Source organism: Streptomyces sp. NPDC053541 (genome assembly GCF_044544705.1).
Classification (GTDB): domain Bacteria; phylum Actinomycetota; class Actinomycetes; order Streptomycetales; family Streptomycetaceae; genus Streptomyces.
The window spans coordinates 341,234-396,411 of record NZ_JBITXM010000006.1; the positions used below are offsets into that span (position 1 = coordinate 341,234).

Sequence of the window (55,178 nt, forward strand, 5' to 3'; positions counted from 1 at the left end):
GGGGCCCGGACGATTCGCGCGGTTCACCCGGACGGCCCTGGTCCCGGCGGTCTGTGGAGTCGCTCACAACAAGGATCATTGACGCTCTTTGTCCGCTCTCACAGCGGGCTTCCGGGGCCGGTGCCCCTTAACGTCGGAGACATGTCGACCCCTGCGCACCCCTCCGCCGACGCGATAACCACCGCGAACCCGGTCATCAGCCGCCTCGTCGAGGCCAACGCGCGCTATGCCGCCGACTTCACCGACCCCGGCATGGACGCGCGCCCCGTGCAGCGCGTCGCCGTGGTCGCCTGCATGGACGCCCGCCTCGACCTGCACGCCGCGCTCGGGCTCGAACTCGGCGACTGCCACACCATCCGCAACGCGGGCGGCGTGGTCACGGACGACGTGATCCGCTCCCTCACGATCAGCCAGCGGGCGCTCGGCACCCGCAGCGTGATGCTGGTGCACCACACCAACTGCGGCCTCGAGTCGCTCACCGAGGACTTCCGGCACGAGCTGGAGGACGAGGTCGGACAGCGTCCCGCCTGGGCCGTGGAGGCCTTCCGGGACGTCGAACAGGACGTCCGGCAGTCGATGCAGCGGGTCCGCACCTCCCCGTTCCTGCCGCACACCGACGACGTGCGGGGCTTCGTCTTCGACGTGACGACCGGTCTGCTGCGCGAGATCGACCCGGCCTGACCGGTCCTTCACGCCGGCGCAAGCCCACAAACCCCGGCAATTCGCCCCGCGTTGTCCACAGGCCTGCCGCGGGCAAGTGACACGACCCGGTCGCGCCAACAAGAATGCACGGGTGACACCCCCCGGCCCTCGTGCCGGGGGCAGGTGTCGGTGCTGCGGAAAGGGCCGAGGAGGGCCGGGTGACGACCTATGACGACCGAGCGAGCCTCACAGATCTGACCACGACCGCGGAGCGGGTCCGCGGATCGGTGGAGGGTGTGATCGAGGGCAAGCCCGAGGTCGTACGGCTTGCGCTGACCGTGCTCCTCGCCGAGGGACATCTCCTCATCGAGGACGTCCCCGGCGTGGGCAAGACCATGCTGGCCAAGACGCTGGCGCGGTCCATCGACTGCTCGGTCCGCCGGATCCAGTTCACGCCCGACCTGCTGCCCTCGGACATCACGGGCGTGTCGATCTTCGACCAGCAGCGGCGCGAGTTCGAGTTCAAGCCGGGCGCGATCTTCGCCCAGATCGTGATCGGCGACGAGATCAACCGGGCCTCCCCCAAGACCCAGTCCGCGCTCCTGGAGTCCATGGAGGAGCGCCAGGTCACGGTGGACGGCCAGACCTACGAGCTGCCCAGCCCCTTCATGGTGGTCGCCACGCAGAACCCGGTGGAGATGGAGGGCACCTATCCGCTGCCCGAGGCCCAGCGGGACCGCTTCATGGCCCGCGTCTCCATCGGCTATCCGAACGCCGAGGCCGAGCTGAAGATGCTCGGCGTGCACGGCTCGGTCTCCCCGCTGGACGACCTCCAGCCGGTGGCGCACGCCCATGACGTGCTCAAGCTGATCGAGGCCGTCCGCGCGGTGCACGTCGCGGAGCCCGTGAAGCGGTACGCGGTGGACCTGGTCGCCGCCACCCGCACCCACCCGGAGCTGCGGCTCGGCGCCTCCCCGCGCGCCACGCTGCACCTGCTGCGGGCCGCGAAGGCCTCCGCCGCGCTCAGCGGCCGGGAGTACGTGCTGCCCGACGACCTCCAGGCGCTCGCCGCCCCGGTGCTCGCCCACCGCCTGCTGCCCACCGCGCAGGCCCAGCTGAGCCGCCGCACCGCGGAGCAGGTCGTCCACGACATCATCCAGCGCACCCCGGTGCCGGCCGCGGCGCCGCCGGTGCCGCCCGCGCAGCCCTCCGGTCCGTACTACGGCCACGGCCAGCAGCCCGGCGTCCGGCGGCCGTGATGAGCGCCGCCGCTCCGCAGGGGCAGTCCCCGGGGCAGTGGCAGGGCGGTGACCGGGGCAGCCTGCGGGCCGCCCTGGCCGGGCTCACCACCCGCGGCCGGTCCTTCCTCGCCGCCGGGATCGCCGCCGCCGTCTGCGCCTACGTGCTGGGCCAGGCCGACCTGCTGCGCGTCGGGCTGCTGCTCGCCGTGCTGCCGCTGGTCTGCGTCCTGGTGCTGCACCGCACCCGCCACCGGGTCGCGGCGAGCCGCCGGCTCGCCCCGCAGCGGGTCGAGACCGGCGCCGAGGCCCGGGTCCACCTCCGGATGGACAACGTCTCCCGGCTGCCCACCGGCCTGCTGATGCTCCAGGACCACGTGCCGTACATGCTGGGCCCCCGGCCCCGCTTCGTGCTCGACCGGGTCGAGGCGGGCGGTCGCCGCGAGGTGTCCTACCGGGTCCGCTCCGACCTGCGCGGACGCTTCCCGCTCGGCCCGCTGCAGCTGCGGCTCACCGACCCCTTCGGGATGTGCGAGCTGACCCGCTCCTTCAGCGCCCAGGACCTGCTCACCGTGATCCCCCGCACCGAGGCGCTGCCGCCGGTCCGGCTCGGCGGCGAGTCCGCCGGGTACGGGGAGGGGCAGCAGCGGGCCCTCGCGCTCGCCGGGGACGACGACATCATCCCGCGCGCCTACCGGCACGGCGACGACCTGCGCCGGGTCCACTGGCGCTCCACCGCGCGGTACGGGGAGCTGATGGTCCGCCGCGAGGAGCAGCCGCAGCGGGCCCGCTGCACCGTGCTGCTCGACACCCGGGACCTGGCGTACGAGGGCGGCGGCCCCGACTCGGCCTTCGAGTGGGCGGTCTCCGGCGCCGCCTCGGTGCTCACCCACATGCTGGAGCGGGGCTACGCGGTCCGGCTGCTCACCGACACCGGCAGCACCGTGCCCGGCGAGGGCGCCGAGGGCTTCGCCGGCGCCGGCCAGGACTCGGCCGAGGCCGCCGGGCTGATGCTGGACACCCTCGCGGTCGTGGACCACTCGGAGGGCGCCGGGCTCTCCCGCGCCCACGACGTGCTGCGCGGCGGGCACGAGGGCCTGCTCGTGGCGTTCTTCGGCGACCTCGACGAGGAGCAGGCGGCGCTCGCGGCCCGGATGCGGCACCGCGGCGGGGCGGCGGTCGCCTTCCTGCTCGACTCCGGCACCTGGCTGACCGGCGGCGCCGTCCCCGGCGCCGTCGAGGACCGGCTGCGCCGGCTGCGGGAGGCCGGCTGGCAGGCCTTCGCCGTGCGCCCGGGCGCCCGGCTCGGCGATCTGTGGCAGCACGCGGGCGGCGCGGCGGCGCAGGCCCCCGGCGCCGACACCTACGGAGGATGGTCATGAGCGGGCGCACACGGCTGACGCTCGCGGCGTACGCGGCGACGCTGGCGGCCTCGCTGGCCCTGCTGCCGCTGGTCAAGCCGGCCACCTGGATCTTCACGGCCGCCCTGGTGCTGGGCCTGCAGAGCGCGGCCGGCTGGGTCACCCGGCGGGTGCCGCTGGCCCGGCCGCTCACCATCGCCGCCCAGGCGGTGCTGACCCTGCTGGTGCTGACGGTGATCTTCGTCCGCGAGCAGGCGGTCCTCGGCGTGCTGCCGGGTCCGCAGGCCCTGGCCGCCTTCGGGGGCCTCTTCGAGGCCGGGGTGAGCGACGTGGGCACCTACGCCCCGCCCGCGCCGAACACCCCGGGCATCCGGCTGCTCCTGGTCACCGGTGTCGCGGTGATCGGGCTCCTGGTGGACACCCTCGCGGTGACCTTCCGGAACGCGGCCCCGGCGGGGCTGCCGCTGCTCGCGCTGTACTCGGTGGCCGCCGGCCTGTCCGGCGGCGGCGCCGGTCTGGTGGCCTTCTGCGTGGCGGCGACCGGCTATCTGGTGCTGCTGCTCGCCGAGGGCCGGGACCGGCTGTCGGCCTGGGGCCGGGTGTTCGGCGGGGCGCAGCGCTCCGGCCGGCCGGGCTCCCCGATCGGCGAGGGCGGCTCCGCGTCCGCGCCGGCCCGCACCGGGATGCGGATCGGCGCGGTCACGCTGGGCGTGGCGCTCCTGGTGCCGTTCGCTCTGCCCGGTCTGGGCGGCGGCTTCCTGGGCGGCGGCGCGGGCGAGGGCGAGGGCCGGGGCGGCAAGGGCGGCACGATCTCGGCGGTGAACCCGCTGGTCTCGCTGCAGAACGACCTGCGCCAGCCGGAGGACCGGGAGGTCCTGCGCTATCGCACGAACGCGGTCGACAAGAGCGGGCTGTACCTGCGGCTGGTGGCGCTGGACCAGTTCGACGGCACCTCGTGGAAGTCCTCGGTCCGCCCGGTGCAGGACGTGCCGGATCAGCTGCCGTGGCCGGACGGTCTCGCGCAGGACGTCCGGGTCACCGAGGTGACCACCAATTTCGTGGCCTCCGCCGAGTACGACCAGAAGTGGCTGCCGATGCCCTATCCGGCGTCCCGGGTCTCCCTCAGCGGCAGCTGGCGCTACGAGCCGGCCGGCCGGATGCTCGTCGGCGACGGGCAGTCCACCCGCGGCGCCCGCTACTCGGTGACCAGCCTGGACGTGCGGCCGACCGGCGAGCAGCTGGCGGCGGCGCCGGCGGCACCGGAGAAGCTGGTCCGGGAGTACACCCGGGTGCCGGCCTCGCTGCCGGCCGACGTGCGGACGACGGCCCAGGAGGTCACCCGCGGCGCGCGCAACGACTACGAGCGGGCGGTGCGGCTGCAGGACTGGTTCGCCGAGGACGGCGGCTTCCGCTACGACGTGAACGTGAACTCGGGCACCGGTGCCGGGGCGGTCTCCCGCTTCCTGAGGGACAAGGAGGGGTTCTGCATCCACTTCTCCTTCTCGATGGCGGCGATGGCCCGCTCGCTGGGCATCCCGGCCCGGGTCGCGGTCGGCTTCATGCCGGGCACCCCGCAGCCGGACGGCTCCGTGTCGGTCGGCATCCGGGACGCCCACGCCTGGCCCGAGCTGTACTTCCAGGGGGCCGGCTGGATGCGCTTCGAGCCGACGCCCTCGCGGGGCACGGTGCCGGACTACACCCGGGAGCAGTCGACGGGCGGGGCGTCCACCCCGACGGCGCGGCCCTCGGCCGGTGCCTCGGCGCAGCCCTCGGCGGTGCCGAGCGCCTCGGAGAGCTGCAGCCCGCAGCAGCGCAGGCTCGGCGAGTGCGGCCAGGACAAGGCCGTGGCGGGTGCCGTGGACGGTGACGGCGGCGGCTTCGACTGGCGGAAGGCCGGGCTCGTGGCCCTGGTGGTGCTCGTGGTCCTCGGGCTGCCGCTGCTGCCGTGGCTGTGGCGCGGCCGGGTGCGGGCCCGCAGGCTGGGCCCGGCGCCCGACCCGGTCGCCCGGGTGCTGGCGGTGTGGCAGGAGATCAACGACACGGCCTGGGACTACGGAATCCTGCCGGACGAGTCCCGGACCCCGCGGCGCACGGCGGCGCGGCTGGTCCGGGAGGGCGAGCTGACCACGGACGCGGCGGACGCGGTGCACCGGGTGGCCCGGGCGGTGGAGGAGGCGCTGTACGCGCCGCGTCCCCGGCCGGCCACCGGGCTGACCGAGCAGGCCGAGCTGGTCCGCCGCGGTCTGCACGCCTCGGCCTCCGGCCCGGCCCGTCTGCGCGCCCGTCTGGCCCCGCGTTCCGCCGCCCGGGTGACCCTGGCGGCCCGGCAGCGCACGGAGGCCCTGCGCACGAGCTGGTCCGACCGCACCCGCGCGGCGACCCGCTCGCTGCGCCGGAAGCCCTCGTCGAAGCCCTCGTAGAAAAGAGGGGGCGGCGGCCCGTACCGCTCCGGGGACGCCCGTGGGCCCGCACCCGGAAGGGTGCGGGCCCACGGAAGGCTCGGGGCGAGGAGACGACCTAGTGGTGGCCGCCGCCCTGCTGTTCGTCGCGGCGGCGCTGCCACCGCTCTTCGATGCGGGTCATCATCGAGCGGCGCTGCCGGGCCTGCCGGCCGCCGCCGGCGGACCGCCCGTGTTCTCCGGGCTTGGGCGCCTTGCGCCATCCGGTGACCGCCAGGACCGCACAGCCCAGCATGATGAGGAAGCCCACCACGCTGATGATCCAGTACTCCTGGACGATCATTCCGGCCATGAGGAGCGCGATACCCACCAGGAAGCCGGCGACCGCCTGGTAGACCCGTCGCCGGGTGTACGTACGCAGCCCGCTTCCCTCGAGCGCTGTCGCGAACTTGGGATCTTCGGCGTACAGCGCTCGCTCCATCTGCTCGAGCATTCGCTGCTCGTGCTCCGAGAGCGGCACGGAGTCCTCCTCGTCGTCGGTCGCGGGGGCGACCGGTTTGCGGCCCTTTCAGGATAGGCAGGGAATCGCCCCCGTGAAACCCGCCCTCAATGCCAAATCGCCAACCGGGCCGCCATGCGGTTCGGATGCTGAGGCGTTGATTCCCCAGGCCCTTCCCCGTCATGCCGGATGGTGTCCCTCGATCATACGGGGACACGTCCCCGTACGGGCGGCCTGTGGCGTACTCCATCCGCGACTGCGCCGCTGCTCAGCGCATACGGCGGTGGCCCCGGGGCGCGCCCCCCGGGCCCCCCCCGGCGGGGGGGCGGGGCGGGGCGCCGCCCCCCCCCCCCCCCCCCGCGCCCCCCCCCGGGGGGGGGGGCCCGGGGGCCGCGCCCCGGGGCCACCGCCGTGCGGGTGGACGGGCCGGTCAGCCGCGCTTCTCGCCCAGAACGTGCAGCTGGGTCGCGACCGAGTGGAAGGCGGACAGCTCCGCGGCGGCGGCCTCAAGCCGGAGCAGCGCCTCGGCCGCGCCCGGCTCGGTGTCGACCAGGACGCCGGGGACCAGGTCGGCGAAGATCCGCACGCCGTGCACCGCGCCGACGTCGAGCCCGGCCTGGCCGGCCAGGGCCGTGAGCTGCTCGGCGGTGAACCGCCGCGGCACCGGGTCGCCCTCGCCCCAGCGTCCGTCCGGGTCGCCGAGCGCGTGCCGGGCCTCGGTGAAGTGGCCGGCGAGCGCCCGGGCCAGGACGGCTCCGCCGAGTCCGGCGGCGAGCAGGCTGAGGCTGCCGCCGGGGCGGAGCGCGGCGACGGCGTTGCGGACGCCCTCGGCGGGGTCGTCCACGTACTCCAGGACGCCGTGGCAGAGCACCGCGTCGAAGCCCTCGCGCTCCACCACGTCGAACAGGCCACGGATGTCCCCCTGCACGCCCTGCACCCGGTCGGCGACGCCGGCCTCGGCGGCGCGCCGCTCCAGGGCGAAGAGCGCGTTGGGGCTGGGGTCGACGACGGTCACCCGGTGGCCGAGCCGGGCCACCGGGACCGCGAAGTTGCCGGAGCCGCCGCCCGTGTCGAGGACATCGAGGCTGTCCTTCCCGGTGGCCTTGACCCGGCGGTCCAGGGCGTCTTTGAGGACGTCCCAGACGACGGCGGTGCGCAGGGAGGCGCGCGACGGGCGCGAAGTCGCCTCTCGACCGGAGGCGGGGGAAGGGTCCGACACGGCTGTTGACTCCTCGGTGACGGGTGCGAACGTCCCCACCCTATGGCCTGGGACGGGCCGCGCGGATCATCCGGCGGCCTCCTCGGCGCCGGGCTGGCGCGGCAGCACCGGCTGGAGCACGAGCATGCGCTCCACCAGGCGCAGGAACACGCCCGCGTCCCTGATCAGGTCGTCGGCGTCGCGGTGGGTCGCCGCGCCGGTGATGCCGGCCTCGGCGCGGGCGCGCCGCTCGGCGCCCGCGGCGAACAGCGCGCTCCACTCGCCGAGCTCGGGGGCTATCTCGGGCAGCACGTCCCAGGTGCTGCGGATGCGCGCCCGCTTGCGGGGGTCGCGCTCGGGCCGGCCGCGGGCGGCGAGCACGGCGGCGGCGGTGCGCAGGGCGGCGAGGTGGGCGGTGGCGTAGCGCTCGTGGGGCATGTCCAGCGCGGCGGCCTCGTCGAGTCCGGCCCGCGCCTTGGCGAGCAGGTCGAGGGCGGCGGGCGGTGCCGAGGTGCGGCGCAGGACCGGGTGGATGTCGGACGCGGGTCCGAGCTGGGCGGGGGCGGAGCGGCGCGCGCTGGGGCGCCGGGATGCGGCTGCGGCGGAGTGGCCGGCCATGACGAGCCTCCTGTCGTCGGGTGACGGCGCTGTGGCCGTATGTGTTCATCGTGCACCGCACCACTGACAATCCCGCTGACCTGGCCTTTTGCCAGTTCGCCGACTCGGCGGTAACTTTTTGCACTGACTGGTCAGTTCAAAAGAGGGGGGATGGTGGAAGCGAACCACGGCGCCGCCGTCGTCGCGGACGGATTCGGGCTGAAGGGACCGCGCGGCTGGGCGTTCCGGGGGATCGGCTTCGAGGCCGCGCCCGGCAGCCTGGTGGCGATCGAGGGCCCGTCCGGTTCCGGCCGCACCTGTCTGCTGCTCGCGCTCACCGGCCGGATGAAGACCCACGAGGGCCATGCCGAGGTGGCCGGGCTCCGGCTGCCCCGCAAGATGGCGGCCGTGCGCCGGATCAGCGCGCTGGGCCCGGTCCCCGGGGTCAGCGAGCTCGACCCGGCCTTCACGGTCGCCGAGCACCTGCGCGAGCGGGCCCTCCTCCAGCGCCGCTTCGACGGCAGCCTGAAGGGCCTGCTCCGCCCGCCCTCCGAGCGGGCCGCCGCCACCCGGGACCGGATCGACGCGGCCCTGGCCGCCGCCGGGCTCGACACCGCGAGCCTGCCCAAGGCCGAGCGGACCTCGGTGCGCGACCTGGAGCGCCTGGAGGCGCTGCGGCTCTCCGTGGCCCTGGCGCTGATCGGCCGCCCCCGGCTGCTGGCCCTGGACGACGCCGACCTCAAGCTCTCCGACGCCGACCGCGCCGAGGCCTGGGAGCTGCTGCGCTCCGTCGCCGCCGCCGGCACCACCGTCCTCGCGGTGTGCAGCGAGGCCCCCGAGGACGCCCTGAAGGTCTCCACCACCTCGACCCCGGCGCCGGCCCCGGCCGCGCGGCCCGCCGAGCCGGAGCCCGACCCGAAGCCGAAGCCGGAGCCCAACCCGAAGCCGGAGCCCGAGCCCGCGGAGCCCGCCGAGGCCGACGCCGAGAACCCGGCCGCCGACACTCCCACGCCAACGCCCACGCCCACGACCACGACCGAGAAGAACAAGGGGGAAGCCGATGCGCTCGCCTGAGCTCGCCGCGCTCGAGCTGAAGCGGTTCGGCAGGGGGAAGCTCCCGCGCGCCGCGATGGTCGCGATCCTGCTGCTGCCGCTGCTGTACGGCGCGCTGTACCTGTGGTCGTTCTGGGACCCGTACAGCAGGCTCGACAAGATCCCCGTCGCCCTGGTCAACGAGGACAAGGGCGCCACGGCCGGTGGTCAGCGGATCACCGCGGGCGCCGACATCACCGAGAAGCTGCGCGAGAGCGCCGTCTTCGAGTGGCACGAGGTCAGCGACGCCGAGGCGGCGAAGGGCGTCGAGGACGGGACGTACTACCTGTCCCTCACCATGCCGTCCGACTTCAGCGCGCGGATCGCCTCCAGCTCCGGTGACTCCCCCGAGACCGGCGCCCTGCGGGTCCGTACGAACGACGCCAACAACTACATCGTCGGCCAGATCTCCCGGACGGTCTTCTCCGAGGTGCGCACCGCCGCCTCCACCAAGTCCTCCCGGAGCTTCCTCGACAAGATCTTCATCTCCTTCTCCGACCTGCACGACGCCACCGCCGAGGCGGCCAAGGGCGCCGGCGAGCTCAAGGAGGGCGCCGACAAGGCCAAGGCGGGCTCCAAGAAGCTGGCCGACGGCCTGAAGGACGCCAAGAAGGGCAGCGGCGACCTGGCCTCCGGCATCACCAAGCTGGACAAGGGCGCCAAGGACCTGGAGTCCGGCTCGCGCAAGGTGGCCAACGGCACCCAGCAGCTCGCCGACAAGGTGAACGGCACCGCCGACAAGGTCCGCCCCTACCTCGCGAACAACGGCAGGTCGATCCGCGACAGCGCCCGGCTGGTCTCCGACTCGGCCACCGCCGTCCAGCACAACCTGAAGGAGCTGACGCGCGCCGCGCCGGTCGCCCGCGCCGCCGCCCACAAGGCCGACGACGACCTCTCCGCGTACTACGCCACGCACTGCACGAACAACCCGCTGCCCGACACCAAGGGCTGCGAACTGCTCAAGAAGGCCTCGGTCAGCGCCGACGACGTCGCCAGGATCGCCGACGACCTGCACGAGCTGACCAAGGACAGCAAGGGCGACCTCAAGGCCCTCGACGCCCGGCTCACCAAGCTGAAGAAGGACGCCGACGAGCTGGCCCGGCGCGCCCCGCACCTCGACGAGGACGTCGAGGGCGCCATCAAGAAGATCAACGAGCTCAACCGGGGCGCCCACCAGGTCGCCGCCGGCGCCGACCGGCTGCACACCGGCCTGACCCAGGCGCGCACCGGTTCCACCAGCCTCGACACCGGCGTCGGCCGGCTCAAGAAGGGCGCGGGCGAGCTGAACGGCGGCCTGTTCAAGCTGGCCGACGGCTCGGGTGAGCTGGCCACCGGGCTCAGCGACGGCGTGAAGCAGATCCCCGACTACGACAAGCAGGACCGGGACCGCCGCACCGAGGTGATGTCCGACCCGGTCAAGCTGGCCGCCCAGTCGATGCACAAGGCGCCCAACTACGGCACCGGCTTCGCCCCGTACTTCATCCCGCTCTCCCTCTGGGTCGGCGCCATGGTCGCGTACATGATCATCCAGCCGCTCAACCGGCGGGCGCTCGCCGCCGGCGCCTCCGCCTGGCGGATCGCGCTCGCGGGCTGGCTCCCGGTCGCCGCGATCGGCGTGCTCCAGGTGGCCGCGCTGATGTCGGTGCTGCACTGGGGCCTGGGCCTGCAGATGGCCAGGGCCGCCGGCACCGTCGGCTTCCTCGCCCTGGTGACCTGCTGCTTCGCCGCCATCATCCAGTGGCTCAACGCCCGCTTCGGCGCGGCCGGCCGGATCCTGGTGCTCGCGGTCCTGATGCTCCAGCTGACCTCGGCGGGCGGCACCTACCCCGTCCAGACCAGCCCGGGCTTCTTCAACGCGATCCACCCGTACCTGCCGATGACCTACGTCGTCGAGGCACTGCGCCGGCTCATCACGGGCGGCGGCATCGGACCGGTCTGGCAGGCCGTCGCCGTCCTCGCCGCCTTCACCGCGGGGGCGCTCGCCCTGACCGCGCTCTCCGCCCGCCGGAAGCAGGTGTGGACCCTGGACCGGCTCCACCCCGAACTGTCGCTCTGAACCTGTGAGAATCAAGGCCATGGACAGCAGCAGCACCAGACGGCAGACGACCCGCGCCAAGCTCTACGAAGCCGCCGTCACCCTCATCGCCGAGCAGGGCTTCTCGGCGACCACGGTGGACGAGATCGCCGAGCGGGCGGGCGTCGCCAAGGGCACGGTCTACTACAACTTCAAGAGCAAGACCGAGCTCTTCGAGGAGCTGCTGCGGCACGGCGTCTCGCTGCTCGCCGGATCGCTGCGGGCGGCGGCCGAGGAGACCGCGGAGCGCGGCGGCAGCCGGATCGAGGCGCTGGACGCGATGATCCGGGCCGGTCTGGTCTTCATCGACCGCTACCCGGCCTTCACCCAGCTGTACGTGGCCGAGCTGTGGCGCACCGGCCGGGCCTGGAACTCCACCCTCCTGGTGGTGCGCCAGGAGGCGGTCGCGGTGGTCGAGAACGTGCTGCGCGAGGGCGTGGCGGCGGGTGAGTTCGACGGCGGGATCGACGTGCCGCTGACCGCCTCCGCGCTGGTGGGCATGGTCCTGGTGGCCGCGCTCGACTGGCAGGCCTTCCAGAGCGAGCGGTCCCTGGACGACGTGCACGCCGCGCTCTCCCGGCTGCTGCACGGGCGCGTCAGCGGCGGCTGCTGACCGCGACAAGGACGTCGAAAGGACCGGACAAGGGGCCGGGACACGGACCGGGAAAGGGACCAGGGAAAGGAAAGGCGCCGGTCCGGCGAGGCTCGATCCCCCCGAGCCTCGCCGGACCGGCGCTTCTTCCGTTCCCCCGTGTCCCCCGTGCTTCCCCCGTGCCGGCAGGCGCGCGGCCCCGTTCCGCCGCCCCGTGCCGGCGGTCCCGGAGCCGCGCCCCTCCCGTGCGCTCCACTCTCCCCTCCGCGCAGGTCACGGCCCATCCGCGCACCTACTCATCTCGACGCCTAGGTACGGATACTCAGAGCTGGCTACGATCGCGGGCGTGTCCGTACTCCCCCTGGTCTTCACGAGCGGCTGGGCGAGCGGGATCAACGCGTACGCGGTGGTCCTGCTGCTCGGCGTCTTCGGCGTCACCGGCCTCACCGACGAGGTGCCCGAGGCGCTGCAGCGCCCCGACGTCCTCATCGCCGCCGGCGTCCTCTTCCTGTGCGAGGCGGTGGCGGACAAGATCCCGTACGTCGACTCGGTATGGGACTCCGTCCACACGGTGATCCGGCCGATCAGCGGGGCGGTGGTGGCGGCGCTCCTCGCCGGCCAGTCCGGTTCGCTGCCGGAGCTGGCGGCGGGGGCGGTCGGCGGCACGACGGCGCTGCTGAGCCACTTCGTCAAGGCCGGCACCCGGATGGCGATCAACACCTCGCCCGAGCCCGCCTCCAACATCGTGGTGTCCACGGCGGAGGACCTCGGTGTCGCCGCGATCGTCACCTTCGCGATCTTCCACCCGGTCGCCGCCGCGGTGATCGCGGCGACGCTGCTGGTGCTGGGCCTGGTGATACTGGCCTTCCTCGCCCACCGGATCCGGCGGTTCTGGCGGCGCAGGGCGCAGCGCCGGGAGGAGAAGCGGCTGGCGGCCGCCCAGGCGCACCCGCCTTCCCGCTGAGCCGTCGGCGGGGACCTATAGGGTCCCTGACATGGCAAGGATTGTGGTGATCGGCGCGGGTCTGGGCGCCATGGCGGCGGCCGCGCGACTGGCGGTCGCCGGGCACGCGGTGACGGTGTACGAGAAGACGTCGACGTACGGCGGCGCGGTCGGGCGCTTCGAGCGCGACGGCTTCGCGTTCGACACCGGCCCTGGGCTGCTGCACCTGCCCGCCGTCTACCGGGACCTGTTCGTGAAGACGGGCAAGGAGCCGCTCGAGGAGTGCGTCGCGCTGACGCAGGTCGATCCGGCGGCCCGCCACGTCTTCGCGGACGGCACCCGCGTCGACCTGCCGAACGCCTCGCGGGCGGGCACGGTCGCCGCCCTGGACGCCGCGCTCGGCGCCGGCGCGGGCGAGCGCTGGGGCGACTTCCTGGTGCGGGCCCGCGAGGCCTGGGACCGGACCCGGCGCCCGCTCCTGGAGGAGCCGCAGCCGGCCGACCCGGCCCCGCTCGCCCGCGAGCCGTACCCGGCCCTGAAGGCGGGCCTGCTGCGCCGCCCGACGACGACGCTCGCGCAGGTCGGGGCGCGTGAGCTGCGCGACCCGCGGCTCGTCGCGCTGCTCGACTCGTACGCGTGGAGCTACGGATTCGACCCGGCGACGGCCCCGGCGTCGGCGGCCGTCCTGCCGTACATGGAGCAGACCTTCGGCAGCTGGTACGTGGCCGGGGGCCTGCGGGCGCTGGCGGACGCGGTGTACGAGCGGTGCCGGAAGCGGCGGGTGGAGTTCGTGTTCGACGCGCCCGTCGTGGAGGTCGTGGAGAAGGACGGTCGGGCGGCCGGCGTCCGGCTCGCCGGGGGCGAGACGGTCGAGGCCGATCACGTGGTGTCCGGGGCGCCGGTGCCGGCGCTCCGCCGCGACCAGGTCGTGGCCGGCGGGCGCGGCGGTGACCGGCTGGGCGACCAGGCCCCCGGCACGGGCCGGGTGACGGTCTGTCTGGCGCTGCGCGGGGCCCGGGAGGCGGACGCGGTCCACCGGACCGTCGTGCACGCCTCCGCCGACCTGCCGACGGTGACCGTGCTCCGGCCGGACGACCCGGCGCTGCGCCCGGACGGTGCGTACGAGTCGGTGACGGTCACGGCGACCGTGCGGACGGGCCCCGGCCCGTACGGGGAGTCCTTCGCCGGCCGGATGGTCGAGGCGGCCGGGCGGGCGGTGCCGGGGCTCGCGGACCGGCTGCTCTGGCGGCACGTGCGCACCCCGGACGACACGCTGCACGACACCGGCGTCGCCGAGGTGCCCGGTCCCGCGCTGGCCGGGGCGGGCGGGCGGTACCTCCCGGCGGCCAACGTCTCCCCGCTCACCGGCCTCCACTTCGCCGGCGGCTGGGCCCACCCCGGCGGCGGGCTCGCCCACGCCGGGATGTCCGGGGCCCTGGTGGCCGGGCTGATCGTGGAGGGCGCGGACTTCCGCGGCTCGCAGTGAGCGGCCGGCCCCGGCGGCGGGGTCAGCGGTACTGCTGGTGGTCCCCGCCGTTGCCGTAGTAACCCTGCTGGTCCTGGTAGTGCGGGTCCTGCTCGGTGTCCCGCTGCTGCGGGACCCAGACGCCGCCGGGCGGGGTGTCGTAGGTGTACGAGGGGGCGTACGGGTCGGCGTACGGCTGCTGGTAGCCGCCGTCGTACGGGCCGGTGGCCGCGTACTGCTGGCCGCCGATGTACGGGTCGGAGTAGGCCGCGTAACTCTGCTGGTCGCCGGTGCCGTAGTCGTAGACGGGCTGCTGCTGGTCGTAGCCGGCGGCGTAGGGGGCCGCGTACGGGTCGGCGTACGGCTGCTGCTGGTCGTAGGAGGTGCCGTAGACGCCGTACTGCCCGGTGTCCTCGGGCATCGGCTCGGGCTCGTACACGGCGGCCGGATCGGCGGCGTGCCCGGCCGGATCGCCGTAGCCGCCCTGCTCCCGGTCCTCCGGGTCCCGGTCGTGGCCCTCGTCGTAGCTGAGGTCGGTGACCTCCAGGGTCGGGCCGGTCTTGCGCTCGGCGGCCTTGGCGGACCTGCGGCGGCGGCTCGCACCGGGGTTGCCGCCGAGGGCCCAGCCGGTGGAGAAGCCGCGCCGGAAGGAGAGCGTCACATAGGTCTGGCCGACGGCGAAGACGCCCGCGCCGATGACGATCACCACGGTCGACGGGATCAGGACGCCGATGACGACGCCGAGGAACCCGGCGAAGGCGAGCAGCCGCCAGCGCAGTCGCGCCTTGTACTGGAGCAGCACCTCACCGAGGAGCCACAGCGCGACCACGCCGAACGCGATGTAGAGGACCGTCCACCCCATGCCCGCCCCTCTCCTACGGCCTCCGCCGCGGGTCGGGGCGGCTGTGGCCGGTCACGACTGCTGGTGCAGTCCGAGATTCTCGTAGATCTCGAGCGTCGCCCTGGAGTTGTTCAGCGTGATGAAGTGCAGCCCGGGGACACCCTCGGACAGCAGCCGCGCGCAGAACTCCGTCGCGAACTCGATGCCCATGGAGCGTACAGCGGCCGGATCGTCCTTGACGGCGAGGATCCGTTCTTTCACGTCCGCGGGGAAGACGGCGTTGCTCAGGGTGGGCAGCCGGTCCAGGGTCTTCACGCTGACCACGGGCATGACCTCGGGGATGATCGGGGTCTCGCAGCCGGCCTTCTGCACGCTGTCGCGCAGCCGCAGATAGGCCTCTGGGTCGAAGAACATCTGGGTGATCGCGTAGTCGGCGCCGGCCCGGCACTTGTCCACGAAGTGCCGGACGTCGGTGTCCCAGTCCTCGGAGCGCGGGTGCATCTCGGGGAAGGCGGCGACGCCCACGCAGAAGTCGCCGGACTCCTTGATCAGCCGCACGAGGTCGGCGGCGTAGCGCACGCCCTCGGGGTGGGCTACCCACTCGCCGAGCGGGTCGCCCGGCGGGTCGCCGCGCACGGCGAGCATGTTGCGGATGCCGGCGTCGGCGTACTGGCCGAGGATGTTGCGCAGTTCGGCGACCGAGTGGTCGACGGCGGTGAGGTGGGCGACCGGGGTGAGGGTCGTGTCGGAGGCGATCTTCTGGGTGGCCTTGACGGTGCCGCCGCGGGTGGAGCCGCCGGCGCCGTAGGTCACGGACACGAAGCTGGGTGCGACCGCCTCGATCCGGCGCATGGCGTTCCAGAGGCTCTGCTCGCTCTTCTCGGTCCGGGGCGCGAAGAACTCGAACGAGTACGAGGTCTCCCCGGAGGCGAGGATGTCGCGCACGGTGCGTGCGCGGTCCGAGCGGACGGAAGCGGTTCCAAGGGCCATACGGGCAGGTTAGACGGAGTCCAGAAGAGCGGTGAAGCAGCGTCCGCCCTGTGGACACGTTTCCGGACACGCCGGGTCGTCCGGAACGGCCCGGTCAGGCCAGGCGCTCGCGGACTCGCTTGGCGAGGGCGGCCGCGGCGGCGGCCGGGTCGGCGGCCTCGGTGATCGCGCGGACCACGACGATCCGGCGGGCGCCGGCGTCCAGGACCTCGTCGAGGTTGGTCTCGTCGATGCCGCCGATGGCGAACCAGGGGCGGTCCTGGGCGAGGCCGGCGGCGTGCCGGACCAGGCCGAGGCCGGGGGCGTGCCGCCCGGGCTTGGTGGGGGTGGGCCAGCAGGGGCCGGTGCAGAAGTAGTCCACGCCGGGCTCGGCGGCGGCCGCGTCGACCTCGGCCTCGGCGTGGCAGGAGCGCCCGATGAGGACGTCCGCGCCGAGGATCGCGCGGGCGGCGGGCACCGGCAGGTCGCCCTGGCCGAGGTGCAGCACGTCGGAGCCGATGGCGTGGGCGACGTCGGCCCGGTCGTTGACGGCGAGGAGCTTGCCGTGCCGGCGGCAGGCCTCGGCGAACACGGCGAGGTGCTCCAGCTCCTCGGCCGCCTCCATGCCCTTGTCGCGCAGCTGCACGATGTCGACGCCGGAGGAGAGCACCGCGTCGAGGAACTCGGGCAGGTCGCCCTGGCGCCCACGGGCGTCGGTGCACAGGTAGAGGCGGGCGTCGGCGAGCCGCTCGCGAGGCGTGGACATTGGGTTCCCCCCGTCGGGTGGTGCCGGTGCCGGGCCGGCCGGTGGGGCCGGCCGGCCCGGCACCGCTGGTGGTGTCTTCGGTGCGTGCGTGCCTGGGGACCCTAACGGGTCAGACCGCGAGCGCCTGCGCGCGGCGCTTCACCTCCGTGCCGCGGTTCTCGTTGAGCGCCTGCGCCGGGGTGCCGGGCAGGGAGGGATCCGGGGTGAAGAGCCACTCCAGCATCTCCTCGTCCGTGAAGCCGTCGTCCCGCAGCAGCGTCAGCGTGCCGACCAGGCCCTTGACGACCTTGTCGCCCTGGATGAAGGCGGCCGGCACCTGGAGGATCTTCTCGCCGGGGCGCACCTCGCGGCGCACGGCGATGAGCTGGCCCTCCTTCACCAGCTGCCGCACGCGCGTCACCTCGACGTCGAGCATCTCCGCGATGTCCGGGAGGTAGAGCCAGTCGGGGACGAGAGCATCGGTCTTTGCGTCAATCTCGGTCACGGGACAAGCCTGCCATCCCGGACTGACAGCCGGTAGTCGAGCCCTATCGGACCGCCGCCTTCAGGGGTACGGCGGGGTCGGCGGCCCGCGCCGGGTCGACCGGGACGCGCTGCTCGATCAGCCGGCGGCCCTGGGCCAGGTCGCGGGGGCGGCCGACGGCGAGCAGGGCGACCGGGGTCCCCTCGCGCAGCCAGAGCACGGACCAGGCCGCGTCCGCGGGGTCGCCGCGCCACAGCAGGGTGTCGGCGGCGCCGTGGTGCCCGGCGTACTGGACGAAGCGCCCGAACTGCTCGGACCAGAAGTACGGGACGGGGTCGTACGGTTCGGGCGCGGCGCCGAGGATGTCGGCGGCCACGGTGCGGGGGCCCTGGAGGGCGTTGTCCCAGTGGTGCACGAGGAGCCGCTCGCCGTAGCGGGCGGAGGGGAAGGAGGCGCAGTCGCCGACCGCGTACACGTCGGGCAGGGAGGTGCGCAGCCGGTCGTCGGCGGTGAGCGCGCCACCGGGGTCGAGGGCTGCGCCGGAGCCGGTCAGCCAGTCGGTGGCGGGGCGGGCGCCGATGCCGACGACGACGGCGTCGGCGGGCAGGACGCGCCCGTCGGAGAGCCGCACCTCGCCGGGGGCCAGATGGGCCACGCGGGCGCCGGTGAGCAGGTCGGCGCCGCTCTCGGCGTACCAGGCGCGCATGGGGGCGGTGACCTCGGCGGGCAGGGCGCCGGCGAGGGGGCGGTCGGCGGCCTCGACGACGGTGACGGCGCAGCCGGCCTCGCGGGCGGCGGTGGCGAACTCGGCGCCGATCCAGCCGGCGCCGACGACCACGACGTCGTGGCGGCGCTCCAGGACGGGGCCGAGGCGGACGGCGTCGTCGAGGGTGCGCAGCAGGTGGACGCCGGGGACGCCTTCGGAGCCGGGCAGGGTGAGCGGGTGGGCGCCGGTGGCGACGACGAGGACGTCGTAGGGCACGGGGCCGTGCTCGGTGTCGACCTCGTGGTCGGCGGCGCGCAGGGCGGTGACCTCGACGCCGAGCCGGAGGTCGATGTCGAGGGCGGTGAAGTCGACGTCGAAGGCGGAGTCCTCGGCCTTGCCGAGCAGCACGGCCTTGGACAGCGGGGGCCGGTCGTAGGGCTGGTGGGGTTCGGCGCCGATGAGGGTGACGGGGCCGGTGAAGCCCTGTTCGCGCAGGGCGACGGCGGTCTGGACGCCCGCCATTCCCGCGCCGGCGATCACGACGCGCCGTTCGGTCGAGGACGGTGTCTGCTTCTGCTCGCTCACCCGACCACCTTACGCACCTGACGGACCGTCAGGAAGGGAGGGCCCCTGCGGGGGTCCGCGCCCTGCCGTTAGTCTGGCGGGCACGAAGCACTCGCGGGAGCCCGGACGCACCGGGCTGAGAGGGAGGCTGGCCGGCCTCCGACCGTACGAACCTGATCCGGGTCATGCCGGCGAAGGGAGGGGCTGGACGCCCATGTCGCGTACATCCGGTTCATCCGGCACATCCAGCACGTCCGCGGTCGACGAGACGCACGACGTCCTCGTCGTCGGGGGCGGCGTCATCGGCCTGGTCACGGCCTGGCGGGCGGCCCAGCGCGGCCTGCGGGTCGCCGTGGCCGACCCCGAACCGGGCGGCGGCGCCGCCCGGGTGGCGGCCGGGATGCTCGCCGCCGTCACGGAGCTCCACTACGGCGAGGAGACCCTGCTCGGCCTCAACCTCGCCTCCGCCCGCCGCTATCCGGCCTTCGTCGCCGAGCTCGCCGAGGCCACCGGGCACGAGGTCGGCTACCGCGCCTGCGGCACCCTCGCGGTCGCCCTGGACGCCGACGACCGGGCCCACCTGCGCGAGCTGCACGCCCTGCAGACCCGCTGCGGGCTCGCCTCCGAGTGGCTCAGCGGGCGCGACTGCCGCCGCCTGGAGCCCCTGCTGGCCCCCGGCGTGCGCGGCGGGCTGCGGGTGGACGGCGACCACCAGGTCGACCCGCGCCGGCTCGCCGACGCGCTGGTCACGGCCTGCGAGCGGGCCGGGGTGGCGCTGCGCCGGACCCGCGCCGAGCGCCTCACGGTGCACCGGGACCGGGCGGCCGGCGCGGTCCTCGCGGACGGCACCCGGATCGCCGCCGACCAGGTGGTGCTGGCCGCCGGCAGCCTGAGCGGCCGGCTCGACGGCGTGCCGTCCGAGGTGCTGCCGCCGGTGCGTCCGGTCAAGGGCCAGGTGCTGCGGCTGCGGGTGCCGCCCGCGTACGCGCCCTTCCTGTCCCGGACCGTCCGGGCCGTGGTCCGCGGCAGCCACGTCTACCTCGTCCCGCGCGAGAACGGCGAGCTGGTCGTCGGCGCCACCAGCGAGGAGCTCGGCTGGGACACCACGGTGACCGCCGGCGGGGTCTACGAGCTGCTGCGCGACGCGCACGAGCTGGTCCCCGGCATCACCGAGCTGCCGCTCACCGAGACCCGCGCCGGGCTGCGCCCCGGCTCCCCCGACAACGCGCCGCTGCTCGGCCCGAGCGCCCTGCCCGGCCTCCAGCTGGCCACCGGCCACTACCGCAACGGGGTGCTGCTCACCCCCGTCACCGGCGACGTCATGGCCGAGGCCCTGACCACCGGCGCGCTGCCGGACGAGGCCCGCGCCTTCACCGCCCGCCGCTTCTCCCCCGTACACCTGGAGCACGCATGAACGTGTCCGTGAACGGAGAGCCGCGAGAGCTCTCCCCCGGCCTGGCCCTCGACGCCCTGGTCGCCACCCTCACCACCGCCCCCTCCGGAGTGGCCGCCGCCGTCAACGAGACGGTCGTCCCGCGCAGCCAGTGGGCCGCGACGGCGCTCGCCGACGGCGACCGGGTCGAGGTGCTGACCGCGGTGCAGGGAGGCTGAGCACGATGTCCGACGACGTCTTCGCCCTCGGCGGCACCGACTTCTCCTCCCGCCTGATCATGGGCACCGGCGGGGCGCCCAGCCTCGACGTGCTCGAACGCGCGCTGGTCGCCAGCGGCACGGAGCTCACCACCGTCGCCATGCGCCGCCTGGACCCCGGGGTGCGCGGCTCGGTGCTCTCGGTCCTGCAGAAGCTCGGCATCCGGGTGCTGCCCAACACGGCCGGCTGCTTCACCGCCGGCGAGGCGGTGCTGACCGCGCGGCTCGCCCGCGAGGCGCTCGGCACCGCCTGGGTCAAGCTGGAGGTCATCGCCGACGAGCGGACCCTGCTGCCGGACCCCGTGGAGCTGCTCGACGCGGCGGAGACCCTGGTCGACGAGGGCTTCACGGTCCTGCCGTACACCAACGACGACCCGGTCCTCGCCCGCAAGCTGGAGGACGTGGGCTGCGCCGCGATCATGCCGCTCGGCTCGCCGATCGGCTCCGGCCTCGGCATCCGCAACCCGCACAACTTCCAGCTGATCACCGAGCGGGCCGGGGTGCCGGTGATCCTCGACGCGGGCGCCGGCACCGCCTCCGACGCGGCGCTCGCGATGGAGCTGGGCTGCTCGGCGGTCATGCTCGCCTCGGCGGTCACCCGCGCCCAGGAACCGGTCCTCATGGCCGCCGCCATGAAGCACGCCGTCGAGGCGGGCCGGCTGGCACACCGGGCGGGCCGCATCCCGCGCCGCCACTTCGCGGAGGCCTCCTCGCCGCAGGACGGCCTGGCCCGGCTCGACCCGGAGCGCCCCGCGTTCTGACCGCGCCGCGCCGACGGGGGTGCGTCACAGGTGCGCTGCAGTCGGGGCCGTACGGGAGGGGCCGCGGGCGGCGGCTCGTAGACTCGTCGCCGTGGACACGACCCTTCAGGACCCCCTCGTCGGGCGGCTGCTCGACGGCCGCTACCGCGTCGACGCGCGCATCGCCGTCGGCGGGATGGCCACGGTCTACCGGGCCGTCGACACCCGGCTCGACCGGGAGCTCGCGCTCAAGGTGATGCACCCCGACCTCGCCACCGACGCGGCCTTCGTGGAGCGCTTCATGCGCGAGGCCAAGTCGGTGGCGCGGCTCTCCCACCCCAATGTCGTCGGCGTCTTCGACCAGGGCGCGGACGGCGCGTACGTCTATCTCGCGATGGAGTACGTGGCCGGCTGCACCCTGCGCGACGTGCTGCGCGAGCGCGGGGCGCTGCGCCCGCGGGCGGCCCTGGACGTCCTGGAACCGGTGCTCGCCGCGCTCGGCGCCGCGCACCGCGCCGGGTTCGTGCACCGCGACATGAAGCCGGAGAACGTCCTGATAGGGGACGACGGCCGGGTGAAGGTCGCCGACTTCGGCCTGGTCCGTGCCGTGGGCTCGGCCACCGACACCACCGGCGCCGTCCTCGGCACCGTGTCCTACCTGGCCCCGGAGCAGATCGAGCACGGCACCGCCGACACCCGGGCCGACGTGTACGCGTGCGGGGTCGTCCTCTACGAGATGCTGACCGGCGCCAAGCCGCACTCCGGGGACACCCCGGCCCAGGTGCTCTACCAGCACCTCAACACCGACGTGCCCGCGCCCTCCGCCGCCGTGCCCGGCCTCGCGGTCGAGCTGGACGAGCTGGTGGCGAGCGCCACCGCCCGCAACCCCGAGGTCCGCCCGCACGACGCGGTCGCGCTGCTCGCACAGGCCCGCGAGGCGCGCGCCGCGCTCAGCGAGGAGCAGCTGGACGCCGAGCCGCCGCTCGCCCGGCCGGCCGCCGAGGGCGCCGGCCCGGAGGACCGCACCAGCGTGATCCCGCGGGTCCGGCCGCTGCCGGTCGAGCACATGCCGGTGGCGTCCGCTGCGGACCGGATGCCGGTCGAGCACACCAGCCTGCTGCCGGCCCCCGAGCCGACGCCGACGGCCCCGCCCGGCCGGCCCGGCGCGGGCGGGGCGGCCCGCCGCCGGCCACCGCGCGGCCCGCTGCTGATCGTCGCCGCCGTGCTGCTGGCCCTCGGCCTCGGCGCCGGCGTCTGGTACATCAACTCGGGCCAGTTCACCCGGGTCCCGGCCGTCCTCGGCCAGACCGAGGCGCAGGCCACGAAGCGCCTCGCGGACGCGGGCCTCGAGGTGGCCTCGACCAAGCGCGCGTTCAGCGACGTGTACGAGCGGGGCACGGTCATGGCCGTCGACCCGGGCCCGGGCGAGCGGATCCGCGGCAACGGCGCGGTGACCCTCACCCTGTCCCGCGGCCCGCGGGTCGTGAAGGTGCCCAACCTGAAGGGCACCCCGCTCGCCGAGGCGAAGAAGGTGCTGGCCGAGGAGGGCCTCGCGCCCGGCGTCGTGACGTACTCCTTCAGCGACTCGGTGGCCCAGGGCGCCGTGATCGGGACCGACCCGGAGCCGGGCACCGAGCGCAGCCCCGACTCGGCGATCGCGCTGGAGGTCAGCAAGGGCCGTCCGATCGACGTCCCGGACGTCCGGGGCGAAGCGGTCCCGGACGCCACGGCCGAGCTCCAGAAGGCCGGTCTGAAGGTGGTCGTCGCCACCGAGCGGGTCAACTCCCCGGAGCCCGCCGGCACGGTCGCCGCCCAGTCGCTGGCCGAGGGCAGCCGGGCCGCGCAGGGCGACACGATCACCCTGACCGTCTCCAAGGGCCCTCGGATGGTCGAGGTCCCCGACGTGGTCGGCGCCACGGCGGACGAGGCCCGGGCCGAGCTGGAGGCCGCGGGCTTCGAGGTGAAGGTCGAGAAGGAGTTCCCCTTCCTCGGCGACACCGTCGCCCGCCAGTCGGTCAGGGGCGGCGACACGGCCGCCGAGGGCTCCACCGTCACCATCACGCTCAAGGGGCTGTAGACCGCATGACCGAGCCCGCACAGGACCCGACCCGCGGCCGCGCCCGCAACCCCGTCGGCGGCCACGTCCCGGTGGCCGGCGGCCTGGCCAGGACCGGCCTCGCCTACGCGCGGGAGCTGGGCGCCGAGACCGTACAGGTCTTCGTGGCGAACCCGCGCGGCTGGGCCACCCCGGCCGGCAACCCGGCCGAGGACGAGCTGTTCCGCGCCGGGTGCGCCGAGCAGGGCCTCTCGGCCTGGGTGCACGCCCCGTACCTGATCAACTTCGGCTCGCACACCGGGGCCACCGTGGAGAAGTCGGTGGACTCGCTGCGGCACTCGCTGCGCCGGGCCCGGGCGATCGGCGCCCGCGGCGTGGTCGTGCACACCGGCTCGGCGACCGGGGGCCGGCCGCGGACGGAGGCGCTCGCTCAGGTGCGGAAGCGGATGCTGCCGCTGCTCGACGAGCTGACCCACCCGGACGACCCGGACCTGCTCCTGGAGTCCACGGCCGGGCAGGGCTCCTCGCTGTGCTCGCGGACCTGGGACTTCGGCCCGTACTTCGACGCGCTCGACCACCACCCCAAGCTGGGCGTCTGCCTGGACACCTGCCACGTCTTCGCCGCCGGGCACGACCTGGCGGGCCCGCACGGGGCCGGGCAGACCCTCGACCTGCTGGTCGGGACGGTCGGCGAAGGACGGCTGAAACTGATCCACGCCAACGACTCCAAGGACGTCGTCGGCGCGCACAAGGACCGGCACGCGAACATCGGGGCCGGCCACATCGGCCAGGAGGGCTTCCGCGCCCTGCTGCGGCACCCGGCCACGGCCGGGGTGCCGCTGGTCATCGAGACTCCGGGCGGCCCGCAGGGGCACAAGGCGGATGTGGAGCTTCTGAAGAAGCTGCGCTGAGGAAAACCCTTTTGAGGAATACCCTAGGGGGGTATAGCGTTTCCTGAGTACGGAGGAACCGCTACCCGAGCTTGGGGGCACTCATGGAGCACGACGCGCACGCCCACCACGAGCACCACGACACCCACCAGCAGCACGGGCACCACCAGGACCACACGGCACACGAGCACCACGAGGCGCACCAGCATCACGGTCACGACGGCCACCATGGTCACCACGGCCACGGCAAGGTGTCCTGGTCGATGGCGGCCCAGGCGACCCTGCACTGCCTCACCGGCTGCGCCATCGGCGAGGTCCTCGGCATGATCATCGGCACCGCGCTCGGCTGGGGCAACGTGCCGACCATGGTCCTCGCGATCGCCCTGGCCTTCTTCTTCGGCTACGCGCTCACCCTGCGCGGCATCCTGAAGGCCGGCGTCGACTTCACGACCGCGTTCAAGGTCGCGCTCGCCGCCGACACCCTGTCCATCACGGTCATGGAGATCATCGACAACAGCGTCATCGCGCTCTGGCCGGGCGCCATGGACGCGCACCTGTCGGACGCACTCTTCTGGATCGTCCTGGCGATCTCGCTCGCGGTCGCCTTCGTCCTGACGACCCCGGTCAACAAGTGGATGATCGGCCGCGGCAAGGGCCACGCGGTCGTGCACCAGTACCACTGACCGCCGGGGGCGGCTCAGAGCTCGGGGCCGTCGCCCGGCTCCTCCTGGTACGAGTAGCGCTGCTCCGTCCACGGGTCACCGATGTTGTGGTAGCCGCGCTCCTCCCAGAAGCCGCGCCGGTCGGCGGCCATGTACTCCACGCCCCGGACCCACTTGGGGCCCTTCCACGCGTAGAGGTGGGGCACCACGAGCCGCAGCGGGAAGCCGTGCTCGGCGGTGAGCAGCTCGCCGTCCTTGTGGGTGGCGAAGATCGTGCGGTCCGAGGCGAAGTCGGCGAGCCGCATGTTGGCGCTGTAGCCGTACTCGGCCCAGACCATCACGTGCGTGACGTTCGGCGCGGGCGGGGCCAGCTCCAGGAGCGTACGGGCGAGGACCCCGCCCCACTCGGCGCCCAGCATGCTGAACTTGGTCACGCAGTGCAGATCGGCCACGACGGTGGCGAAGGGCAGCGCCGAGAACTCCTCGTGGTTCCAGCAGCGCTTGTCGCCGTCGGCGGTCGCCCCGAAGACCCGGAACTCCCAGCGCTCCGGCTTGAAGCGCGGCACGGGTCCGTAGTGGGTCACCGGCCAGCCGCGCTGGAGCCGCTGGCCCGGCGGAAGCTCCGACGCCGCCGCCCCTCCTGATTCCCGGCGTGCTCCGCCCTCCGGCTGACCCATGTCCTCCATGGTGACAGACGGCGAGGGGTGGTCATGACCAGCCATGCACCGACATCCCCCGGACATCCCGGCATTCGAGGACAACTGTCGGTAAGCCTGTGCTTACTGGACGCCATCCGGGCGTACTGGAAGGATGCGGCCATTCCCGCCCAGTGGCGGCACCGACTTGCGTGGAAGGATCCTGAAGCGATGCAGGGCGACCCCGAGGTCCTCGAGTTCCTCAACGAGCAGCTGACCGGCGAGCTGACCGCGATCAACCAGTACTGGCTGCACTACCGCATCCAGGACAACAAGGGCTGGACCAAGCTCGCCAAGTACACCCGCGAAGAGTCCATCGACGAGATGAAGCACGCGGACAAGCTGACCGAGCGCATCCTGATGCTCGACGGCCTGCCCAACTACCAGCGCCTGTTCCACGTGCGGGTGGGCCAGACGGTCAAGGAGATGTTCGAGGCCGACCGCCAGGTGGAGGTCGAGGCGATCGACCGCCTCAAGCGCGGGATCGAGGTCATGCGCGCCAAGGGCGACATCACCTCGGCCAACCTCTTCGAGGAGATCCTCGCGGACGAGGAGCACCACATCGACTACCTGGACACGCAGCTGGAGCTGATCGAGCAGCTGGGCGAGGCGCTGTACTGCTCGACGCTCATCGAGCAGCCGAGCTGAGCCGCGGCCGGGCGGGCCGCGGGCGGGGGCGCGACTACGCGGCCTCGGGAAGTCCCTCGGGAAGGTCCTCGGCGACGGCGAGCTCGGCCGCCAGGGCCGGCATGCCCTGGTCGAGCAGCTCGCGGCGGGGGCAGTTGCCGCGCCCGAGAATGGCCTGAATTCGACGGACGCACGAGCCGCAGTCCGTGCCGGCCTTGCAGGCCGAGGCGATCTGGCGAGGGGTGCAGGCGCCGTTCTCCGCGTGCTCCTTGACCTGCTTCTCCGTGACTGCGAAGCATGAGCAGACGTACACGCGGTTCACCTCCCGCCGAGATCAATAAGGCTAACCTAACCTTACCCGGCGGGTGGGGGGCGCAAAAGCCCCCGGTACGACGATGGGGCGCGGATCACAAGGATCCGCGCCCCACTGTCGTAGGAAGCTCCTTACTGATCGCGGTACATCTCCGCGACCAGGAAGGCCAGGTCGAGCGACTGGCTCCGGTTGAGCCGCGGGTCGCAGGCCGTCTCGTAGCGCTGGTGCAGGTCGTCGACGAAGATCTCGTCGCCGCCGCCCACGCACTCCGTGACGTCGTCACCGGTGAGCTCGACGTGGATGCCGCCCGGGTGGGTGCCCAGCGCCTTGTGGACCTCGAAGAAGCCCTTGACCTCGTCGAGCACGTCGTCGAAGCGGCGGGTCTTGTGGCCGGAGGCCGCCTCGAAGGTGTTGCCGTGCATCGGGTCGGTCACCCAGGCGACCGTCGCGCCCGAGGCGGTGACCTTCTCGACCAGCTCGGGCAGCCGGTCGCGGACCTTGTCGGCGCCCATGCGCACGATGAAGGTCAGCCGGCCCGGCTCGCGGTCCGGGTCCAGGCGCTCGATGTAGGTGAGCGCCTCCTCCGGGGTGGTCGTCGGGCCCAGCTTGATGCCGATCGGGTTGGCGATCCGCGAGGCGAACTCGACGTGCGCGTGGTCCAGCTGGCGGGTGCGCTCACCGATCCACACCATGTGGCCGGAGGTGTCGTACAGCTTGCCGGTGCGCGAGTCGGTACGGGTCAGCGCGCCCTCGTAGTCGAGCAGCAGCGCCTCGTGCGAGGAGTAGAACTCCACCGCGCGGAACTCGGCCGGGTCGGTGCCACAGGCCTTCATGAAGTTCAGCGCGTTGTCGATCTCGCGCGCCAGCTGCTCGTAGCGCTGGCCCGACGGGGAGGACTTCACGAAGTCCTGGTTCCAGGCGTGCACCTGGCGCAGGTCGGCGTAGCCACCCGTGGTGAAGGCGCGGACCAGGTTCAGCGTCGAGGCGGAGGCGTGGTACATCCGCTTCAGGCGCTCGGGATCGGGGACGCGGGCGGCCTCGGTGAAGTCGAAGCCGTTCACGGAGTCGCCCCGGTAGGTCGGGAGCGTCACCCCGTCGCGGGTCTCGGTGGGCTTGGAGCGCGGCTTGGAGTACTGGCCCGCGATGCGGCCGACCTTCACCACGGGCACGGAGGCCGCGTAGGTCAGGACGGCGCTCATCTGGAGCAGCGTCTTCAGCTTGGCGCGGATGTGGTCCGCGGACACGGCGTCGAAGGCCTCGGCACAGTCGCCGCCCTGGAGCAGGAACGCCTCGCCACGGGCGACGGCTCCCATCCGGGCGCGCAGCTGGTCGCACTCGCCGGCGAAGACGAGCGGAGGATACGACTCGAGGTCCGCGATCACATCGCGCAGAGCCTCGGCATCGGGGTACTCGGGCTGCTGCGCCGCGGGCAGGTCTCGCCAGGTCGCCTGGGCGACGGCGTGGGAATCAGCGTTCACGGTCACAACCACCACATTACGGTGTCGGACGGCCCGCCCAGGGCAGCGCCCAGGTACTGAGACGGAGATCAAGGCCCCGGCCGGTGCGCTGCCCCGCGCGCGGGGGTGTTACCCTCACGCGCTCTTGAACGTTTGACGAAGAAGCAGAGACGATCCGATTCCACAGGGGTGGGCGTGAGGCAAGGTCACCGCAGGGACCGCAAGAAGAGACGTCTGCTGTACGGCGCGGCCGCGGCCGTCGTCGCCACCGCGACCATCGGGACCATCGCCGTGGCATCGCCCGGCGTCCTGGGCTCCTCGGACGACAAGAACGGCGCGAGCGCGTCGCTGCAGGAGCAGTTCGCGGCGGCGGCGGACGAGTTCGACGTGCCGCGGAGCGTGCTGATGGCGGTGTCGTACCGCCAGACGCGCTGGGAGTCGCACGACGGCGAGCCGAGCACGACCGGCGCGTACAACGTCATGGGGCTGACGGACGTCGACCCGGAGGACATCGAGCCGGAGGCGGACGAGCACCGCCTCGAGCACATGAACCGCAGCGGTGACCCGAACGTCGAGAAGCACTTCGACGCGGCCAAGGCGCTGCGCACCACGCCGAAGGAGACCGTCGACACCGACGACCCCCGGCTGCACACCCTGGACCGTGCCGCCGAGCTCGTCGACGGCTCGGCGGAGTCCCTGAAGGACGACACCGCCCAGAGCATCCGGGCCGGCGCGGCGCTGCTCGCCGACTACCAGAAGCAGGCGACCGGCGACCTCCCGGACGACCCGGGCCAGTGGTACCCGGCCGTCGCGCGCTACAGCCAGGCGCCGGACAAGAAGGGCGCCGACCTCTTCGCGAAGCGCGTCTTCGAGTCGATCAAGACGGGTGAGCGCGAGGTCACCGCGGACGGCGAGCAGGTCGTCCTGCCCGCCGACCCCTCGGTCGAGCCGGTCAAGCCGCGCAACGTCCCGCTCGCCGCGACCTTCGCGGCCACCACCGCGACGGCCGACTGCCCGGTGGGCCTGAACTGCAACTTCGTTCCGGCCGGCTACCGGCAGAACAGCACGACCGACGCGACGGACTACGGCAACTACAACGTCGCCAACCGCCCCGAGGGCGGCTACGACATCCGCTACATCGCCATCCACGACACCGAGGGCGGCTACGACGGCTCGCTCGCCGTCTTCCAGAACCCCTCGTCGTACGCGAGCGCGCACTACCTGATCCGCGCCTCGGACGGTCTGGTCACCCAGATGGTCGAGAACAAGAACGAGGCCTGGCACGCCGGCAACAAGACCCTCAACATGCACTCGATCGGCATCGAGCACGAGGGTTACGCCATCAAGTCCGGCGCCTGGTACACCGAGCCGCAGTACGAGTCCTCCGCCGCCCTGGTGAAGTACCTGGCGGCCAAGTACTCCATCCCGCTGGACCGCCAGCACATCATCGGCCACGACGAGATCCCCGGCGTGCTCGACGAGAAGGTCGGCGGCCAGCACTGGGACCCCGGTCCGTACTGGGACTGGAACCACTACATGTCCCTGCTCGGCAGGCCGACCGGCGTCGGCGGCGCGGGCGGGCTGCTCCAGGCGGGCCAGATCGTCCGCTACGTCCCGCCGTTCACGACGGACAACCAGCCGGCGCTGACGTACGGCGGCGCGACCGTCGCCCCGCGCCCGTCGAACTTCAACTACCTCTACACCTCGCCGTCCACCTCGGCGACGACGCTGTCCGACCCGTACCTGGGAGCCCAGAAGGCCACCGACGGCCCGAACTGGGCGAACAAGCTGGTCGCGGGCGGCGAGTACGTGGTCGCGGAGAGCCGGTACGACTGGACCGCGATCTGGTACGGCGGCCAGAAGGCCTGGTTCTTCAACCCCGGCGGCCAGTGGACCGTCCCCGTGGCCACCGGCACCAGGACGGCGGTGACGCCGAAGGCCGGGCTGAGCTCCGTCAAGGTGTACGGCCGTGCCTACCCCGAGGACGCCGCCTACACCGGCACGAACGTGCCCGTCCAGGCGCGCGGCCAGGAGTCGCTGACCAAGTACAGCCTGACCGCGGGCCAGAAGTACGTGCAGGGCGGTGACACGGTCGCCGGTGACTACTACTACGGCGGCACCTTCGACGGCACGGGCGCCGGCTCGCGCACCCTCGTCAAGGGCACGACGAACCAGTTCGTCCCGATCCGGTTCAACCACCGCATCGCCTGGGTGAAGGCCTCCGACGTGGACGTCGTCCCCGCCGCCGCCCCCGTCACGGCCACCAACCGCTACAACGTCATCGCCCGCGACAGCTCCGGCGTGATCTGGCAGTACCAGGGCACCGGCGACGCCAGCTGGCAGTTCCTGCGGCGCTACCGCATGGGCACCGGCTGGCACGTCTACAACCTGGTGGCGCCGCTGTCCGCGCTGCGGGCCGACGGGACCGGTGACGTGGTGGGCCGGGACAAGGACGGCGTGCTCTGGTACCACCAGGGCAGCGGCAACCCGAACGCCGCGTTCAAGGGCCGGCTCAAGGTCGGCACCGGCTGGGGCCGCTTCGACAGGATCGTCGGCGTCCGGGACCTCACCGGCGACGGCCGCGCCGACCTCCTTCTCCGCGAGCCCAGCGGCGCGCTGTACCTCTCCCAGGGCACCGGCAACCCGTCCGCCGCGTTCACCGCTCCCGCCCGCATCGGCAGCGGCTGGCACGTCTACACCGCGATCATCGGCGCCGGCGACCTCACCGGTGACGGCAAGGCCGACATCCTCGGCCGGGACAGCTCGGGCGTGCTGTGGATGCACCGCGGCACCGGCAACGCCACCGCGCCGTACACCAGCCGGGTCAAGGTGGGCACCGGCTGGAACATGCACAACGTCATCCTCGGACCGAGCGACCTGAACCGCGACGGAAAGGTCGACATCCTCGCCCGGGACACCACCGGCGTCATGTACCTGTACCTCGGCACGGGCGACGCCACCTCCCCGATCGGCACGCGCATCCGCGTGGGCCCGGGCTGGGGCGGCTACAACATGATCTTCTGATCCGTCCTCCGGATCGGCCGGTCGTGCGAACGGGGGCCCGGGCCCGCACATCCACAGTGCGGACCGGGCCCCCTCTCCGTACCGGGCTGGGTTACAGTGCTCGCATGTTCGCGCACTCGAACCAGAACTGGTGGTGGACCGCTCATCCGGCGGCCCCCTGACTGCGCGTACTCCCAGACACACGCCAAGGCCGCCCGAGGGGCGGCCTTTCTCGTACCCGCGAGGCCGTTCCTCTCCCCCGATCTCCACGATCCCCGGAAGGAACGACGCCCCATGGACCTCTCCCGTCTCCTCGACCCCTCCAGCCCGCCCTTCGCCCTGCTGCGCCGGCGCAGCCCCGGCCGGGACCACGACACCGTCGAGGTGCTGATCGGCCGGGTGCACGAGGCCGAGCGGCTCGCCGAGCTGCCGGTGGGCGAGCGGCCGGCGCTGGCGCTCGTGCCGTTCCGGCAGATCCGGGAGCGCGGCTTCGACGTGCGCGACGACGGCACCCCGCTCTCCGTGCTCGTCGCCGACGAGACGTACGAGCTGCCGCTCGCCGAGGTCCTCGACCGGCTCCCGGCCCACCGGGTCGAGGTCGAGGGCGGAGCCTTCGACGTCTCCGACGAGGAGTACGGGCGGATCGTGCGCCGGGTGATCGACGAGGAGATCGGGGCCGGCGAGGGCGCCAACTTCGTCATCCGCCGCACCTTCACCGGCGCGATCCCCGGCTTCGGCCGGGCCGACGCGCTCGCCCTGTTCCGCCGGCTGCTGACGGCCGAGCGGGGCGCGTACTGGACCTTCGTCGTGCACACCGGAGAGCGGACCCTGGTCGGCGCCAGCCCCGAGGTGCACGTGCGGATGTCCGGCGGGACGGTCGTCATGAACCCGATCAGCGGCACCTACCGCTACCCGGCCGGCAGCGCGCCGACCCCCGAGGACCTGCTCGCCTTCCTGGCCGACCGCAAGGAGACCGAGGAGCTGTCGATGGTGGTCGACGAGGAGCTCAAGATGATGTGCACGGTCGGCGACCGGGGCGGGGTGGTGATCGGACCGCGTCTCAAGGAGATGGCCCACCTCGCCCACACCGAGTACGAGCTGCGCGGGCGGTCCTCGCTCGACGTGCGCGAGGTGCTGCGCGAGACGATGTTCGCGGCCACCGTCACCGGCTCCCCGCTGCAGAACGCCTGCCGGGTGATCGAGCGCCACGAGGTCGGCGGCCGCGGCTACTACGCGGGCGCGCTCGCCCTGCTCGGCACCGACGAGAACGGCGCCCAGACCCTGGACTCCCCCATCCTCATCCGGACCGCCGACATCGACGCGGACGGCGCCCTGCGGGTCCCCGTCGGCGCCACGCTCGTGCGGCACTCCGACCCGGCGGGCGAGGTCGCCGAGACCCACGCCAAGGCGGCGGGCGTGCTCGCGGCGCTCGGCGTGCGGGAGGGGCGGCCGCGGCAGGAGGCGGCGGCGCCGGCCCGGCTCGCCGAGGACCCGCGGGTGCGGGCGGCGCTCGACGCGCGGCGGGCCGACCTGGCGCCGTTCTGGCTGAGGATGCAGGTCCGGTCGGCGGAGCTGTCCGGCCACGCCCTGGTGATCGACGCCGAGGACACCTTCACCGCGATGCTGGCCCATCTGCTGCGCTCCTCGGGCCTGGAGGTCTCCGTGCTGCGCTACGACGAGCCGGGCCTGCGCGAGCTCGCCCTCGCCCACGAGGGCCCGGTCGTCCTCGGCCCCGGCCCGGGCGACCCGCAGGACGCGGCCGACCCGAAGATGCGCTTCCTGCGCGGGCTGACCGCCGACCTGCTCCGGGACCACCGGCACGGCCTGCTCGGGGTGTGCCTCGGCCACGAGCTGATCGCCGCCGAGCTGGGCCTGGAGATCGTGCGCAAGCGGGTCCCGTTCCAGGGCGCGCAGGTGCGGATCGACCTGTTCGGGCAGGAGCGGACGGTCGGCTTCTACAACAGCTTCACGGCGCGGTGCGACGACGAGGCGGCACGGGAGCTGGCCGCGCACGGCATCGAGGTGAGCCGGGACCCGGCGACGGCGGAGGTACACGCGCTGGCAGGCCGCGGCTTCGCGTCGATGCAGTTCCACCCCGAATCGGTGCTCACACTCGACGGAGCGGCCGTCGCCACTCGGCTGCTGGCGTCAGCCGGCGCCGTGGCGACCGTAACCGTATCGGGGGACGTTCGTTAGTCCCGGACCATCCCCGCGACAGCGGGGATGGTCCCTGGACTCCCGCAAAGCCGGGACCGCGCAGTGCGTGCTCCCCGCACCGGCGGGGATAGTCAGCCCCGCGGCACCAGGACGTTCTCGTTGCGCCGGCCGGCGAGGTGGTCGAGGACGTTGCGGAGGGTGGTGTCGATGATCTGGCCGACCGCGTCGGCCGTGTAGTACGCCTGGTGGGAGGTGACCACCACGTTCGGGAAGGTCACCAGGCGGGCCAGGGTGTCGTCCTCGATGCCGGCGAGCGACTTGTCGAGGAAGAACAGGCCCGCCTCCGCCTCGTACACGTCGAGGCCCACCCCGGCGAACCGGCCGGCGCGCAGCTCGCCGACCAGGGCCTCGGTGTCGACGAGGCCGCCGCGGCTGGAGTTCACCAGGAGGGCGTCGTCCTTCATGGAGCGCAGCGCGGCGGCGTCGACGAGGTGGTGGGTGGCGGGCAGCAGCGGCACGTGCAGGCTGATCAGGTCGGCCTCGGCGAAGAGGCGTTCCTTTTCGACGTACTTCATGCCGAGCGCGGTGCAGGCCGGGTTCTCGGCGATGTCCCAGCCGAGCAGGTTCATGCCGAAGCCGTGGGCGATCCGCGCGAAGGCCTCGCCGATCTTGCCGGTGCCGACCACGCCGACGGTGCGGCCGTGCAGGTCGCGGCCCATCAGCCCGTCGAGCCGGAAGTCGAAGTCACGGGTGCGCTGGGAGGCGCGCACGATCCGGCGGTTGACGGCCATGGCGAGGGTCCAGGCGAACTCGGCGACGGAGTACGGCGAGTAGGAGGAGACCCGGGCGACGGTGAGGCCGAGCCGCTCTGCCACGTCGAGGTCGATGTTGTTGAAGCCGGTCGAGCGCTGGGCGATCAGCTGGGTGCCGCCGGCCGCCAGGGTCTGCAGCACCCGGTGGTTCAGGTCGGCGTTGACGCTGGTGGAGACGATCTCGTAGCCGGCGGCGATGGGCGCGGTGTCCTCGGTGAGGAAGACGTCCAGACAGCGGACCTCGTGGTGCCCCGCGAAGGCCCGCTCGATCAGCGGCTTCTCGTCCGCCTGCACCCCGAACGCCAGGATCTCCACGGAATTCCCCTCACCGTCGCGACGGTCCGCACATGCGCGTGTCTGTACGCCTGTGCGCCGAATATACGACCCGTCACCCGCGGCCCGGCCGGAGGCGGGGCCGGTCAGGCGTCGTCGAGGCCGCGCTCGATGGCGTACCGGACGAGCTCGACGCGGTTGTGCAGCTGGAGCTTGCCGAGGGTGTTCTGGACGTGGTTCTGGACGGTGCGGTGGGAGATGACCAGGCGCTCGGCGATCTGCTTGTAGCTCAGGCCCTTGGCGACGAGCCGCAGCACCTCGGTCTCGCGCTCGGTGAGCTGCGGGGCCTTGGGCTCGTCGGCGCCGGGGGCCGGGGCGGGTTCGGCGGCGAGGCGGCGGTACTCGCCGAGCACCAGGCCGGCCAGGCCCGGGGTGAACACCGGGTCGCCGACGGCGGTGCGGCGCACCGCGTCGAGCAGTTCCTCGGTGCTGGCCGACTTCAGCAGATAGCCGGTGGCTCCGGACTTCACGGCCTCCAGGACGTCGGCGTGCTCGCCGCTCGCCGAGAGCACCAGGACCCGCAGCCCCGGGTTGGCGCCGACCAGTTCCTTGCACACCTGGACGCCGGGCTTGAGCGGCAGGTTCAGGTCGAGGACGAGCACGTCCGGGTCGACGGCGGTGGCCCGGCGGACGGCCTGCTCGCCGTCCCCGGCGGTGGCCACCACGTCGAGTCCCGCCTCGGTGAGGTCGCGGGCGACGGCGTCCCGCCACATCGGGTGGTCGTCGACGACCATCACCCGGACCGGCCGCTGCTCGCCCCGGTCCGCTGCCTGCTGCTCGCTCACTTCGCTCCTGCCTTCCCCCGCCGCTCGCGCGGTGCGCGCGGGACCTTCAGTTCCACTTCGGTGCCCTGTCCGGGCACGGAGATCAGCTCGGCGGTGCCGCCGAGGTCGCGCAGTCTGCCCCGGATGGACAGGGCGACGCCCATCCGCCCCTCGCCCTCGGCCTGCGCGAGCCGGCCCTCGGGGATGCCGGGCCCGTCGTCCCGTACGGTCACGATCACCTCGTCGCCCCAGTCCTCGACCAGGATCCAGGCGCGCGCCTCCTCGCCGGCGTGCACCCGGACGTTGTCCAGGGCGGCGCCGACGGCGGCGGCCAGCTCGCGGGCGGCCGGCGCGGGCAGCGGGACGGGCGCGCCGGGGTCGGAGAGGGTGACCCGGGCGCCGGCCCGCGGGGCGAGCAGGGTGCGCAGGTCGATCTCGGCCGCCGGGTCCTCGGCGGGCTCCGGCTCCTCCACGAGCCGGACGACGGCGCCCTCCGACTCGTCCTCGGAGAGGTGCGAGCGGCGGGTGAGGCCGCCGGCCACCAGGGTGCGCAGCGCGACCTCCTGCTCGCCGGCCATCCGGCCCAGCTCGGCCGCCTCGCCGCCGAGGGCGGTGCCGCGGCGCTGCACCATGGCGAGCACCTGGAGCACGCTGTCGTGGATGTCGCGGGCCAGCCGCTCGCGTTCGCGGGTGGCGGCCTCGATCTCCAGGGCGCGGGCGAGGGTGCGCTCGGAGGCGCGGGCGACCTCGACGATGTAGCCGACGGCGACCGAGGCCACCCACACCAGGAGCACGTTGTGCAGGGTGTCGAGGCTGGGTTCGCCGCGTTCGACCAGGTTGGCGGCGGCGATCAGCGAGGAGGCGAAGGCCGCCCAGCGCCAGCCGCCCTTGATCGCGTACGCGAGGGCCACGCCCGCGGTCCAGATGGACGGCAGGGTGGGGCCGTCGACGGTCTGCGCCTGCGCGTCGGCGACCGGGGTGAGCAGGATGCCGGTGAGCGCGAGGGCGAGGTCGACGACGAGGAAGCGCTTGGTGCAGCGGATCGCGCCGGACACCTGCGGCAGGGTGGCCAGGGTCCAGGCGCACATCACGGCGAGGAAGACGACGGCGACCCAGGGCCGCTCGAAGCGGTCCCGGCCGAAGACGCCGAGCACCACCGCGTACACCATGGTGAGCAGGCGGTAGCCGGTGAGCGCGCGCCACAACGGCTGCTCGACCGACATCCGCACGACCCGTTCGCGCCTGGCCATCTCCCCCACCCCCGGGCGCCCTCCCCGAAAGGGGGTCAGGCGCCGGACTCTTCCCGTGCCGCTATCTCGGCCTTGACGGCCTCCTTGGCGGCCTTCTCGGCCTCCGCGATCTGCCGCTTGGCGGCCGTCGCGTAGATGTCCACGTACTCCTGGCCGGACAGCTTCATGATCTCGTACATGACCTCGTCGGTCACCGAGCGCAGGATGAAGCGGTCGCCCTCCATGCCGTGGTAGCGGCTGAAGTCGAGCGGCTTGCCGATCCGGATGCCGGGGCGCATCAGCTTGGGCACGATCTTGCCGGGCGGCTGGATCTTCTCGGTGTCGATCATGGCGACCGGGATCACCGGGGCGCCGGTGGCCAGCGCGACCCGGGCGAGGCCGCCGGGCTTGCCGCGGTAGAGGCGTCCGTCGGGCGAGCGGGTGCCCTCGGGGTAGATGCCGAACAGGCCGCCGCTCTCGATGACCTCGATGCCGGCCTTGATCGCGGCCTCGCCGGCGCCGCGGGCACCGGACCGGTCGACCGGGAGCTGTCCGACGCCCTTGAAGAAGGCGGCGGTCAGCCGGCCCTTCACGCCCGGGGTGGTGAAGTACTCGGCCTTGGCGATGAAGGTCACCTTGCGGTCGAGCACGGCGGGCAGGAAGAAGGAGTCGGAGAACGACAGGTGGTTGCTCGCGAGGATCGCCGGCCCCTCGGCGGGAACGTTCTCGAGGCCCTCCACCCAGGGCCTGAAGGCGAGCTTCAGGGACCCTCCGAGGGAGAACTTCATTGCGCCGTAGATCAACTCGCCATGCCTTCCGTGTGCCGTCAGGGCGACCTTATCCCGTTCTCCGCCGCATCCCGAGCTCCCCGGGCTCCCGTTCGTGCCGACGGACCTGGTCGGTGTCGGCCCGGTCGCGTACGGTGAAAGCCTTCCCCGTTCCGTCGTCGCACCCCGAACCCCGAACAGGAGACCCCGTGCCGGTCCTTCCTGGAGCCGAGCCCTACCGCCACGAGGGCGGAGAGGTCGGCGTCCTCCTCTGTCACGGATTCACCGGGTCCCCGCAGTCGCTGCGCCCCTGGGCCGAGTACCTGGCCGCGCGCGGACTGACGGTGGCGCTGCCGCTGCTGCCCGGCCACGGCACCCGCTGGCAGGACATGCAGCTCACCACCTGGCACGACTGGTACGCGGAGGTGGACCGCGAGCTGCGCGAGCTGACCGCGCGCTGCTCGCGGGTCTTCGTGATGGGCCTGTCGATGGGCGGCGCGCTGACCCTGCGGCTCGCGGCGCGGCACGGCGACGCGATCAGCGGCATCGTGCTGGTCAACCCGGGCAACAAGGTGCACGGGGTGGCGGCGCGCGCGCTGCCGGTCGTCCGGCACTTCGCGCCCTCCACCAAGGGCATCGCGAGCGACATCGCCAAGCCCGGCGTGGCCGAGGTGGGCTACGAGCGGGTGCCGCTGCACGCGGCGCACTCGCTGCGGCGCTTCTTCCAGACGGTCGACCGGGAGCTGCCGCAGGTCACGCAGCCGGTGGTGCTGCTGCACAGCCCGCAGGACCACGTCGTGCCGCCGGCCGACTCGGCGCGGATCCTCAGCCGGATCTCCTCCACGGACGTGAAGGAGGTCCTGCTGGAACAGAGCTACCACGTGGCGACGTTGGACCACGATGCGGAGCGGATCTTCGAGGAGAGCTGGGCGTTCGTGACCCGGCTGGCTCCGGAGCTGCTCGGGGAGATCGGGGAGAAGGGAGTCGCGAGCGGTGGCTGAGCAGCAGGACGGCGGTGAGCGCGAGCCGCAGCCCATCGACGAGGAGGCGGCCTGGGCCGCCATCGTCGCGGGGTACGGCGAGGAGCCGGCCGACCCTCCGGGCGCGCGCCCGTTCCGGCCGGTGGAGGACCTGGCGCTGCCCGACGTGCCGGTGCTTCCGGAGCGGCCGGAGACCGAGGACCGGGACGGGGACGGCGGAGCAGCCGGGCCCGGCGGGGCCGCCGTCGCCCCGGCGGAGAAGCCGGACAAGTTCCGGCGGCCGGAGCCGCCGGAGGACGAGCCGGGCGAGGAGCCCGGTGCCGCGCCCGCCCTCGGCTCGTCGATCGTCTTCGCCCCCGGCGTGGGCCTCGGCGGCGGCCCGCGGGACTACTCTCTGGCCGACCCCGACGAGGCCTCGGACGGCGACGGCGCGTCCGGTGCCGACGAGGGCCACTTCGTGCCGCCGGAGCCCCCGCCGCTGCCGGAGGCCGACACGACGACGAAGTTCGCCTGGCTCGCGGCCGTCGGCGGCCCGGTCCTGATGCTGGTCGCGGTCCTGTTCCAGTGGGACATGACCTGGTGGCTGACCACCCTGTGCGTGGGCGGCTTCCTGGGCGGTTTCGTGACCCTGGTGGCCCGGATGAAGGGCGACGGCGAGGACGACGACGGCTTCGACGACCCGGGCCGCGGCGCGGTCGTCTGAGTTTCCCTCTCCGCCCGCGCACCGCTCGGCGCCGGGGGTGCCTCACGGGCTGCGGACGGCTGCGGCGGCCTCCGGCCGCCGGGCCCGGGGACGGTCGGCGCCCCGGCTCAGGCCGCCGGCACCCGGGCTCAGGCCGCCGGCACCCGGACCACCGCAAGCACCGGCCGGTGGTCCGTCGCCGCGGTCAGGTCGCGTTCGTCCAGGTCCGTCGGGACGCCGCAGGCGAGGACCTCGACGCCCGGGGTGGTGAGGATCGCGTCGATGCGGCGGTCGGGGGCGGCGGACGGGAAGGTGGGGCCGGTGCCCCAGGGGGCGGTGTCCCAGGCGTCCTGGAGTTCCTTCGCGAGCCGGGACCGGGCGGGGCCGCCGGGGCGCTCGTTGAAGTCGCCGGCGACGATCGCGTACGGGGTGCCGAGCGCGGCCACCCGGTCGAGCAGCAGGCCCGCCTGGGCGTGGCGCTCCTGCTCGGACAGGCTCAGGTGACAGCTGACGACGCCGAGCCGGGCGCCGCCGAGCCGGACCACGGCGGTGGCGAGGCCGCGGCGGTGCAGGCCGGGGGTGAGCGGGAGCAGCACGTCCTCGGTGCGTTCCACCGTGGCCCGCAGCGAGCACAGCAGCAGCGGTCCCGCGGCCGTGGCGCCGCCGGACAGCACGACCAGCTCGCTCTTCGCGGCCAGCCGGGCCGCGTGCTTGCGCCAGCGGAAGAAGCGCGGCGCCTCCTGGACGCACACGAGGTCGGGGGCGCAGGCCCGGATCACCCGGGCGAGCGCGTCCTCGTCGTCCCGCATCGAGCGCACGTTGTAGGACAGGATCCGGACGACGGCCGAACCATCGGGTTCGGTACGGGAGTTGGGCAGCTCGCTGATCGCCATGCGGCCAACATAAGGGCCGTGCCCGCCGCGCCCCAGAGGGCACGGCGGGCACGGTCCCGAACGAGTGGCGGCCTGATCAGAAGGAAGCGGCTCAGCCCTGGCGGGCCAGGTCGGCCGCGCCGACCAGGCCGGCCTTGTTGCCGAGCTGCGCGGCGAGCACCTGGGCGTGCGGCCGCCACTGGCCGCCGATCAGCCAGCGCCGGAAGGACTTGCGGATCGGGTCGAGGACCAGCTCGCCCTCGTCGGAGACGCCGCCGCCGACGATGAAGGCGGAGGGGTCGAAGAGCGAGGCCAGGTCCGCGAGTCCGGCGCCGGCCCAGCGGGCGAGCTCGCGGAAGGAGTCGACCGCGACCTTGTCGCCGGCCCGGGCGGCCTCGCTGACGTGCTTGCCCTGGATGCCCTCCGGGGTGCCGTCGCCGAGCCCGAGGAGCACGGTGGCGTTCTCGGGGGTGGCGGCGGCGCGCTGCCGGGCGTAACGGACCAGGGCGCGGCCGGAGGCGTACTGCTCCCAGCATCCCTGGCTGCCGCAGCCGCACAGCAGGCCGTCCGGGACGACCCGGATGTGCCCGAACTCGGCGGCCACGCCGAAGCGGCCGCGGCGCAGCTTGTTGCCGATGATGATGCCGCCGCCGAGGCCGGTGCCGAGCGTGATGCAGATGACGTCCTCGTGGCCCTGGCCGGCGCCGAAGCGGTACTCGCCCCAGGCGGCCGCGTTGGCGTCGTTCTCGACCACGACGGGGAGGCCGACCCGCTGCTCGACCTTGTCCTTCAGCGGCTCGTGCCGCCAGTCGATGTTCGGCGCGAAGAGGACGGTGGCGCGCTTGTCGTCGACGTAGCCCGCGGCGCCGATGCCGACGGCCTCGATCTGGTACCCCTTGCCGGCCTCGGAGACCGCGGCGCAGATGGCGTCGACGATGCCCTCGGGGGTCGGCGGGGTGGGCACGGTGTGCGTGTCGAGGATGTTGCCCTCCTCGTCGACCACGCCGGCCGCGATCTTCGTGCCGCCGATGTCGACGCCGATGGTGAGTCCCATGTGTCCCTCAGTTTTCGGTCGAGCCCCGCTAGGGCCCACCGTACCCGAGGAGGGCGGCGCTCCTGATCAGTCCAGGTCGATGTGCTGGCCGCCGCCGGGGGTCTCGTCCGGCCCGTCGCCGGGCCCGGCGTCGCCGCGGGGGCGGTCCCCGGGCGCGGGCTCCGGTCCGGCTCCGGCGGCCGCGTCGGCGGCCTGGCGCGTGTCGCCGCGGGTCCAGCGGGCCTCGTGGCCCTGGACGGCGGAACGGTAGGCGGCGAGGAGCTCGCTGCCGGCGGCGGCGAGGTGGTCGAAGACCTGCGGGTTGCGCTCGATGACGGGCTCGACGAGCGCCTTCGCCTGGTTGACGACCTCCTTGACGGTGGCCGCCGCCTGGCCGGCGGCGGGCCCGGCGAGCGGGCCGCCGAGGGCGCCGGAGAGCTTGTCGGTGACGGCCTCGAAGAGCTTGCGGAACTCCTCGGCCGGGCTGCCCGGCTCCTCCCCGCGCTCGGCGCGGCGGCGGGCCTTCTCGGCCTCCAGGTCCTCGGCGCAGGCGCGCGCCCAGGCGTCCGAATCGCTCATGGCGTACTCCTCAGGGGGTTCTACGGTCGACGGTACACGCCCCGGGCCCGCCCGGGTACGGGGTCAGGGCGCGGTCCTCGGCCACAGTCCGGGGTCGGGGGCGAACCGGATCCGCAGGTCGCCGTCGACGAGTCCGGCGCCGGTCACGGTGCAGCGGCGCAGCACGGCCGGGAGCGGCACCGCGCGCCGGAACGGGCCGACGGCGAGGAGGAGTTCGTCCCCGCGGCGGACGAGCGAGAGGCCGTCCTTGACGGCGCCGGGCAGCGGGACGTGCCAGACGAGGATGCCGTCCTCCTCGCGCCGGTCCTCGACGGTCCACTCGGCGGGGGCGGCGGCCGGTTCCCCGGCGGGCACCGCGAGCAGGGCCAGGTCCTCGGGCCCGCGCGGGGCCCGCCCGAGGTGCGGCAGCTCGTGCAGGCCGGGGTGGGCGGCACGGAGGGCGGCGAGGTGGCGGTGCTGTTCGGCGGCGAGCCCGGCGAACCAGGGGTCGGCCGAGCCGTCGGGCAGCACCCGGTTGGCGACGACGCCGTCGAGGGCGAGGCCCTGGAGGGCGAGGCCGAGCCGGGCGGTGCGCAGGGCCTCCTCGGCGGCCGGGCCGGGTTCGACGACCAGGCGTACGGCGGTGTGCGGGGAGTCGACGGCGTCCTGGACGGCGGCGAGCTCGGTCTCCCAGCGGGCGGTGGTCTCGTAGAGCCACTGCGCGGGCAGCGGTACGCCGGCGAGCTGGGCGAGCATGGGGCGCAGCGCGCGGGCGGCCTGCCGCTCGGGCGGCAGCAGCCGGCGCAGGTAGCGGCGCAGCTGGGCGGGGAGGGCGAGCAGCGCGAGGGCCTCGCGGACCGGCGGCAGCTCGACGAGGACGAGGTCCCAGTCCCCGGCGGCGGCGTCCCGGATCGCCCGCAGCAGGGCGAGCTGGGCGCTGCCGGGCGGCTCGGTGAGCTCGGCGTCCTCGAAGGGAGCGGCGCCGAGCAGGTCGAGCGCGGTGGTGGAGCGGGCCTGGAGGGCGAGGAACTCGCGGCGGAAGTCGGCGGCCGGGTCGGGCGCGAGGAGGTGGAGCCGGCCGTCGGCGCCGTCCGGTTCCGGGCCCTGGCCCGTCGTTCCGGCGTGCGCCCCTCCGGCCTCGGCCGACACCAGCAGCACCCGCCGCCCGGCGCGGGCCTCGGCGAGTGCGGTGCCGAGGGCCACGGAGGTGCGTCCGGCGCCGCCGGTCCCGGTCACAAGAATGATCCGCATGGGGCGACCGTACCGGTGCCCGTCGGCAGGAGTGCCGGGGGCCGGGGCGGCGGCCGGCCGGGGGCGCACGCCGCCGGTCCTCCGGGGACTCGGCTACTTCGGGGACTCGACCCGCTTCTTCAGGCCGGCCAGCGCGCGGTCGATGATCACCTTCTCCGCCTTGCGCTTGATCATGCCGAGCATGGGGATCTTGACGTCGACGGTGAGCTGGTAGGTGACCTCGGTGGCCTTGCCGCCCGCGGTGGGGGCGAGGCGGTAGGAGCCGTCGAGGGAGCGGAGCATCTGGGACTTGACCAGGGTCCAGCTGACCTCGTTCTCGCCGGTCCAGGTGTAGGCGAGGGTGTGGTCGTCCTTGATGGCGCCGGCGTCGAGCAGCAGGCGGACCTTCTCCGCGCGGCCGGCCGGGTCGGTCGCCAGGACCTCGGCCTCCTTCACCTCGCCCGTCCACTCGGGGTAGCGGGCGAAATCGGCGATGACGCTCATGACCTCGGCCGGTGCCGCCTCGATGGTGATGCTCGAGCTGGTGTGTTCCGCCATCGCGGGGGCTCCTCGTATGGACGCGATCCGTGTCTCCGTATCTGCGTGAAGGCTATCGCGCCGCCGTCGCCGGGCCGTCACCGCTCCCGGGCGGTCGCCGTGCCCGGCCGGCCGTCACCACTCCAGGGTCCAGGGGCGTCCGGTCGACGCGAAGTGCCCGACGTTGACGCACTCGGTGGCCCCGACCCGCATGCGGCGGACGAGCGGCTGGTGGACGTGGCCGAAGAGGGCGTAGCGGGGGCGGGTGCGGCGGATCGCGTCGAGGAGGGCGCGGCTGCCGCGTTCGAAGCGGCGGGCGACGGTGTCGTAGGTGAGCTCGGGGAGGTCCGGCGGGATGTGCGAGCAGAGCACGTCGACCTCGCCGAGCGCCTCGACCTTGGCGGCGTACTCCTCGTCGGAGATCTCGTACGGGGTGCGCATGGGGGTGCGCAGTCCGCCGCCGACGAAGCCGAAGACCAGGCCGTCGAGCTCGATCCGCTCGCCGTCCAGGACGGTGGTGCCGGGGCCCGCGTACTCGGGCCAGAGGCGGGGGATGTCGACGTTGCCGTAGGTGGCGTACGTGGGGGTGGGCAGGGCGGCGAACATCTCGGCGTACTGGCGGCGGACGGCGGACTCGATCGCGGTGGCGCGGTCGATGCCGAGCTCGTCCCAGAGCCTGCGGCCCAGCTCACGGGCCTCGTCGAAGCGGCGGTCGGTGCGCAGTTCGACGAGGCGGTCGGCGTTCTCGACGCCGAAGAGGTCGGGGAAGATGCCCCGGGAGTGGTCGGCGTAGTCGAGGAAGAGGACCAGGTCCCCGAGGCAGACCAGGGCGTCGGCGCCCTCCCCCGCCTTGGCGAGGGCTCCCGTGTTGCCGTGCACGTCGCTCACCACATTGATCCTCATGGCCCCACCCTAGGGCGTCGGACCTGCGGTTACTTGGGAGTCCGGAAAGCGGTCGACTACTGTGCGGCGGGAGAGGCCGCGCTCGTGTGACGCACGGAACATCTGACCTGGACCCCCTATCCGGAACCGCGTACTGATGGGTAACGTCCGGGCAGTCCACAGTCGTGCTCGTCCCCCACCGAGCACCTGCCCGATCATGGACCGCACCGGTGCATCACACAGAGCCGTGGCCCCGGAGCCCGATGAGGAGCAGCAGTCTTGCGCGAGTTCAGCCTTCCGGCCCTGTACGAGGTCCCCACGGACGGCAACCTGACGGATCTCATCCGCCGCAACGCCTCCCAGCACCCAGATGTCGCCGTCATGGGGCGCAAGGTCGCGGGCGGCTGGACGGACGTCACCGCCAAGCAGTTCCTCGCCGAGGTCCGCGGCGCGGCGAAGGGCCTGATCGCGGCCGGTGTCGAGCCCGGCGACCGGGTCGCGCTGCTCTCCCGCACCCGCTACGAGTGGGTGCTGCTGGACTTCGCCATCTGGAGCGCGGGCGCGGTGACCGTGCCGGTGTACGAGACCAGCTCGCCCGAGCAGATCCAGTGGATCCTCGGTGACTCGGGCGCCTCCCTGGCGCTGGTGGAGACCGCGGCGCACGAGGCGTCCGTGGAGTCGGTCCGGGCGAACCTGCCGGGCCTGAAGGGCGTGCGGCGGATCGAGGCGGACGCGGTCGGCACGCTGACGGCCGAGGGCGCGGAGGTCTCGGACGAGCTGCTGGACCAGCGGATGTCCACGGCGAACGCGGACGACCCGGCGACGATCGTCTACACCTCGGGCACCACCGGCCGCCCCAAGGGCTGTGTGCTGACCCACCGGGCGTTCTTCGCGGAGTGCGGCAACGTGGTGGAGCGGCTGAAGCCGCTGTTCCGCACGGGCGAGTGCTCGGTGCTGCTGTTCCTGCCGGCCGCGCACGTCTTCGGCCGGCTGGTCGAGGTGGCCTCGGTGATGGCGCCGATCAAGCTGGGCTGTCTGCCGGACATCAAGAACCTCACCGACGAGCTGGCGGCCTTCCGGCCGACGCTGATCCTGGGCGTGCCGCGGGTCTTCGAGAAGGTCTACAACTCGGCCCGCGCCAAGGCGCAGGCCGACGGCAAGGGCAAGATCTTCGACAAGGCCGCGCACACGGCGATCGCCTACAGCCGCGCGCTGAGCACCCCGCAGGGCCCGTCCTTCGGGCTGCGGCTCAAGCACAAGGTCTTCGACAAGCTGGTCTTCAGCAAGCTGCGGGCGGTGCTCGGCGGGCGCGGCGAGTACGCGATCTCGGGCGGCGCGCCGCTGGGCGAGCGGCTCGGGCACTTCTTCCGCGGCATCGGCTTCACGGTCCTGGAGGGCTACGGCCTGACGGAGTCGTGCGCGGCGACCGCGTTCAACCCGTGGGACCGGCAGAAGATCGGCACGGTCGGGCAGCCGCTGCCGGGCTCGGTGGTGCGGATCGCCGACGACGGCGAGGTGCTGCTGCACGGCGAGCACATCTTCTCGGGCTACTGGAACAACGAGGCGGCGACCGCCGAGGCGCTGGCGGACGGCTGGTTCCACACCGGTGACATCGGCACCCTCGACGAGGACGGCTACCTCGCGATCACCGGCCGCAAGAAGGAGATCCTGGTGACGGCGGGCGGCAAGAACGTCGCCCCGGCGGTCATCGAGGACCGGATCCGGGCGCACGCGCTGGTCGCGGAGTGCATGGTGGTCGGCGACGGGCGTCCGTTCGTGGGCGCGCTGGTCACCGTCGACGAGGAGTTCCTGGGCCGCTGGGCGGCCGAGCACGGCAAGCCGGCCGGCTCGACGGCGGCCTCGCTGCGCGAGGACCCGGAGCTGCTGGCGGAGATCCAGCGCGCGGTGGACGACGGCAACGCGGCGGTCTCGAAGGCGGAGTCGGTGCGGAAGTTCCGTATCCTGTCCGCGCAGTTCACGGAGGAGGCGGGGCACATCACCCCGTCGCTGAAGCTGAAGCGGAACGTCGTGGCGAAGGACTTCGCCGACGAGATCGAGGCGATCTACAGCGCCTGACGGTTCTTCGGAACGCCCCCGGCGGGCCCGTGCGCGGGCCGGCCGGGGGCGTTCGCGCGCGTCACGCCCCGAAACGAAGGAAGGAAGCCATGCGGTTCAAGCGCACCGCCGCCGTCCTGGGCTCGGCCCTCGTGTCCCTGGCGGCCCTCTCCGGCTGCGCCGGCGACACCTGGGGCGAGGAGGCCGGGCTCCCCGCGGCCGGCGACCTGGCGGCCGTCGAGAAGCTGGTCTCCGCCCACACCATGTGCAGCGACCTGCGCAAGAGCTCCGAGGGCCCGCTGGCCGAACAGGCCGCGGACCCGGCGTGGGCCGTGCGGGAGCGGGCGGTCTGCGGCGACGACAGCAAGGACACGGTCACGCTGCTGTCGATCGCGGACATGAAGAAGTTCCAGCAGGCCAACAAGACCGCCGCGGCCCAGGGCCGGGGCGTCCGCGTCCTCCTCGGCCAGGACTTCGCCCTCTCCCCCGCCGACGAGGCGACGGCCCGCGCCCTGCTGAAGGCGGACGTCCTCCTCTTCACGTGCGAGAAGGACTTCACGGTCCCGGACGGCTACCGCAAGGAGAAACTCCTCGTGGACGGCTGCGCCCTGACGGACTACCTGCCGGGCTAGACCGGTTCGCCGGGACCCACCGGGCGGTGGTCGGCGCCGGGTCGAGGCTCCCGGCGGCACGGCCGAAGGCCGGCCGGCCGCGTGGGGACGGGGCCGGGGGCGGCCTCAGGCCGTCACCCCGGCGCGGGGCACCGGGCCCGGCCCGGTTCGGCCCGGTTCGAGGCGCGCTACAGCAGCTCCTTCAGGCGTTCCGCCAGGAGGTCCCAGCGCCATTTCTCCTCGACCCACTGGCGGCCGCGGGCGCCCATGCGGGCCCGCAGTTCGGGGTCGAGGAGGAGGGTGGTGACGCGGTCGGCGGTTTCGGCGGGGACGTCGCCGCGGACCACCCAGCCGGTCTCGCCGTCGAGGACGGCGTCCGGGGCGCCGCCCGAGTCGCCTGCGACGACCGGGAGGCCGGTGGCGGAGGCCTCCAGATAGACGATGCCGAGGCCCTCGACGTCGAGGCCGCCCCGGCGGGTGCGGCAGGGCATGGCGAAGACGTCGCCGGCGCCGTAGTGGGCGGGCAGTTCGGACCACGGGACGGCGCCGGTGAAGCGCACGGAGGCGAAGACGCCGGTGCGGGCGGCGAGCTTGCGCAGGTCCTGCTCGTACGGGCCGCCGCCGACGATCAGCAGGACCGCGTCCGGGACCCGCCGCAGGATCTCCGGCATGGCGAGGATCAGCGTGTCCTGGCCCTTGCGCGGCACGAGCCGCGAGACGCACACGACCACCGGCCGGTCGCTCAGGCCGAGCCGCTCGCGCACCTCGGCGCCGCCCGAGTCGGGGTGGAAGGTCTTCTCGTCGACGCCCGGCGGCAGCTGGACCATGCGCGCGGCGGCGGCCGGGGTGAGCGCGCCCGCGATCCGCGCACGCGTGTACTCGCCGAGGTAGGTGAGCGTGTCCGTGCCCTCGCCGATCCGGCGGAGCAGCTGCCGGGCGGCGGGCAGCTGCGCCCAGCCGGCCTCGTGCCCGTGCGTGGTCGCGACGAGCCGCCGCGCGCCCGCCCGCCGCAGCGCCGGGCCCATCAGGCCGAGCGGGGCGGCGGCGCCGAACCACACGGACGTGCAGCCGTGTTCCCGCAGCAGGGCCGTCGCGCGGGCGGTGACCCGAGGAGTCGGCAGCAGCATGGTGGTGCGATCGCGGACGACCGTGAAAGGCTGTTCCGCGTCGAACGCGGCCGTCGCCTCGATCCCTTCGCGGCTGCGCTTCCACGTGGAGGCGTAGACCACGATCCGCTCGGGATCCAGGCGCAGGGCCATGTTGTGCAGGAAGGCCTGGATTCCGCCCGGTCGTGGCGGAAAGTCGTTGGTTACGATCAGGGTCTTGTGCATCGTGGCCGACAGTACCGCGATCGCGCCCCGCACCCGGCACCACCACCCTCCGCCCCCGGCGGACCGACAGGACAGGAACAGGACAGGTATGACGGGCGCAGTGGGCACGCTGGTACGCGACGGCCTCGCGGACGCCCGCGCCGGGCGGCTCACGCAGGCGATCGGCCTGTGGGGCTTCAGCCGGCTGCTGATCCTGCTGACCGTGTTCAAGGTCGTGGTGATCCCGGGCCCGGACGTCACGAGCGACGTCGAGGAGATCTACCAGGGCTGGTACGAGGTGCTGCGCTCCGGCACGTACCCGCTGGACGACGTCACCTGGCAGTACCCGCCGGCCGCCGCGCTGGCCATCCTCTCCCCCGCCCTGCTGCCCTTCCTCGGCTACTCCGCCGCCTTCTTCGTGCTCGCGCTGCTCTGCGACGCGCTGGTCTTCGGTCTCCTCGTGTACGCGGGCCGGCGGCGCGGCCGGTCGATGCGCGGGGCGTGGCTGTGGCTGGCCGGGGTGCCGCTGCTCGGCCCGACCGCGTACTGCCGCTACGACCTGATGGTGACCGCGGTGGCGGTGGCGGCGCTGCTCGCGGCGGTGCGCAGCCCGCTGGTGCTGGGCACGCTGGCCGGGTTCGGCGCGACGCTGAAGGTGTGGCCGGTGCTGCTGCTCGCGGGCGCCGCGCGCGGCCGGGCGGTGCTCCGTTCGGCGGCCGCGGCGGCCGGCACGGGCGCCGGGGTGCTCCTTGCCTGCGCGCTCGCGGCGCCGGGCTCGCTGGCCTTCCTTGGCTTCCAGCGGGACCGGGGCACCGAGATCGAGTCACTGGGCGCCATGCCGTTCCACGTGGCCGTGCACTTCGGCTGGCCGGGCGAGGCGCGGATGAACTACGGCTCGATCGAGTTCCTCGGCCCGGGCGTGCGGGCGGTGTCCACGGCGGCGATGCTGCTGACGGTGGCGGCCTTCGGCTGGCTGCTGGTGTGGTGGGTGAAGGCCCGCCTCCGCACCACCTCGACGACGGCGGACGCGGCCTTCGTGGCGCTGCTGCTGTTCACCACGACGAGCCGGGTGATCAGCCCGCAGTACATGATCTGGCTGGTGGGCCTGGCGGCGGTCTGTCTGGTCTACAAGTCGACCCGGATGCGGAAGCCGGCCCATCTGGTGCTGTGGGCGACGGCGGTGACGCAGTTCGAGTTCCCGGTGTGGTTCTCGCACGTCGGCGACAGCGATCCGCTGGGCGTCGGGCTGCTGCTGATCCGCAACGGCCTCCTCGTGGCGGCCACGGTCTCGGCCTGCCGGATCCTGTGGCGCCAGACGGTCACGGAGCCCCGCCTGGCGGCGGCGGCCGACGCCCGGATCCCGGTTCAGGCCGACCGCGACAGGACCCGGGTCCCGGCCTCCTCCTGACCGGCCGCGGCCCGCAGGGTCCGGCGGCGCAGCAGGCCGAGGGCGACGCACTGGGCACCCATCGCCAGGGCCATGGCGAGGCAGACGCCGGCGAGGCCGAGGGCGGCGGAGAGGGCGTACGCGAGCGGGAGCTGGAGCAGCACGCCGGTGAGGGTGATCCGGGCGAGGCCGGGTGCGTCGCCGCTGCCCTCGAAGACCCCGGCGAGGGCGATGAATCCGGCCATGAGCAGCAGGTAGGGGCCGAGGCAGCGCAGGAAGAGGGCACCGGCCGCGGCGACCGCGGGTTCGGCGCCGAAGCCGCGCATCACCGGTCCGGCGGTGAGCAGCAGCAGGAGGGCGGCGCCCGCGCCGAGCGATCCGCCGAGGAGGAGGGCCTGGCGGCCGACGGCCCGGCGTTCGTCGCGGCCGGCGCCGAGCAGGTGCGCGGTGTGGATGCTCGCGGCCTGGCGGACGGCGTAGAAGGCCATGGTGGCGACGTACATGGCCTTGGTGGCGATGCCGTAGCCGGCGATCTCGGCGACGCCGAGCCGGGCGACGACGGAGACGAGGGCGAGCGCGCCGCCCATCCGGACCATGAAGTCGACGGACATGGGCAGCCCGAGGGCGGCGGTGCGGCGCAGTGAGGCGGCGGTGCCGGCGGCCGGGCGGGCGGCGCGGGCGGCCCTCAGGTGCGCGTTGCGGCGCAGCGCGAGCAGTCCGGCGGCGAGGGCCGCGGTGCGGCCGGCGACGGTGGCGACGGCGGCGCCCGCCACGCCGTGGGCGTGGATCAGGATCGGGTCGAGGACCAGGATCAGTCCGTTGGCGAGGAAGGCGAGCCGCATCGGGGTGCGGGTGTCGCCGGTGCCCTTGAGGACGCCGTCCAGGACGGTGGTGGCGAAGAAGACGGCGGTGCCGGGGAGCGAGATCGCGAAGTAGGCGGTGGCGAGGCCGTGCGCGGGGTGGCCGGAGCCGCCGAGCAGCAGTGCGGCGAGCGGGTCGCGCAGCAGGAAGCCGCCGAGGGCGACGGGCGGCACGAGGAGGGCGCCGAGGGCGGCGCCGCCGCGCACGGCGGAGCGCAGGGCGCCGGGGTCGTCGGCGCCTCGGGCCCGGGCGACCAGGACGGTGGTGCCGGAGGCGGCCATGAGGACGAGGCCGAGGAGCAGGTTCTCCACGTTGGTGGCGACGGCGACGGCGGCGACGGCGTCCCCGCCGAGCCGGGCGACCCAGACCATGTTGATGATGCCGGCGGCGACTCCGGCGAGGAGTTCGAGGTAGACGGGGCCGGCGAGCCTGACGAGCGTGCGGCGGTGTTCCTGCGACATCTGATCCCCCTCTTTTCGAGCTATCTCGATTCGAGGTAGCTCGAAAAGAGATAGCATGCCGCCGGGTACCCGACAAGCGCGAAGGAGTCCGCCGGTGCTGGAGCTGACGATCCTGGGCTTCCTCCACGAGCGGCCGCTGCACGGCTACGAGCTGAAGGAACGCATCCAGGGCCTGAGCGGCCACGTCCGGCCGGTCAGCGACGGCGCGCTCTACCCGGCGATCACCCGCCTGGTGAAGGCCGGTCTGGTCGACAGCCGTACGGAGCCCGGCGCGGGCGCGGCCCCGCGCCGGGTGCTCTCGCTGACCGCCGAGGGCCGCGAGGAGCTGCTCGGGCGGCTGCGCTCCCCCAAGGAGGTGGAGATCACCGACGGCCAGCGCTGGTTCACCCTGCTCGCCTTCCTGGGCCTGCTCCCGGACCCGGCCGCGCAGGCCGCCGTGCTCCGCCGCCGCCAGGCCTTCCTCCAGGCCCCGGCCAGCTTCTTCTACGAGGACGGCGCCCCGGTCCGCGCCGAGCGGGAGCCGGACCCCTTCCGCCGGGGCATGCTCCGGATCGCCCGCGCGACCGGCACCGAGGAGAAGGCCTGGCTCGCCGAGACCCTGGCCGAGCTGGACCGCGCGGCAGCGGAGGGCTAGGCCCCGTCCGGAAGGTTTCGCCTGGCTCGCGGCTCCCCCAGAGCTTCGCCTGGGAGGCGCCCCCCAGCACGCAGTCCCCCGTGGCCCTGCGGGCACGGGAGGTGCCCCCACGCCGCGTTCGTCGGTCGCCATGGCACGCCATGTCTCCGCCCGCTCGGCCTGGCGGTCGCGGGGGGGGCGGAAGCGATGCGATGGGAGTGCCCCTGGGCTTCGCCCAGGGGGCCATCGGCGACCGACGACAACGCGGCGAGGCGCGGCGCCGGGGAGCACCATCCAGGCGAAGCTCTGGGGAGTCGAGAACCCGGCACGATCCGGAGGAGACGGCCTAGCCGCCCAGCCGGGCCGTCAGGTGGGCGCGCCAGCGGGTGGTGAACTCCTCCGGGGTGATGTCCAGGACGTCCCTCAGGGCCTTCTCCACCGCGCCCTCGCGCTGCGGGTGGGCGCCCACCGCCCGGTAGAAGGCGGTCAGGTGGGTCTCGCCCCACTGCTCGGCGATCATCGCGCAGGCCAGCCAGCCGCTCTCGTAGGCCCGGGCCATCGCCTCCCCGTCGCCGCCGAAGGCGAACTCCCCGTCCTCCGGCAGTGCGGCCGGGGTGTTCCCGGCGCGCACCGCGCGGGCGAGTTCGGGGGCGGCCTGGGCGGGGGTGCGGCCGGTGCCGCGGTAGGCGACCCAGTCGGCGAAGCCCTCGGAGAGCCAGACCGGGGTGGCCGCGGTGGTCTGGGCGCGGGTCGCGACATGCGTGGTCTCGTGGGTGAGCACGAAGCCGCGCCCGAAGTCGCCGAGCACGCCGTACGCGTCCGGGTTGACGATCACCCGGTCCGCCGGCGCCTCGGGGCCGCCGCCGATCTGGCCGGTGGTCACGGCGGCGATCCCCCGGTAGGAGGCGGCGGGCGCGCCGAGCAGCCGGCCCATCGCGTCCACCGAGGCGGGCACCAGGACCACGACCCGGCCGGCCCAGGGCGAGGGCCAGGCGGCACCGACGGCCGGCACCGCGCGGTCGGCGGCGTCGGCGATCTCGCGCAGCCGCTCCCGGCCCTGCCCCACCCCGAGCACCAGACTGCGGCGCCCGGTCACGGCCGTGACCTCGCCCTGCTGCCACAGCTGCTGCGGGGCGCCCTCGACGGGGCGGTCGCCGGTGACGTACCAGCGTCCGTCCTTCTCGGCGAGGTCCAGGACGCGTTCGGTGGTGGCCGGCCCGGAGTCGTAGCCCTTGATCCGGTAGCCCAGCCGGGCGCGTGCGGTGGCCCGTCCCGACCCGGCCGGGTCGACGTCGGTGACCCGGTAGTCGAGGCCGCCCAGCGGGATGCTCGCGAGCCGCCGGAACTCGGTGCGGGCGGCGGGCACGAGCGCGGGGTCCAGATCGGCCAGGTAGCCGGCCTCGTCGCGGCCGAGCAGCGCGGCGGCGTGCCGGTCGAGCAGCTCCTGCACCTCGGTCCGCGGCGGTGCCCCCGTCCCGGTCCCGGCGCAGCCGGTGAGCACGAGCAGCCCGGCCAGCAGCCCCGCCGCCGCCCCGCGCCGCCTCCGCCCGCCCTGACCTGCCATCCCACGATCGTACGGGGCGGCCCGGGGAAGGACGGCAAACCGTCTCAGACCCGGGTGACCGTCACGTTCGACATCATGTTCACCGGGTCGTAGCGGACCCGGGCGCCCGGGTAGGGGGCGTGGATGACCTGGCCGTTGCCGGCGTAGATCGCCACGTGGCTGGCGTCGCTGCGGTAGGTGACGAGGTCGCCGGGCTGGGCCTGGGAGAGCGGGATGCGGCGGCCGGCGTTGCGCTGGGCCTGCGAGGTGCGGGGCAGGGAGATGCCGGCCTTGCGGTACGACCAGACCATCAGGCCCGAGCAGTCGAAGGCGCTCGGGCCGGTCGCGCCCCACACGTAGGGGCGGCCGATGGCGCTGCGCGCGGCGAGCACCGCGGCGGCGGCGCGCGAGGGGCCGAGGTCGGCGAGCGGCGGGAGTTCCTCGTCGAAGGCCTCGCGGCCGGAGCGGGAGGCGCGTTCGAAGCCGGCCCGCTCGTCGGCGGAGAGCGAGGCGAGCACCCGGCGGGCCTCGGCGAGCTTGTGCTCGACGGTGCGCTTGTGGCGGGCCACCTCGCGGCGGCTGCGCTCCAGTTCGCCGAGGGCGCGGCCGGCCTCGGTGCGCTGCTGGCCGAGCCGGCGCAGCTCGCGGCGGAGTTCGTCGAGGGCGGCGCCCTGCCGGGCGGTGACCCGGTCGAGGACGGAGGCCCGGTCGAGGTAGCTGTCCGGGTCGGAGGAGAGCAGCAGCGCGAGGGCGGGGTCGATGCCGCCGGAGCGGTACTGCGCGCCGGCCACCGAACCGAGCGCTCCGCGCATCCGGTTGATGCGTTCCTGGGCGCGGGCCAGGCCGTCCTGGGCCTGCGAGACGGTCCTGCGCAGCCGGCGGGCCTGCTCGTCGGCCCGGTTGTAGCCCTCGGTGGCCCGCTCGGCCTCCTCGAAGAGGCGGTCGACGGTGGCGCGGGTGGCCCGGGTGCCGGGGGCGGTGTCGGCCGGGTCGGCGTGGGCGGGGACGGCGCCGAGTGCCGTGGCCGCGGTGGCCGCGGCTGCGGTGAGGACGGTGACCCTGGCGGGTCGTCGGTGGGACGCCACGGATCGCGCTCCGTTCGGCTCGTCGGACTGGCGGGCCGACAGTAGCCGCTGATCGATCCGCGTCCAACGAAGGTGCCGGACACGCAAAGTGACGCCCCGCCGGAGACCGCAAGGTCACCGGCGGGGCGTCGCGTCAGTCCGGGATCCGGCAAACCACCCGTTCGGAGGGCGGGCCGCTCGCGTGGCGTCGCGTCAGACGCGGACGCCGAACTGGAAGGTGCCCATGTAGTCCATGGACTCGTAGCGGACCACGGCGCCCGGCTTCGGGGCGTGCAGGATGGTGTTGTTGCCCGCGTACAGACCCACGTGCGAAAGGCTGTTGAAGAAGACCAGGTCGCCCGGCTTGAGCTGGCTGCGGCCGATCTTCACGCCGTCGTTCTGCTGGGTGTAGGTGGTGCGGCTGAGGGTGACGCCGGCCTGGCGGTAGGCCCACTGCGTCAGTCCGGAGCAGTCGTACGAGTTGGGACCCTCGGCGCCGGAGACGTACGGCTTGCCGAGCTGGGTGGCGGCGGCGTTGAGCGCGGCGGCACCGCGCTGCGAGGCCGGCACCTCGTTGCCGAGGTTGACGCGCTCGCCGGCGGCGCGGCTGGCGCGCTGCTCGTCCTGCTGGATGCGGGCGCGCTCGGCGGCGGTCAGCGTGTTGAGGAGCTTGCGGGCCTCGGCCAGCTTCTCCTGGGACTTCTTCTTCTTCTCGCCGAGCGTCTTGCGGACGTCCTCGAGGTCGGCGAGCTTCGCAGTCGCCTCGGCGCGCTGCTGGGCGAGGGTGCGCTGCTTGGCCTGGATCGACTGGAGGACGTCGGCCTGCTGGGCGCCGAGCTGGTCGATCGCGGACGCCTTGTCGAGGTAGGTGTCCGGGTCGGAGGAGAGGAAGAGCTGGAGCGCCGGGTCGATGCCGCCGGAGCGGTACTGGGCGGTGGCGACCGAACCGATCTGCCCGCGCAGGGTGTTGAGCTCCTGCTGGCCGCGGGCCACCTTGTCCTGGAGGGCGCTGATCTCCTTCTGCAGCTTGCCGCGGCGCTCGTCGGCGAGGTTGGCCTGCTCCGTGGCCTCTTCGGCCTCGTGGTTGAGCTTGTCGACCTTCGACTTGACCTCGTCGATCTTCGGCTTGGGGGCGGCCTGGGCCCCGGCCTGGGCGGAGAGCGCGACGGCCGCGGCGGCGGTCGCGGTGAGCACGGTCACACGGGTGCGGCTCGGCTGCTTGGGACGACGGTGGGACGCCACGGGGGCGATCTCCTTCTTCCTCGAGCCGCCCGGCCGTTCGGCGGCAGGCGGGACCAACGCTGTCACCCCGGATGGATGATCAACCGCGCGTAGGTTCGAGCCCCGACCCTAGTGACCATCTTGTGATCAGTTCAAATCCCCACCGGAAAAATCCGGCCCGCTCAACAAGTTATTTACCGACATCACACGGGCAGCAATGGCCACTTGACCCTGCGTGAGCCACAAAAGCGACATCACGGGTGTCCGTGACGAGACTTCACGAGAGGCGCGAAAGCCGCTTCAGCAACAAGGCGGACGCGACCGGCCGCGCCCCGGCCTTGGCGACCCCGTCGGCCACCTCGCGGTCGGTGGAGACCACCACCACGGGCCGCCCCGGCGGCTCCGCCCGCACCAGCTGGCGGATCAACTCGTCCGCCGTCACACCGGGCTTGGAGAACAGCACCCGCACCCCGCGCGGCGGGGCGAGCAGCACCGGCGCGGCCAGCTCGGCGCCGTCGAAGACACAGGTGACCTCGGCTCCCGAGCGGGCCGCGAGCGCGGAGAGCCCACCGAGCAGCCGCAGCCGCTGCTTCTCCAGCGGCATCGTCGGATAGCCGGTCTTGGTGACGTTGTAGCCGTCCACCACCAGGTGCGCCTGCGGGAGTTCGAGCAGCTGGTCGAGGAGGGCCGGGTCGGTCTCGGACAGCGCGCGGG

At 73.8% G+C, this 55,178-nt stretch carries 52 protein-coding genes and 1 riboswitch (1 of these 53 cut by a window edge); of the genes, 25 read left to right on the plus strand and 27 right to left on the minus strand.

Annotation, left to right across the window (positions count from 1 at the left end; all coding sequences use genetic code 11):
* Positions 1 to 141 precede the first annotated feature (141 nt).
* From ACIGW2_RS17990 to ACIGW2_RS18005, 4 genes are all read left to right on the plus strand, one after another.
* Positions 142 to 681, plus strand: a complete 540-nt coding sequence (locus ACIGW2_RS17990) for a carbonic anhydrase (protein ID WP_361588324.1) — start codon at positions 142 to 144, stop codon at positions 679 to 681.
* A gap of 179 nt (positions 682 to 860) precedes the next feature.
* Positions 861 to 1,901, plus strand: a complete 1,041-nt coding sequence (locus ACIGW2_RS17995; RefSeq protein ID WP_391655134.1) for an AAA family ATPase — start codon at positions 861 to 863, stop codon at positions 1,899 to 1,901.
* On the plus strand, positions 1,901 to 3,262 hold the full coding sequence (locus ACIGW2_RS18000) for a DUF58 domain-containing protein (protein ID WP_391655133.1): 1,362 nt from the start codon (positions 1,901 to 1,903) through the stop codon (positions 3,260 to 3,262). Before ACIGW2_RS17995 ends, ACIGW2_RS18000 begins: the two co-directional genes overlap by 1 nt.
* Positions 3,259 to 5,661 carry a DUF3488 and DUF4129 domain-containing transglutaminase family protein gene (locus ACIGW2_RS18005; RefSeq protein ID WP_391655132.1) on the plus strand — a complete coding sequence of 801 codons (2,403 nt, stop codon included), beginning with the start codon at positions 3,259 to 3,261 and terminating at the stop codon, positions 5,659 to 5,661. Before ACIGW2_RS18000 ends, ACIGW2_RS18005 begins: the two co-directional genes overlap by 4 nt.
* A 97-nt stretch (positions 5,662 to 5,758) precedes the next feature.
* Here the strand turns inward: ACIGW2_RS18005 and ACIGW2_RS18010 are convergent, their stop codons facing one another.
* The 3 genes from ACIGW2_RS18010 to ACIGW2_RS18020 all read right to left on the minus strand — a co-directional run bounded on the left by ACIGW2_RS18010 (position 5,759) and on the right by ACIGW2_RS18020 (position 7,955).
* Positions 5,759 to 6,160: a DUF3040 domain-containing protein gene (locus ACIGW2_RS18010; protein WP_356064450.1), complete on the minus strand. Its 402-nt coding sequence runs from the start codon at positions 6,158 to 6,160 to the stop codon at positions 5,759 to 5,761.
* Between the two features lie 409 nt (positions 6,161 to 6,569).
* Complete coding sequence (locus ACIGW2_RS18015) at positions 6,570 to 7,358, minus strand: class I SAM-dependent methyltransferase (RefSeq protein WP_391654540.1); 789 nt, start codon at positions 7,356 to 7,358, stop codon at positions 6,570 to 6,572.
* 66 nt (positions 7,359 to 7,424) lie between these two features.
* Positions 7,425 to 7,955 carry an SAV_6107 family HEPN domain-containing protein gene (locus ACIGW2_RS18020; protein WP_356064455.1) on the minus strand — a complete coding sequence of 177 codons (531 nt, stop codon included), beginning with the start codon at positions 7,953 to 7,955 and terminating at the stop codon, positions 7,425 to 7,427.
* 150 nt (positions 7,956 to 8,105) lie between these two features.
* On the opposite strand from ACIGW2_RS18020, the gene ACIGW2_RS18025 reads away from it, so the two are divergent.
* The 5 genes from ACIGW2_RS18025 (at position 8,106) to ACIGW2_RS18045 (ending at position 14,121) form a co-directional block, all read left to right on the plus strand.
* A complete protein-coding gene (locus tag ACIGW2_RS18025) occupies positions 8,106 to 9,008 on the plus strand; it encodes an ATP-binding cassette domain-containing protein (RefSeq protein WP_399844411.1) in 903 nt (300 codons plus the stop codon).
* Positions 8,995 to 11,082 (plus strand): YhgE/Pip family protein, encoded by a 2,088-nt coding sequence (locus ACIGW2_RS18030; RefSeq protein WP_391654538.1) that lies wholly within the window; start codon positions 8,995 to 8,997, stop codon positions 11,080 to 11,082. Before ACIGW2_RS18025 ends, ACIGW2_RS18030 begins: the two co-directional genes overlap by 14 nt.
* Positions 11,083 to 11,101: 19 nt before the next feature.
* Entirely contained in the window at positions 11,102 to 11,713 is a 612-nt protein-coding gene (locus ACIGW2_RS18035) for a TetR/AcrR family transcriptional regulator (protein ID WP_391654537.1), read from the plus strand.
* Between the two features lie 325 nt (positions 11,714 to 12,038).
* Complete coding sequence (locus tag ACIGW2_RS18040) at positions 12,039 to 12,656, plus strand: DUF4126 domain-containing protein (RefSeq protein ID WP_391654536.1); 618 nt, start codon at positions 12,039 to 12,041, stop codon at positions 12,654 to 12,656.
* 31 nt (positions 12,657 to 12,687) lie between these two features.
* A complete protein-coding gene (locus ACIGW2_RS18045) occupies positions 12,688 to 14,121 on the plus strand; it encodes a phytoene desaturase family protein (protein ID WP_399844414.1) in 1,434 nt (477 codons plus the stop codon).
* A gap of 22 nt (positions 14,122 to 14,143) precedes the next feature.
* On the opposite strand, the gene ACIGW2_RS18050 is transcribed toward ACIGW2_RS18045, so the two are convergent.
* The 5 genes from ACIGW2_RS18050 to ACIGW2_RS18070 form a co-directional block, all read right to left on the minus strand.
* The gene (locus tag ACIGW2_RS18050) at positions 14,144 to 14,962 is read right to left on the minus strand and encodes a hypothetical protein (RefSeq protein ID WP_399844416.1); all 819 of its coding nucleotides are present in this window, start codon (positions 14,960 to 14,962) and stop codon (positions 14,144 to 14,146) included.
* A 51-nt stretch (positions 14,963 to 15,013) separates the two neighbouring features.
* Positions 15,014 to 15,931, minus strand: coding sequence for a methylenetetrahydrofolate reductase [NAD(P)H] (metF, locus tag ACIGW2_RS18055; protein WP_356064470.1), 918 nt, complete (start codon positions 15,929 to 15,931; stop codon positions 15,014 to 15,016).
* A 94-nt stretch (positions 15,932 to 16,025) separates the two neighbouring features.
* The gene (gene thiE / locus ACIGW2_RS18060; protein WP_361586979.1) at positions 16,026 to 16,676 is read right to left on the minus strand and encodes a thiamine phosphate synthase; all 651 of its coding nucleotides are present in this window, start codon (positions 16,674 to 16,676) and stop codon (positions 16,026 to 16,028) included.
* A 109-nt stretch (positions 16,677 to 16,785) separates the two neighbouring features.
* Entirely contained in the window at positions 16,786 to 17,160 is a 375-nt protein-coding gene (locus ACIGW2_RS18065; RefSeq protein WP_356064476.1) for an Rv2175c family DNA-binding protein, read from the minus strand.
* 43 nt (positions 17,161 to 17,203) lie between these two features.
* Positions 17,204 to 18,430: an FAD-dependent oxidoreductase gene (locus ACIGW2_RS18070; protein ID WP_361586982.1), complete on the minus strand. Its 1,227-nt coding sequence runs from the start codon at positions 18,428 to 18,430 to the stop codon at positions 17,204 to 17,206.
* Between the two features lie 83 nt (positions 18,431 to 18,513).
* A riboswitch (TPP riboswitch) is annotated at positions 18,514 to 18,626 on the plus strand.
* On the opposite strand from ACIGW2_RS18070, the gene thiO reads away from it, so the two are divergent.
* The 6 genes from thiO (at position 18,624) to ACIGW2_RS18100 (ending at position 24,428) form a co-directional block, all read left to right on the plus strand.
* Positions 18,624 to 19,823 carry a glycine oxidase ThiO gene (gene thiO, locus ACIGW2_RS18075; RefSeq protein WP_391654530.1) on the plus strand — a complete coding sequence of 400 codons (1,200 nt, stop codon included), beginning with the start codon at positions 18,624 to 18,626 and terminating at the stop codon, positions 19,821 to 19,823. It overlaps the preceding riboswitch by 3 nt.
* Positions 19,820 to 20,020: a sulfur carrier protein ThiS gene (gene thiS / locus ACIGW2_RS18080; RefSeq protein ID WP_356064485.1), complete on the plus strand. Its 201-nt coding sequence runs from the start codon at positions 19,820 to 19,822 to the stop codon at positions 20,018 to 20,020. The genes thiO and thiS overlap by 4 nt, the downstream gene beginning before the upstream one ends.
* A 5-nt stretch (positions 20,021 to 20,025) precedes the next feature.
* Entirely contained in the window at positions 20,026 to 20,820 is a 795-nt protein-coding gene (locus tag ACIGW2_RS18085; RefSeq protein WP_399844420.1) for a thiazole synthase, read from the plus strand.
* 91 nt (positions 20,821 to 20,911) lie between these two features.
* Positions 20,912 to 22,876: a Stk1 family PASTA domain-containing Ser/Thr kinase gene (pknB, locus tag ACIGW2_RS18090; protein ID WP_391654528.1), complete on the plus strand. Its 1,965-nt coding sequence runs from the start codon at positions 20,912 to 20,914 to the stop codon at positions 22,874 to 22,876.
* A gap of 5 nt (positions 22,877 to 22,881) precedes the next feature.
* Entirely contained in the window at positions 22,882 to 23,766 is an 885-nt protein-coding gene (locus ACIGW2_RS18095; protein WP_399844422.1) for a deoxyribonuclease IV, read from the plus strand.
* Positions 23,767 to 23,849: 83 nt separating this feature from the next.
* A complete protein-coding gene (locus ACIGW2_RS18100; protein ID WP_399844424.1) occupies positions 23,850 to 24,428 on the plus strand; it encodes a DUF4396 domain-containing protein in 579 nt (192 codons plus the stop codon).
* A gap of 14 nt (positions 24,429 to 24,442) precedes the next feature.
* Here the strand turns inward: ACIGW2_RS18100 and ACIGW2_RS18105 are convergent, their stop codons facing one another.
* Positions 24,443 to 25,084 (minus strand): sulfite oxidase-like oxidoreductase, encoded by a 642-nt coding sequence (locus tag ACIGW2_RS18105; RefSeq protein ID WP_391654524.1) that lies wholly within the window; start codon positions 25,082 to 25,084, stop codon positions 24,443 to 24,445.
* A gap of 189 nt (positions 25,085 to 25,273) precedes the next feature.
* Between ACIGW2_RS18105 and bfr the strand changes: the two genes are divergently transcribed.
* The gene (gene bfr, locus ACIGW2_RS18110; RefSeq protein WP_309549481.1) at positions 25,274 to 25,750 is read left to right on the plus strand and encodes a bacterioferritin; all 477 of its coding nucleotides are present in this window, start codon (positions 25,274 to 25,276) and stop codon (positions 25,748 to 25,750) included.
* A gap of 34 nt (positions 25,751 to 25,784) precedes the next feature.
* Here bfr and ACIGW2_RS18115 read toward each other — a convergent pair whose 3' ends face one another.
* Positions 25,785 to 26,051, minus strand: a complete 267-nt coding sequence (locus ACIGW2_RS18115; protein ID WP_391654522.1) for a bacterioferritin-associated ferredoxin — start codon at positions 26,049 to 26,051, stop codon at positions 25,785 to 25,787.
* 122 nt (positions 26,052 to 26,173) lie between these two features.
* The gene (locus tag ACIGW2_RS18120) at positions 26,174 to 27,526 is read right to left on the minus strand and encodes a class II 3-deoxy-7-phosphoheptulonate synthase (RefSeq protein WP_391654521.1); all 1,353 of its coding nucleotides are present in this window, start codon (positions 27,524 to 27,526) and stop codon (positions 26,174 to 26,176) included.
* A gap of 168 nt (positions 27,527 to 27,694) precedes the next feature.
* Between ACIGW2_RS18120 and ACIGW2_RS18125 the strand changes: the two genes are divergently transcribed.
* The 3 genes from ACIGW2_RS18125 (at position 27,695) to ACIGW2_RS18135 (ending at position 32,698) form a co-directional block, all read left to right on the plus strand.
* On the plus strand, positions 27,695 to 30,523 hold the full coding sequence (locus ACIGW2_RS18125; RefSeq protein WP_391654520.1) for an N-acetylmuramoyl-L-alanine amidase: 2,829 nt from the start codon (positions 27,695 to 27,697) through the stop codon (positions 30,521 to 30,523).
* Positions 30,524 to 30,627: 104 nt separating this feature from the next.
* Positions 30,628 to 30,684, plus strand: coding sequence for a trp operon leader peptide (locus ACIGW2_RS18130; protein ID WP_391654555.1), 57 nt, complete (start codon positions 30,628 to 30,630; stop codon positions 30,682 to 30,684).
* A 112-nt stretch (positions 30,685 to 30,796) separates the two neighbouring features.
* The gene (locus ACIGW2_RS18135) at positions 30,797 to 32,698 is read left to right on the plus strand and encodes an anthranilate synthase family protein (protein WP_399844427.1); all 1,902 of its coding nucleotides are present in this window, start codon (positions 30,797 to 30,799) and stop codon (positions 32,696 to 32,698) included.
* Between the two features lie 92 nt (positions 32,699 to 32,790).
* Here ACIGW2_RS18135 and ACIGW2_RS18140 read toward each other — a convergent pair whose 3' ends face one another.
* The 4 genes from ACIGW2_RS18140 to ACIGW2_RS18155 all read right to left on the minus strand — a co-directional run bounded on the left by ACIGW2_RS18140 (position 32,791) and on the right by ACIGW2_RS18155 (position 36,585).
* Positions 32,791 to 33,786, minus strand: a complete 996-nt coding sequence (locus ACIGW2_RS18140) for a 2-hydroxyacid dehydrogenase (protein WP_391654518.1) — start codon at positions 33,784 to 33,786, stop codon at positions 32,791 to 32,793.
* Between the two features lie 104 nt (positions 33,787 to 33,890).
* The gene (locus tag ACIGW2_RS18145; RefSeq protein WP_361587298.1) at positions 33,891 to 34,538 is read right to left on the minus strand and encodes a response regulator transcription factor; all 648 of its coding nucleotides are present in this window, start codon (positions 34,536 to 34,538) and stop codon (positions 33,891 to 33,893) included.
* Positions 34,539 to 34,585: 47 nt separating this feature from the next.
* Positions 34,586 to 35,818 carry a MacS family sensor histidine kinase gene (gene macS / locus ACIGW2_RS18150; RefSeq protein ID WP_399844429.1) on the minus strand — a complete coding sequence of 411 codons (1,233 nt, stop codon included), beginning with the start codon at positions 35,816 to 35,818 and terminating at the stop codon, positions 34,586 to 34,588.
* 35 nt (positions 35,819 to 35,853) lie between these two features.
* Positions 35,854 to 36,585: a lysophospholipid acyltransferase family protein gene (locus tag ACIGW2_RS18155; RefSeq protein ID WP_361587019.1), complete on the minus strand. Its 732-nt coding sequence runs from the start codon at positions 36,583 to 36,585 to the stop codon at positions 35,854 to 35,856.
* A gap of 188 nt (positions 36,586 to 36,773) precedes the next feature.
* Here ACIGW2_RS18155 and ACIGW2_RS18160 point away from each other — a divergent pair, with 188 nt between their 5' ends.
* Complete coding sequence (locus ACIGW2_RS18160; RefSeq protein WP_356064515.1) at positions 36,774 to 37,565, plus strand: alpha/beta fold hydrolase; 792 nt, start codon at positions 36,774 to 36,776, stop codon at positions 37,563 to 37,565.
* Positions 37,558 to 38,247 (plus strand): hypothetical protein, encoded by a 690-nt coding sequence (locus ACIGW2_RS18165; RefSeq protein ID WP_399844432.1) that lies wholly within the window; start codon positions 37,558 to 37,560, stop codon positions 38,245 to 38,247. Before ACIGW2_RS18160 ends, ACIGW2_RS18165 begins: the two co-directional genes overlap by 8 nt.
* A 128-nt stretch (positions 38,248 to 38,375) precedes the next feature.
* Here the strand turns inward: ACIGW2_RS18165 and ACIGW2_RS18170 are convergent, their stop codons facing one another.
* From ACIGW2_RS18170 to ACIGW2_RS18195, 6 genes are all read right to left on the minus strand, one after another.
* Entirely contained in the window at positions 38,376 to 39,119 is a 744-nt protein-coding gene (locus tag ACIGW2_RS18170) for an endonuclease/exonuclease/phosphatase family protein (RefSeq protein ID WP_399844433.1), read from the minus strand.
* A 91-nt stretch (positions 39,120 to 39,210) separates the two neighbouring features.
* Positions 39,211 to 40,152, minus strand: a complete 942-nt coding sequence (locus ACIGW2_RS18175; RefSeq protein ID WP_356064522.1) for an ROK family glucokinase — start codon at positions 40,150 to 40,152, stop codon at positions 39,211 to 39,213.
* A gap of 66 nt (positions 40,153 to 40,218) precedes the next feature.
* A complete protein-coding gene (locus ACIGW2_RS18180; protein WP_361587029.1) occupies positions 40,219 to 40,710 on the minus strand; it encodes a DUF5304 domain-containing protein in 492 nt (163 codons plus the stop codon).
* A gap of 63 nt (positions 40,711 to 40,773) precedes the next feature.
* Positions 40,774 to 41,940, minus strand: coding sequence for an ArsA family ATPase (locus tag ACIGW2_RS18185; protein WP_399844436.1), 1,167 nt, complete (start codon positions 41,938 to 41,940; stop codon positions 40,774 to 40,776).
* A 93-nt stretch (positions 41,941 to 42,033) separates the two neighbouring features.
* Positions 42,034 to 42,477: an SRPBCC family protein gene (locus ACIGW2_RS18190; protein WP_356064530.1), complete on the minus strand. Its 444-nt coding sequence runs from the start codon at positions 42,475 to 42,477 to the stop codon at positions 42,034 to 42,036.
* A gap of 114 nt (positions 42,478 to 42,591) precedes the next feature.
* Entirely contained in the window at positions 42,592 to 43,359 is a 768-nt protein-coding gene (locus tag ACIGW2_RS18195; protein ID WP_391654515.1) for a metallophosphoesterase, read from the minus strand.
* Positions 43,360 to 43,617: 258 nt separating this feature from the next.
* Between ACIGW2_RS18195 and ACIGW2_RS18200 the strand changes: the two genes are divergently transcribed.
* Both ACIGW2_RS18200 and ACIGW2_RS18205 read left to right on the plus strand, forming a co-directional pair.
* Positions 43,618 to 45,414, plus strand: a complete 1,797-nt coding sequence (locus ACIGW2_RS18200; RefSeq protein WP_361587035.1) for an AMP-dependent synthetase/ligase — start codon at positions 43,618 to 43,620, stop codon at positions 45,412 to 45,414.
* Between the two features lie 89 nt (positions 45,415 to 45,503).
* Entirely contained in the window at positions 45,504 to 46,025 is a 522-nt protein-coding gene (locus ACIGW2_RS18205; protein WP_391654513.1) for a hypothetical protein, read from the plus strand.
* Positions 46,026 to 46,192: 167 nt separating this feature from the next.
* Here the strand turns inward: ACIGW2_RS18205 and ACIGW2_RS18210 are convergent, their stop codons facing one another.
* Positions 46,193 to 47,335 carry a glycosyltransferase family 4 protein gene (locus tag ACIGW2_RS18210; protein WP_391654512.1) on the minus strand — a complete coding sequence of 381 codons (1,143 nt, stop codon included), beginning with the start codon at positions 47,333 to 47,335 and terminating at the stop codon, positions 46,193 to 46,195.
* 88 nt (positions 47,336 to 47,423) lie between these two features.
* On the opposite strand from ACIGW2_RS18210, the gene ACIGW2_RS18215 reads away from it, so the two are divergent.
* Complete coding sequence (locus ACIGW2_RS18215; RefSeq protein WP_399844438.1) at positions 47,424 to 48,722, plus strand: glycosyltransferase 87 family protein; 1,299 nt, start codon at positions 47,424 to 47,426, stop codon at positions 48,720 to 48,722.
* Here the strand turns inward: ACIGW2_RS18215 and ACIGW2_RS18220 are convergent.
* The gene (locus ACIGW2_RS18220; RefSeq protein WP_399844439.1) at positions 48,680 to 50,023 is read right to left on the minus strand and encodes an MATE family efflux transporter; all 1,344 of its coding nucleotides are present in this window, start codon (positions 50,021 to 50,023) and stop codon (positions 48,680 to 48,682) included. The genes ACIGW2_RS18215 and ACIGW2_RS18220 overlap by 43 nt on opposite strands.
* Positions 50,024 to 50,117: 94 nt before the next feature.
* Between ACIGW2_RS18220 and ACIGW2_RS18225 the strand changes: the two genes are divergently transcribed.
* Entirely contained in the window at positions 50,118 to 50,657 is a 540-nt protein-coding gene (locus ACIGW2_RS18225; protein WP_399844441.1) for a PadR family transcriptional regulator, read from the plus strand.
* 325 nt (positions 50,658 to 50,982) lie between these two features.
* Here ACIGW2_RS18225 and ACIGW2_RS18230 read toward each other — a convergent pair whose 3' ends face one another.
* The 4 genes from ACIGW2_RS18230 to ACIGW2_RS18245 form a co-directional block, all read right to left on the minus strand.
* Positions 50,983 to 52,200 (minus strand): hypothetical protein, encoded by a 1,218-nt coding sequence (locus tag ACIGW2_RS18230; RefSeq protein ID WP_399844443.1) that lies wholly within the window; start codon positions 52,198 to 52,200, stop codon positions 50,983 to 50,985.
* A gap of 44 nt (positions 52,201 to 52,244) precedes the next feature.
* Positions 52,245 to 53,264, minus strand: a complete 1,020-nt coding sequence (locus ACIGW2_RS18235) for an NlpC/P60 family protein (RefSeq protein ID WP_391654506.1) — start codon at positions 53,262 to 53,264, stop codon at positions 52,245 to 52,247.
* Between the two features lie 192 nt (positions 53,265 to 53,456).
* The gene (locus ACIGW2_RS18240; protein ID WP_361587059.1) at positions 53,457 to 54,485 is read right to left on the minus strand and encodes an NlpC/P60 family protein; all 1,029 of its coding nucleotides are present in this window, start codon (positions 54,483 to 54,485) and stop codon (positions 53,457 to 53,459) included.
* A gap of 256 nt (positions 54,486 to 54,741) precedes the next feature.
* Positions 54,742 to 55,178 carry the end of an NYN domain-containing protein gene (locus ACIGW2_RS18245; protein ID WP_399844446.1) on the minus strand. Its footprint extends 925 nt past the window's final position, so 437 of the gene's 1,362 nt are visible here — the last part of the coding sequence; the start codon falls outside the window, past its right edge — the gene reads right to left on this strand; it ends in the stop codon at positions 54,742 to 54,744.

Excerpts from the sequence above, each read along its gene's own strand:
- ACIGW2_RS17990 (WP_361588324.1), top strand. The coding sequence starts at position 142 with ATGTCGACCCCTGCGCACCCCTCCGCCGACGCGATAACCACCGCGAAC.
- ACIGW2_RS18000 (WP_391655133.1), top strand. The coding sequence starts at position 1,901 with ATGAGCGCCGCCGCTCCGCAGGGGCAGTCCCCGGGGCAGTGGCAGGGC.
- ACIGW2_RS18005 (WP_391655132.1), top strand. The coding sequence starts at position 3,259 with ATGAGCGGGCGCACACGGCTGACGCTCGCGGCGTACGCGGCGACGCTG.
- ACIGW2_RS18020 (WP_356064455.1), bottom strand. The coding sequence starts at position 7,955 with ATGGCCGGCCACTCCGCCGCAGCCGCATCCCGGCGCCCCAGCGCGCGC.
- ACIGW2_RS18025 (WP_399844411.1), top strand. The coding sequence starts at position 8,106 with ATGGTGGAAGCGAACCACGGCGCCGCCGTCGTCGCGGACGGATTCGGG.
- ACIGW2_RS18030 (WP_391654538.1), top strand. The coding sequence starts at position 8,995 with ATGCGCTCGCCTGAGCTCGCCGCGCTCGAGCTGAAGCGGTTCGGCAGG.
- ACIGW2_RS18035 (WP_391654537.1), top strand. The coding sequence starts at position 11,102 with ATGGACAGCAGCAGCACCAGACGGCAGACGACCCGCGCCAAGCTCTAC.
- ACIGW2_RS18045 (WP_399844414.1), top strand. The coding sequence starts at position 12,688 with ATGGCAAGGATTGTGGTGATCGGCGCGGGTCTGGGCGCCATGGCGGCG.
- ACIGW2_RS18050 (WP_399844416.1), bottom strand. The coding sequence starts at position 14,962 with ATGGGGTGGACGGTCCTCTACATCGCGTTCGGCGTGGTCGCGCTGTGG.
- metF (WP_356064470.1), bottom strand. The coding sequence starts at position 15,931 with ATGGCCCTTGGAACCGCTTCCGTCCGCTCGGACCGCGCACGCACCGTG.
- thiE (WP_361586979.1), bottom strand. The coding sequence starts at position 16,676 with ATGTCCACGCCTCGCGAGCGGCTCGCCGACGCCCGCCTCTACCTGTGC.
- thiO (WP_391654530.1), top strand. The coding sequence starts at position 18,624 with ATGTCGCGTACATCCGGTTCATCCGGCACATCCAGCACGTCCGCGGTC.
- thiS (WP_356064485.1), top strand. The coding sequence starts at position 19,820 with ATGAACGTGTCCGTGAACGGAGAGCCGCGAGAGCTCTCCCCCGGCCTG.
- ACIGW2_RS18085 (WP_399844420.1), top strand. The coding sequence starts at position 20,026 with ATGTCCGACGACGTCTTCGCCCTCGGCGGCACCGACTTCTCCTCCCGC.
- ACIGW2_RS18095 (WP_399844422.1), top strand. The coding sequence starts at position 22,882 with ATGACCGAGCCCGCACAGGACCCGACCCGCGGCCGCGCCCGCAACCCC.
- ACIGW2_RS18100 (WP_399844424.1), top strand. The coding sequence starts at position 23,850 with ATGGAGCACGACGCGCACGCCCACCACGAGCACCACGACACCCACCAG.
- ACIGW2_RS18105 (WP_391654524.1), bottom strand. The coding sequence starts at position 25,084 with ATGGGTCAGCCGGAGGGCGGAGCACGCCGGGAATCAGGAGGGGCGGCG.
- bfr (WP_309549481.1), top strand. The coding sequence starts at position 25,274 with ATGCAGGGCGACCCCGAGGTCCTCGAGTTCCTCAACGAGCAGCTGACC.
- ACIGW2_RS18135 (WP_399844427.1), top strand. The coding sequence starts at position 30,797 with ATGGACCTCTCCCGTCTCCTCGACCCCTCCAGCCCGCCCTTCGCCCTG.
- ACIGW2_RS18145 (WP_361587298.1), bottom strand. The coding sequence starts at position 34,538 with ATGGTCGTCGACGACCACCCGATGTGGCGGGACGCCGTCGCCCGCGAC.
- macS (WP_399844429.1), bottom strand. The coding sequence starts at position 35,818 with ATGGCCAGGCGCGAACGGGTCGTGCGGATGTCGGTCGAGCAGCCGTTG.
- ACIGW2_RS18155 (WP_361587019.1), bottom strand. The coding sequence starts at position 36,585 with ATGAAGTTCTCCCTCGGAGGGTCCCTGAAGCTCGCCTTCAGGCCCTGG.
- ACIGW2_RS18170 (WP_399844433.1), bottom strand. The coding sequence starts at position 39,119 with ATGGCGATCAGCGAGCTGCCCAACTCCCGTACCGAACCCGATGGTTCG.
- ACIGW2_RS18175 (WP_356064522.1), bottom strand. The coding sequence starts at position 40,152 with ATGGGACTCACCATCGGCGTCGACATCGGCGGCACGAAGATCGCGGCC.
- ACIGW2_RS18180 (WP_361587029.1), bottom strand. The coding sequence starts at position 40,710 with ATGAGCGATTCGGACGCCTGGGCGCGCGCCTGCGCCGAGGACCTGGAG.
- ACIGW2_RS18185 (WP_399844436.1), bottom strand. The coding sequence starts at position 41,940 with ATGCGGATCATTCTTGTGACCGGGACCGGCGGCGCCGGACGCACCTCC.
- ACIGW2_RS18190 (WP_356064530.1), bottom strand. The coding sequence starts at position 42,477 with ATGGCGGAACACACCAGCTCGAGCATCACCATCGAGGCGGCACCGGCC.
- ACIGW2_RS18195 (WP_391654515.1), bottom strand. The coding sequence starts at position 43,359 with ATGAGGATCAATGTGGTGAGCGACGTGCACGGCAACACGGGAGCCCTC.
- ACIGW2_RS18205 (WP_391654513.1), top strand. The coding sequence starts at position 45,504 with ATGCGGTTCAAGCGCACCGCCGCCGTCCTGGGCTCGGCCCTCGTGTCC.
- ACIGW2_RS18210 (WP_391654512.1), bottom strand. The coding sequence starts at position 47,335 with ATGCACAAGACCCTGATCGTAACCAACGACTTTCCGCCACGACCGGGC.
- ACIGW2_RS18215 (WP_399844438.1), top strand. The coding sequence starts at position 47,424 with ATGACGGGCGCAGTGGGCACGCTGGTACGCGACGGCCTCGCGGACGCC.
- ACIGW2_RS18220 (WP_399844439.1), bottom strand. The coding sequence starts at position 50,023 with ATGTCGCAGGAACACCGCCGCACGCTCGTCAGGCTCGCCGGCCCCGTC.
- ACIGW2_RS18230 (WP_399844443.1), bottom strand. The coding sequence starts at position 52,200 with ATGGCAGGTCAGGGCGGGCGGAGGCGGCGCGGGGCGGCGGCGGGGCTG.